The sequence below is a fragment of the Plesiocystis pacifica SIR-1 genome (genome assembly GCF_000170895.1).
Lineage (GTDB): Bacteria > Myxococcota_A > Polyangia > Nannocystales > Nannocystaceae > Plesiocystis > Plesiocystis pacifica.
Map to the genome: position 1 here is coordinate 1 of NZ_ABCS01000050.1, position 56,729 is coordinate 56,729.

The 56,729-nt window shown below is 70.1% G+C and carries 46 protein-coding genes (1 of these 46 running past the window's edge); 21 read left to right on the plus strand and 25 right to left on the minus strand.

Going from position 1 to position 56,729, the window contains the following annotated elements; translation table 11 throughout:
• Window positions 1-546: IS5 family transposase (locus tag PPSIR1_RS23285; protein WP_006973615.1), on the minus strand; the 546-nt coding region annotated here is incomplete at its 3' end.
• Window positions 547-643: 97 nt separating this feature from the next.
• On the minus strand, window positions 644-1,609 hold the full coding sequence (locus PPSIR1_RS23290; RefSeq protein WP_006973616.1) for a hypothetical protein: 966 nt from the start codon (window positions 1,607-1,609) through the stop codon (window positions 644-646).
• Between the two features lie 189 nt (window positions 1,610-1,798).
• Between PPSIR1_RS23290 and PPSIR1_RS50290 the strand changes: the two genes are divergently transcribed.
• Entirely contained in the window at window positions 1,799-3,190 is a 1,392-nt protein-coding gene (locus PPSIR1_RS50290; protein ID WP_275935397.1) for a myxococcus cysteine-rich repeat containing protein, read from the plus strand.
• Window positions 3,191-3,245: 55 nt separating this feature from the next.
• Window positions 3,246-6,989 (plus strand): AAA-like domain-containing protein, encoded by a 3,744-nt coding sequence (locus PPSIR1_RS23300; protein ID WP_006973618.1) that lies wholly within the window; start codon window positions 3,246-3,248, stop codon window positions 6,987-6,989.
• A 4-nt stretch (window positions 6,990-6,993) separates the two neighbouring features.
• Here the strand turns inward: PPSIR1_RS23300 and PPSIR1_RS23305 are convergent, their stop codons facing one another.
• The gene (locus PPSIR1_RS23305) at window positions 6,994-8,097 is read right to left on the minus strand and encodes an HNH endonuclease (RefSeq protein WP_157595879.1); all 1,104 of its coding nucleotides are present in this window, start codon (window positions 8,095-8,097) and stop codon (window positions 6,994-6,996) included.
• A gap of 72 nt (window positions 8,098-8,169) precedes the next feature.
• Here PPSIR1_RS23305 and PPSIR1_RS23310 point away from each other — a divergent pair, with 72 nt between their 5' ends.
• Entirely contained in the window at window positions 8,170-8,841 is a 672-nt protein-coding gene (locus PPSIR1_RS23310; protein ID WP_053335415.1) for an OmpA family protein, read from the plus strand.
• Window positions 8,842-8,898: 57 nt separating this feature from the next.
• Here PPSIR1_RS23310 and PPSIR1_RS23315 read toward each other — a convergent pair whose 3' ends face one another.
• The 3 genes from PPSIR1_RS23315 to PPSIR1_RS23325 all read right to left on the minus strand — a co-directional run bounded on the left by PPSIR1_RS23315 (window position 8,899) and on the right by PPSIR1_RS23325 (window position 12,237).
• On the minus strand, window positions 8,899-9,744 hold the full coding sequence (locus PPSIR1_RS23315) for a trypsin-like serine peptidase (RefSeq protein WP_157595880.1): 846 nt from the start codon (window positions 9,742-9,744) through the stop codon (window positions 8,899-8,901).
• A 176-nt stretch (window positions 9,745-9,920) separates the two neighbouring features.
• Entirely contained in the window at window positions 9,921-10,637 is a 717-nt protein-coding gene (locus PPSIR1_RS46475) for a hypothetical protein (protein ID WP_157595881.1), read from the minus strand.
• 166 nt (window positions 10,638-10,803) lie between these two features.
• A complete protein-coding gene (locus tag PPSIR1_RS23325; protein ID WP_006973623.1) occupies window positions 10,804-12,237 on the minus strand; it encodes a sigma-54-dependent transcriptional regulator in 1,434 nt (477 codons plus the stop codon).
• A 143-nt stretch (window positions 12,238-12,380) separates the two neighbouring features.
• On the opposite strand from PPSIR1_RS23325, the gene PPSIR1_RS23330 reads away from it, so the two are divergent.
• The 7 genes from PPSIR1_RS23330 (at window position 12,381) to PPSIR1_RS23360 (ending at window position 18,818) form a co-directional block, all read left to right on the plus strand.
• Complete coding sequence (locus PPSIR1_RS23330; RefSeq protein ID WP_198154594.1) at window positions 12,381-13,283, plus strand: universal stress protein; 903 nt, start codon at window positions 12,381-12,383, stop codon at window positions 13,281-13,283.
• A gap of 3 nt (window positions 13,284-13,286) precedes the next feature.
• On the plus strand, window positions 13,287-13,739 hold the full coding sequence (locus PPSIR1_RS23335) for a universal stress protein (RefSeq protein WP_006973625.1): 453 nt from the start codon (window positions 13,287-13,289) through the stop codon (window positions 13,737-13,739).
• Between the two features lie 162 nt (window positions 13,740-13,901).
• Complete coding sequence (locus PPSIR1_RS23340; protein WP_006973626.1) at window positions 13,902-14,807, plus strand: ion transporter; 906 nt, start codon at window positions 13,902-13,904, stop codon at window positions 14,805-14,807.
• Between the two features lie 124 nt (window positions 14,808-14,931).
• Window positions 14,932-15,738 carry an SIMPL domain-containing protein gene (locus tag PPSIR1_RS23345; protein WP_006973627.1) on the plus strand — a complete coding sequence of 269 codons (807 nt, stop codon included), beginning with the start codon at window positions 14,932-14,934 and terminating at the stop codon, window positions 15,736-15,738.
• 45 nt (window positions 15,739-15,783) lie between these two features.
• A complete protein-coding gene (locus PPSIR1_RS50815) occupies window positions 15,784-16,530 on the plus strand; it encodes a hypothetical protein (RefSeq protein WP_157595882.1) in 747 nt (248 codons plus the stop codon).
• A gap of 98 nt (window positions 16,531-16,628) precedes the next feature.
• Window positions 16,629-17,513, plus strand: a complete 885-nt coding sequence (locus tag PPSIR1_RS23355; RefSeq protein ID WP_006973629.1) for a GNAT family N-acetyltransferase — start codon at window positions 16,629-16,631, stop codon at window positions 17,511-17,513.
• A 33-nt stretch (window positions 17,514-17,546) separates the two neighbouring features.
• Complete coding sequence (locus PPSIR1_RS23360; protein ID WP_157595883.1) at window positions 17,547-18,818, plus strand: type III PLP-dependent enzyme domain-containing protein; 1,272 nt, start codon at window positions 17,547-17,549, stop codon at window positions 18,816-18,818.
• A 155-nt stretch (window positions 18,819-18,973) separates the two neighbouring features.
• On the opposite strand, the gene PPSIR1_RS49530 is transcribed toward PPSIR1_RS23360, so the two are convergent.
• Entirely contained in the window at window positions 18,974-19,774 is an 801-nt protein-coding gene (locus tag PPSIR1_RS49530) for an outer membrane protein assembly factor BamD (RefSeq protein WP_006973631.1), read from the minus strand.
• 197 nt (window positions 19,775-19,971) lie between these two features.
• Between PPSIR1_RS49530 and PPSIR1_RS23370 the strand changes: the two genes are divergently transcribed.
• Window positions 19,972-21,849 carry a multiheme c-type cytochrome gene (locus PPSIR1_RS23370; protein ID WP_006973632.1) on the plus strand — a complete coding sequence of 626 codons (1,878 nt, stop codon included), beginning with the start codon at window positions 19,972-19,974 and terminating at the stop codon, window positions 21,847-21,849.
• On the opposite strand, the gene PPSIR1_RS23375 is transcribed toward PPSIR1_RS23370, so the two are convergent.
• From PPSIR1_RS23375 to PPSIR1_RS23390, 4 genes are read right to left on the minus strand one after another with little or no spacing between them, the layout of a single operon-like run.
• Window positions 21,846-23,453: a polysaccharide-degrading enzyme gene (locus tag PPSIR1_RS23375; RefSeq protein WP_157595884.1), complete on the minus strand. Its 1,608-nt coding sequence runs from the start codon at window positions 23,451-23,453 to the stop codon at window positions 21,846-21,848. The two genes, PPSIR1_RS23370 and PPSIR1_RS23375, sit on opposite strands and share 4 nt — an antisense overlap.
• Window positions 23,454-23,500: 47 nt before the next feature.
• Window positions 23,501-24,631: a zinc metalloprotease gene (locus PPSIR1_RS23380; protein ID WP_157595885.1), complete on the minus strand. Its 1,131-nt coding sequence runs from the start codon at window positions 24,629-24,631 to the stop codon at window positions 23,501-23,503.
• The gene (locus PPSIR1_RS23385) at window positions 24,628-26,424 is read right to left on the minus strand and encodes a HEAT repeat domain-containing protein (protein ID WP_006973635.1); all 1,797 of its coding nucleotides are present in this window, start codon (window positions 26,422-26,424) and stop codon (window positions 24,628-24,630) included. Before PPSIR1_RS23385 ends, PPSIR1_RS23380 begins: the two co-directional genes overlap by 4 nt.
• Window positions 26,421-28,577 carry a hypothetical protein gene (locus PPSIR1_RS23390; RefSeq protein ID WP_006973636.1) on the minus strand — a complete coding sequence of 719 codons (2,157 nt, stop codon included), beginning with the start codon at window positions 28,575-28,577 and terminating at the stop codon, window positions 26,421-26,423. The genes PPSIR1_RS23385 and PPSIR1_RS23390 overlap by 4 nt, the downstream gene beginning before the upstream one ends.
• Window positions 28,578-28,889: 312 nt before the next feature.
• On the opposite strand from PPSIR1_RS23390, the gene PPSIR1_RS23395 reads away from it, so the two are divergent.
• From PPSIR1_RS23395 to PPSIR1_RS43610, 3 genes are read left to right on the plus strand one after another with little or no spacing between them, the layout of a single operon-like run.
• Window positions 28,890-29,276 carry a hypothetical protein gene (locus tag PPSIR1_RS23395; RefSeq protein WP_006973637.1) on the plus strand — a complete coding sequence of 129 codons (387 nt, stop codon included), beginning with the start codon at window positions 28,890-28,892 and terminating at the stop codon, window positions 29,274-29,276.
• Between the two features lie 35 nt (window positions 29,277-29,311).
• The gene (locus PPSIR1_RS23400) at window positions 29,312-30,373 is read left to right on the plus strand and encodes a hypothetical protein (RefSeq protein WP_006973638.1); all 1,062 of its coding nucleotides are present in this window, start codon (window positions 29,312-29,314) and stop codon (window positions 30,371-30,373) included.
• A gap of 44 nt (window positions 30,374-30,417) precedes the next feature.
• Complete coding sequence (locus PPSIR1_RS43610; RefSeq protein WP_006973639.1) at window positions 30,418-31,437, plus strand: rhomboid family intramembrane serine protease; 1,020 nt, start codon at window positions 30,418-30,420, stop codon at window positions 31,435-31,437.
• 1 nt (window position 31,438) lies between these two features.
• On the opposite strand, the gene PPSIR1_RS23410 is transcribed toward PPSIR1_RS43610, so the two are convergent.
• The gene (locus PPSIR1_RS23410; RefSeq protein ID WP_006973640.1) at window positions 31,439-32,608 is read right to left on the minus strand and encodes a type I restriction endonuclease; all 1,170 of its coding nucleotides are present in this window, start codon (window positions 32,606-32,608) and stop codon (window positions 31,439-31,441) included.
• Between the two features lie 211 nt (window positions 32,609-32,819).
• Here PPSIR1_RS23410 and PPSIR1_RS23415 point away from each other — a divergent pair, with 211 nt between their 5' ends.
• A complete protein-coding gene (locus PPSIR1_RS23415; protein ID WP_045116606.1) occupies window positions 32,820-33,605 on the plus strand; it encodes an ADP-ribosylglycohydrolase family protein in 786 nt (261 codons plus the stop codon).
• A gap of 255 nt (window positions 33,606-33,860) precedes the next feature.
• Complete coding sequence (locus PPSIR1_RS23420; RefSeq protein WP_157595886.1) at window positions 33,861-34,541, plus strand: hypothetical protein; 681 nt, start codon at window positions 33,861-33,863, stop codon at window positions 34,539-34,541.
• Window positions 34,542-34,598: 57 nt separating this feature from the next.
• Here PPSIR1_RS23420 and PPSIR1_RS23425 read toward each other — a convergent pair whose 3' ends face one another.
• From PPSIR1_RS23425 to PPSIR1_RS43615, 5 genes are all read right to left on the minus strand, one after another.
• The gene (locus PPSIR1_RS23425) at window positions 34,599-36,272 is read right to left on the minus strand and encodes a hypothetical protein (protein ID WP_006973643.1); all 1,674 of its coding nucleotides are present in this window, start codon (window positions 36,270-36,272) and stop codon (window positions 34,599-34,601) included.
• Window positions 36,273-36,371: 99 nt separating this feature from the next.
• Window positions 36,372-37,085, minus strand: a complete 714-nt coding sequence (locus tag PPSIR1_RS23430; protein ID WP_006973644.1) for a hypothetical protein — start codon at window positions 37,083-37,085, stop codon at window positions 36,372-36,374.
• Window positions 37,085-37,627, minus strand: coding sequence for an OmpA family protein (locus PPSIR1_RS23435; RefSeq protein ID WP_006973645.1), 543 nt, complete (start codon window positions 37,625-37,627; stop codon window positions 37,085-37,087). The genes PPSIR1_RS23430 and PPSIR1_RS23435 overlap by 1 nt, the downstream gene beginning before the upstream one ends.
• Window positions 37,628-38,103: 476 nt before the next feature.
• Complete coding sequence (locus PPSIR1_RS23440; protein ID WP_006973646.1) at window positions 38,104-39,528, minus strand: PQQ-dependent sugar dehydrogenase; 1,425 nt, start codon at window positions 39,526-39,528, stop codon at window positions 38,104-38,106.
• Between the two features lie 150 nt (window positions 39,529-39,678).
• Window positions 39,679-41,832: a protein kinase domain-containing protein gene (locus PPSIR1_RS43615; RefSeq protein WP_053335416.1), complete on the minus strand. Its 2,154-nt coding sequence runs from the start codon at window positions 41,830-41,832 to the stop codon at window positions 39,679-39,681.
• A gap of 261 nt (window positions 41,833-42,093) precedes the next feature.
• On the opposite strand from PPSIR1_RS43615, the gene PPSIR1_RS23450 reads away from it, so the two are divergent.
• The 3 genes from PPSIR1_RS23450 to PPSIR1_RS23460 are packed head-to-tail and all read left to right on the plus strand — an operon-like array spanning window position 42,094 to window position 45,209.
• Entirely contained in the window at window positions 42,094-43,263 is a 1,170-nt protein-coding gene (locus tag PPSIR1_RS23450) for a S1C family serine protease (RefSeq protein ID WP_006973648.1), read from the plus strand.
• Between the two features lie 56 nt (window positions 43,264-43,319).
• Complete coding sequence (locus PPSIR1_RS23455) at window positions 43,320-44,231, plus strand: Hsp33 family molecular chaperone HslO (protein WP_006973649.1); 912 nt, start codon at window positions 43,320-43,322, stop codon at window positions 44,229-44,231.
• 51 nt (window positions 44,232-44,282) lie between these two features.
• A complete protein-coding gene (locus PPSIR1_RS23460; RefSeq protein ID WP_157595888.1) occupies window positions 44,283-45,209 on the plus strand; it encodes an RluA family pseudouridine synthase in 927 nt (308 codons plus the stop codon).
• On the opposite strand, the gene PPSIR1_RS23465 is transcribed toward PPSIR1_RS23460, so the two are convergent.
• The 5 genes from PPSIR1_RS23465 to PPSIR1_RS23485 form a co-directional block, all read right to left on the minus strand.
• The gene (locus tag PPSIR1_RS23465; RefSeq protein WP_086001638.1) at window positions 45,206-45,544 is read right to left on the minus strand and encodes a DUF779 domain-containing protein; all 339 of its coding nucleotides are present in this window, start codon (window positions 45,542-45,544) and stop codon (window positions 45,206-45,208) included. The two genes, PPSIR1_RS23460 and PPSIR1_RS23465, sit on opposite strands and share 4 nt — an antisense overlap.
• Window positions 45,545-45,584: 40 nt before the next feature.
• Window positions 45,585-47,105, minus strand: a complete 1,521-nt coding sequence (exaC, locus tag PPSIR1_RS23470; protein WP_006973652.1) for an acetaldehyde dehydrogenase ExaC — start codon at window positions 47,103-47,105, stop codon at window positions 45,585-45,587.
• A gap of 138 nt (window positions 47,106-47,243) precedes the next feature.
• Window positions 47,244-49,019, minus strand: coding sequence for an alpha/beta hydrolase family protein (locus PPSIR1_RS23475; RefSeq protein ID WP_006973653.1), 1,776 nt, complete (start codon window positions 49,017-49,019; stop codon window positions 47,244-47,246).
• Window positions 49,020-49,118: 99 nt separating this feature from the next.
• Window positions 49,119-49,961, minus strand: coding sequence for a hypothetical protein (locus tag PPSIR1_RS23480; RefSeq protein WP_006973654.1), 843 nt, complete (start codon window positions 49,959-49,961; stop codon window positions 49,119-49,121).
• Window positions 49,962-50,312: 351 nt separating this feature from the next.
• Window positions 50,313-51,890 (minus strand): hypothetical protein, encoded by a 1,578-nt coding sequence (locus tag PPSIR1_RS23485; protein WP_006973655.1) that lies wholly within the window; start codon window positions 51,888-51,890, stop codon window positions 50,313-50,315.
• 640 nt (window positions 51,891-52,530) lie between these two features.
• Between PPSIR1_RS23485 and rpe the strand changes: the two genes are divergently transcribed.
• Window positions 52,531-53,223: a ribulose-phosphate 3-epimerase gene (gene rpe, locus PPSIR1_RS23490; protein WP_006973657.1), complete on the plus strand. Its 693-nt coding sequence runs from the start codon at window positions 52,531-52,533 to the stop codon at window positions 53,221-53,223.
• Here the strand turns inward: rpe and PPSIR1_RS23495 are convergent.
• From PPSIR1_RS23495 to PPSIR1_RS48200, 3 genes are all read right to left on the minus strand, one after another.
• A complete protein-coding gene (locus tag PPSIR1_RS23495; protein ID WP_045116608.1) occupies window positions 53,220-53,864 on the minus strand; it encodes a hypothetical protein in 645 nt (214 codons plus the stop codon). The two genes, rpe and PPSIR1_RS23495, sit on opposite strands and share 4 nt — an antisense overlap.
• A 40-nt stretch (window positions 53,865-53,904) precedes the next feature.
• Window positions 53,905-55,764, minus strand: coding sequence for an arginine--tRNA ligase (gene argS / locus PPSIR1_RS23500; RefSeq protein ID WP_006973659.1), 1,860 nt, complete (start codon window positions 55,762-55,764; stop codon window positions 53,905-53,907).
• Window positions 55,765-55,834: 70 nt separating this feature from the next.
• Window positions 55,835-55,978 (minus strand): hypothetical protein, encoded by a 144-nt coding sequence (locus tag PPSIR1_RS48200; protein WP_157595889.1) that lies wholly within the window; start codon window positions 55,976-55,978, stop codon window positions 55,835-55,837.
• Window positions 55,979-56,413: 435 nt separating this feature from the next.
• Between PPSIR1_RS48200 and PPSIR1_RS23505 the strand changes: the two genes are divergently transcribed.
• Window positions 56,414-56,729, plus strand: the beginning of a protein-coding gene (locus PPSIR1_RS23505) for a lipase family alpha/beta hydrolase (protein WP_045116609.1). It continues 650 nt past the right edge of the window; 316 of the gene's 966 nt are visible here — the first part of the coding sequence; its start codon is at window positions 56,414-56,416; its stop codon lies beyond the right edge, outside the window.

Sequence of the window (56,729 nt, forward strand, 5' to 3'; positions counted from 1 at the left end):
CTTGGCCTCGGGGTCTGTCTTGGACTCGTGGGTCTTGTTGCTGCGCTTGCTTCCCTTGAAGTCCGCGAAGCCGTTGTTGTCGTTGTCGCTGTCGTCTTCGTCCTTGGGCCGGAAGCTCTTCATCGAGGCCCACGCGTCGAGCAGCGTTCCATCGACCGAGAAGTGGTCCTTGCTCATCAGACGGCGCGCCTGCGCCTCGGCGACCACGTGCTCGAAGAACTTGCGCGTGGCCTGGTACTCGAGCAGTCGGTCTCGGTTGTCCGAGAACGCGCAGTGATCGAAGGGCGTCTCGACCATGTCCATGCCCAGAAACCAGCGAAACAGCATGTTGTAGCGCAGCTGCTCGCACAGCCGGACTTCGCTGGGGATCGAATACAGCGCCATCAGGAGCATCGACTTGAGCAGGCGCTCGGGCGGCACCGAACGCCGACCACGCTTCGAGTACATGCGGTCGAAGGTCCGATCCATCCGCTTGAGAGCGGCGTCCGCGACCTCCTTGATCTCGCGCAGCGGGTGATCCTCGGGGATCTGCTCCTCGATGTTCATCAAACACAGCATCGAGGCTTGCTTCGGCTGACGGCCACGCATGACTTCGATAGATCATGCGCGGTCGTTGATGTCGAGGTCTTTTTCCGATGTCCTGCTAGAAGCGCACCGCGACGCCAAAGCCCGCGCCCCGGGTGTCGGGGACGTAGACGGGCACCGGCACGAGGTAGGCCGAGTTGCGCGGCTTCGCGGCGAGGACCTCCTTGCGCCCGCGGATGCCCCGGGCGAGGAAGATCCCCCCGGGCACGAGCAGGCCCACGGCGATCACTCCGGTCACGGCGCCCGTGACGATCAGGCCCACGGGCGGCCCGCCGAGCAGGCCCGAACTCCCGGGCACGAGGCCGAAGCTGCCCAGGGCGACGAGCCCAAAGATGCCGCCGATGCCGGTCATCACGGCGCCGCCGACCAAGCGCTTGTTGGCCGTGGCCCACTTGGGACCGAGCACCGGGTCGGCCTTGACCTCCTCGTCCCACGAGGGCTTGCCCGCCTCCTCTTGCTCGGCCTGGACAACGGAGTCCTCCGTGGTCCCCGCGCTGGCCTCGCTCTCGGGGATCGACGAGGCCTGCTCACCGGCCGCCTCCGAGGCCTTGATCTTCTCGTCGAGCTCCTCGATGCGCTCGCCCGCCTCGGCCCGCTCCTTCTTCGCCTCGGGGCTGTCGCCGTAGAGGGCCTCGTGCTCGGCCTGGTAGTTCTCGAGCAGCAGCTTGGCCTTGCGCAGGTGGGTCGGGTTGCGGTTGACCTCGTAGGCTTTGCTGTGGGCCTCGGCGATGTTGTAGACGAGCGCGTTGCGGATCGTGCGCGTGTCCTCGCCCTCGGGCAGGATCCCGAACGCGCGCTTCCACAGCGCGAGGGCGTCGATGTACTCGGCGGTGCGGAACTTGATCTCGCCCTGCTTGTAGAGATCCTTGGCTTCCACCAGGGCCGGATCTTCCGCCGGATCTTCCGCCGGCGCGTCCGCGGCGGGCTCGGCCGCGGCGTCGCTCTCCGAGGGCGCGGCGCTGGCCGAAGGGCTGAGGAGGGTCGCGGTCAGGGCGAAGCTCGCCACGGTGAGGGTCCTGCGCACCCCGCGAAGCTATCACCGCTGTGCCCCCGCGTCATGCCAGCGAGCCCACGCAGGCCGGAGGGAGGGCTCACTCGCGCGCGCCAGCTCGCTCCAGGTCGCGGCGCTGCGATTGACGCGAGAACACTCGGTGGGGAAACTCCCGACATGTCGCGACCGTCGAGTCTGCCTCCGCGCCTTTCGCTCGCTCTCGTGGCTCTGGTGACGGTCGCGGGCTGCCCCGGTGACGCGGGCGACGACGCCGAGGCAGGCGAGACCGTCGCCGACGACGAGGTCGGGGAACCCGAGACCACGACCGAAGACGAGGCCGAGAGCGAAGGCGAGCCAGAGCCCTTTTGCGGTGACGGCGAGGTCGACCCCGGCGAGGAGTGTGACGATGGCAACACCGCCGAGGGCGACGGCTGCTCCCCGACCTGCACGGTGAGCTCCTGCGGCTTGCGCTGGTCGGTCCAGGAGGCCACCGACACGAGCCTGGTCCACGCCCTCGATGTCGCCGTCGCCGACGACGGCAGCCTCTACCTCATCGGCCGCGACGAGGGCCCCGAGGACTTCGACATCTGGGCCGCCCACTACGACCAGGACGGGCCCATCTGGGAGACCATCGTCGAAGCCAGGCCCGGCAACGACGCCGGCCTGGCGCTCACCATCGGCCCAGGGGGGCAGCTGCTCGTGGGCGGCCGCGTCCAGGCCGACGAGCAGGCGATGTGGTGGGCCTCCCTCTCGCCCACCGACGGCTCCGAGAACTGGTCCCACGTCATGGACGGGCCCATCCCCGGGAGCGACGAGCGGATCACCGACGTCGCCATCAGCGAGGGCGGCGAGGTCCTGCTCGTCGGCGAGATCGGGACCGACAACGGCAGCGACGTGTGGCTGAGCATGCGCGAGGTCGGCGCGGGCGAGGAGCTGTGGACCACGACCTGGTCCGGCGAGGGCGACGGCAACAACTCCCCGGATCTGAGCGGGCCCATGGCCGTCGCGCCCAACGGCGACGTCTGGGTCGGCGCCCGGGAGTTCGTCGACTTCAACAGCCAAGACGCCGCGCTGCTGCGCTTTGACGGCGAGGGCAACCTGCTCGAGGAATTCGTGCCCCTGGGCGGAGGCAACCACCAGCACAACCCCGTCGCGCTGCTGGCCACCGAGGACGCCGTCTACTACGCCATCGAGAGCGACAGCGGCGCGGTCTACCGCAGCTGGCTCGTCCGCCTCGACGCCGAGGGCAACGAGGTGTGGACCCGCGACGAGGCCTACTGGGCCGACCACGAGGGCGAGGTGATCGGCTCCGACTGGGGCGCGCGCTCCCTCGGCCAGGCCAGCAACGGCGACGTCATCGTGATGGGCGACATGCTCGGCGGCGACGACTTCGAGATGCTCTACTACGGCGAGGCCTGGGTCGCGCGCCTCGATGCCGCTGGCGACTACGTGTGCCGCGGTCGCCACCGCGTCGACGACGGGCTGATCATCCCGCCCTCCCTGGCGATCACCGGCGCGGGCTCGGGGGCCAGCGGGGCCGCGGGGCTCAGCGGGGTGCTGTCCGCCGGCCAGGGGCCGAACACCTGGCGCTGGACGGGCTACTTCCTCGAGTAGGGAGGCGCCCCGACCGAGCCCCCCCGGGCCTGCTATGCTCGGGCCCCGCCCCCCAATGGCCAAGGAGCACACGCCCAAGCGCGGCCGGCATTTCTACGGCCCCGGCCCCTACGTCGAGCGCGAAGCGGATCAGACCCTGGTCGAGGCCCTGCGCGCGGGGGAGTACGCCCTCGTGCTCGCGCCGCGGGGCTCGGGCAAGACCAGCCTGCGCATCCGCACCAGCGAGCTGCTCGCCGACGCCGGGGTGTCCGTGGCCGCCGTCGACCTCGGGGCGATCGGAGCCGAGAACCGTGCCGACGCCTTTTGCGCCTCCGTGGTGATCGAGGCCGGGCGCAGCCTGGGCCTGGCCGAGCAGGCCAAGCAGGCCTGGCGCGCGTCCAAGGGCCCGCCGCAGATGCGCCTGCGCGCGTGCATCCGCGAGGTCATCCTGGAGAAGGTCGACGGCCCCGTGGTCCTGTTCATCGACGAGCTCGAGCTCGTCCGCGCCCTCGGCCCCGCCCGCGACGACTTCTTCGCCGCGCTCCGGGCCATGGCCGACGCCCGCGGCGAGGCGGGCCCGTGGAAGCGGCTGAGCGTGTGCCTGGTCGGCGCCATGACCCGGGACGAGCTGGTCAGCGACCCGCGGCGCAGCGCCTTCGACCTGCCCGCTCGCGAGATCGGCCTGCGGGACTTTAGCCGCGAGCTGCTCGACGCCTTCGCCCCCACCTTCGAGCCCCTCGGCGCCGACACCAAGGCCGTGCTCGACGCGCTCAACGACTGGACCAGCGGGCACCCGGCCCTGTGCCAGTGGATCGCCGGTGATCTGCTGCTGCGCGAGGTCCAAAAGGGCGACGAGGCCACGGCCGTCGAGGCCGTCGTGCGCGAGAGCTTCCTGCAGCGCGGGCCCGAGGTCGACCCGCTGCTCGGCGACACGGCCCGGCGCCTGCGTCGAGACCAGCGCGACCCCTGGCGGACCCGCGTGCTCGCCGTCTACGAGCGCGTGCTCCGGGGCGAGCGCATCGACCTGCGCGGGCGTCAGCTCGGCTCCGACGGGGCGCTGATCGTCGCCCGGCTCAAGATCGCCGGCCTCGTCGCCGCGAGCGCGGGCGGCAAGCTGCGCGTGCGCAACAAGGTCGTCGAGCGGGCCTTCGACCGCAACTGGGTGCGCAAGGCCCTCGCCGGGCGCCCCGTGTCCGAGGCCCTCGAGCGCTGGGAGTCCGGCGGCCGACGCAGCGCCGCCCTGCTCCGCGGCCAGGACCTGCGCGAGGCCGTCGCCTGGGTCGAGGGCCGCCCCGACGTCACCCCCGGCGAGCGCGACTTCGTCCTCGCCAGCGAGCGCGCCCGGGCCCACCGCCTGCGCCGGCTGCTGTTCGCCGGCAGCGCCCTGAGCCTCGGCCTCGCCGGCCTGCTCGGCGTGTCGCTGTGGCAGTACCGCGCCAGCCTCGAGGCGCCCACGGCCCGGGGCGTGGTCGCGGCCGGGCTCGAGACCAAGGCCGCCCGGGCCAGCTCCAGCGGCGAGCTCGTCGACCCGCCCAAGGCCGACGACCTGTCCCTCGTCGAGACCATCGCCGCCGTCGACCAGGCCTCGCGCCTCGACCTCCAGATCCAGCAAAACGAGCTCCTGCGCGGGCAGCTCGAGGTCCTGACCCAGCGCCTGGCGATCGAGCAGGCCTCGCGCGCCGAGCTCCTCGCCCCCGACCCCGGCCGGCGCACCGAGGGCGCCAGCTTGGCCCTGCGCGCCCTCGAGCACTGGGCCGAAGACCTCGGCGAGGCCCCGGCCGCCGTGACCCGGGCGCTGACCATCAACCTCCCCGCCGCCGGCGACACCATCGAGGTCGACGCCCACGGCGGGCCGATCGTCGCCCTCGCGGCCAGCCCCACCCGCGCCGTGACCGTGGCGCTGAAGACCGTCACCGACAACGGCGGCGGCGCCCCTTTGCCCACCACCGGCGGGGCCGAGGTCCGCGTCTGGGAGCTCGCCACCGGCCGCCGCCTCGCCTCCTTCGAGACCCCCGCCGGCGAGCTCGAGGCCGTCGCCATCTCGCCCTCGGGCCTGTGGATCGCCGCCCTCAGCCGCACCGGCTCGCTCACCGTGTGGAGCCTCGACGAGCTCGCCACCTTCGGCCCCGCGCCCGTCCCCGCCCCCGCCGGCGTGCTGACTGGCCTCGCCCCCGTCGCCTCCCTGAGCGTCGACGACAGCGGCGGCGTCAGCCTGCTGCGCCGCGACGGGGCCGTCGACCGCGTCGATCCCCAGGCCGGCAACGCCAGCGCCCGCGTCCGCGGCAGCGCCCTCCCCGACGAGCTCCCCCTCAGCCACGCCGCCGCCCGACTCCCCCCCGCCGGCAGCGAGACCACCGCCCCAGCCAGCGTCGCCCTGCTCGCCGCCAACACCCTCGAGCTGTGGGACCCGCCCACTGGCCGCACCCTCGCCAGCATCCCGGCCCCGCCCTTCCCGACCGGCGTCCGCGAGCTGCTGTGGCGCCCCGACGGCCGCCGCGTGCTCGTGTGGCCCCACGCCGGCCGCAGCCTGCTCGAGTGGTCCATCGACAGCGGCGAGCTCAGCCAGCAGACCGAGCACGAGAGCGCGATCACGGCCGCCCGCTTCTCCCCCGGCGGCCTGCTCATGGCCACCGGCACCCAAGCCGGCGCCGTGCGCTTGTGGTCCACCGAGGGCGCGCTCTTGGCCGAGGCCCCCGCCCACGCCGCGCCCGTGTCCGCGCTCAGCTTCGGCCGCGGCACCTTGGTGTCCGCCGACCGCAGCGGCGGCCTGCGCATCCAGCCGCTGACCCGCCACGACCGCCCCGAGCCCCAGGCTGCTCAGCTCGGGCCTGACGGCGCCGTGTTGACCGTCGCCGTGCGCGTCGCCGTGCAGGCCAACCAAGCCACCGCGACCGCCGTGCCCACGCTGTGGCTCGACGGCCTCGATCGCCTCGGGCTGCTGCCCCCCCGCCCGCTGCCGCCCGGCACCGTCCGCGTCGAGACCGACCTCGACGCCCGCGTCCTCGCTCTCTTGCTCGAAGACGGCCGCGCCGGGCTCTTGCCGCTCAACCCCGAGCTGGGCAGCGCGCCCACGCCCAGCAGCGAACCCGCGCCGGAGCCCGAACTCCCCAACTTCCTCCCCTTCCCCACCGCGCCCGGCGAAGGCAGCTCCAGCCGCGTCCTCGATCTGCTCGTCAACCCCGACGGCCAGCGCATCATCCTCGCCACCGAAGACCGCCGCGTGACCCTGTGGGGGGCCGACCGCACCCCCATCGCCACGCTCGCGGGTCACCAGGCCCCCGTCGATCGCCTCGCGCTCTCGCCCTCGGGCCAGTACCTCGCCAGCGCCGATCGCAGCCAGGTCGTGCGCGTGTGGGACCCGGGGACCGCCGCGCTGTGGGCCACGCTGGAGTTGGACCACGAGGCGCACCACCTCGTGCTCAATGATCGCTTCTTGCTGTTGGTGGACGACGCCGGCGAGGCCGAGCTGTGGTCGCTCGAGACGCGCGAGCGCGTGGATGAGCTGAGCCTCGGGCAGACGAGCCACGCGGACGGGGCGATTCAACGGGTCGCGCTGTCTGGTGACGGCTCGCGCCTGGCCCTGGCGCGCGGCGGCGCGGTCGAGCTGTGGCGGCTGGACACTGGTGAGGCGATCGGCCGCTTCCGCGTGCAGTCGCCCGTGCTGAGCCTGCGCTTTGGCGAAGGCGGGGAGCTGCTGGCCGTCGACGGGCGGGGGATCGTTGCGCGCTGGTCGACGGATGTCGGTCAGTGGCTGCTCGAGGCCTGCGACGCCCTGCCGGTGGGGACGGTGCTGCCGGCGGTGTGCCCCGTAGACGGCTGAGCGCCTACTTCTTCGAGCGCCGCCCCAACACCCGCTCGCGCAGCGCTTCGACCGACATCAGCGGCTTGCTCCGATGGAGCATGCGATGGCAGTTCGCGCACACCATCGCCAAGTCCTCCACCTTCGCCTTCTTCTTTCCGCTCATCTGCGAGACCGGCACGCGATGGTGCGCCTCGATATAGCCCTCCCCCAGCGCGCCGTAGACCTCGCTGAAGTCGAAGTCACAGCACTCACACGCGAGGCGCCCGTGCTTGGCCAACGCCCTCCGCTTGGCGTCGCGGACGAGCTTCGCGCTCCGCTCGTATCGACGGTGGAGCCGGTACAAGACCTTCCCTTCGGCGTACTCGTCTTCGTCCTCGTCGACGCGCTCGGACACCAGCGCGTGCCCGGCCACGATCGCTTCGGCCATCGCCCGGAGCTTGTAGGGCTCGCTCGCAAAGTCGTCCCAAACCCGCTCCTCCGCCTTCCCGCCCTTTTTGAGCCCGGCCCCTCCAGACGCGAAGCGCTCGTCAAAGCGACGGAAATTCATGAGCTTCATGTAGACCCCGTTGGCGTTGCGAAAGCGCTCTGCGTCGGGTCGATCCCCGTGGACCGGCAAGGCCCCGAGCTGGCGACTCAGCTCGAGGATCCGCCGGTCGCTCTTGGCCATCGCGCAGCCCTCCGATCGCAAGTAGAGATCGAGGGCGAGGATCAGCTCGTCCCGCGCCCACTTCGGATTTCGAGCTGCGGCGGTGTTCGTCCGAGCCAACGCTCGATAGTCCACCGTCGGTCGCAGCAAGACCGCGTTCCCGCGTGACTCGAGCAGCTTCGGCAAGGCCTCGACGAGCAGCGCGAACACGAACACCGTCGACCCCTTGGTCTCGGCCCAGCCTTGCTCCACCACCGCGCTCCAAGCCTTCAGGACCTGGCCCCTGCTGATCGCGCTCGGGCCCTGGCTGCGCGATTGGGAAGACCGCCGCCAGATCTTCGCGTCTTCGACATCGACGATCATGTTCGCGACGCCGGTGCTCAAGGTTCGAATCGGCTTGCCAGCGTCTTTGCGTTTTCTAGCGACTGTTTGGACCTGCTTCCAAACTTGCTGATCCGTCGGCAACGATCGCGAAGACATCGCCAAATGATCTAACATCGCTTGGCGAATCGGGACAGCGCGGGCTTCGCCGCCGTGTGCTACCGTCCTTTGATGGCGCGTCAGGCTAGGACGCTCGCTCTGGTCGCGCTGAGCTGCGCGCTCGGCTTCGCGTGTACGCACGCTTCGGACACGGAACCAACCCAGTCCCTCGCTGAAGCGCCCGGCTCGACCGCCCTCGCCACCTCCGAGCAACCAACCGACGCCCCCGTACTCGCCCAGGCATCCCCCGAAGCCGCCCCTCCGAGCGACCTCGACCAAGACGGCATCCCCGACACCCTCGACCAGTGCCCCGAGGACCCCGAGGACGTCGACGGCGACGCCGACGAAGACGGCTGCCCCGATCTCCTGTGCCGCCTCGACCCTTGCGAGATCGCCATCTTCGAGAAGGTCTACTTCGCCTACGACGAGTCCACCATCGAGCCGCGCAGCTTCCCGCTGCTGAAGGACATCGCCTTCGTCCTCGGCTACAGCCCGCAGGTCACGATCCAAATCGCCGGTCACACCGACAGCAAGGGCCGCTCGGAGTACAACGAGGGCCTGTCCCAGCGCCGGGTCGACAGCGTACGCGAGCACCTGCTCTCCCTCGGCGTGAACGACCAACAGCTGAGCTCGGTCGGCTACGGCGAGATGACGCCGATCGACACCAACCGCACCGAAGCGGGCCGCGCCCACAACCGCCGCGTCGAGTTTCTACGCACCGACGGCGGCTGCGGGCGGCCCTAGCCCAGGATCCAATAGTGGAGTGCGCGGCAACCACGCCACGCTGGCGGCCTCCCTACGCTAGTCACAGAAGGGAGGCATCGGCGCGTGGTCCGAGGGCCACTCACAGATCCTGGCGTGCAGCCAGTCGATGTCGTCGTCCTCCCAGCGGACGGCACCAGCATCGAGCCCGATCTTGCCATAATGAATTCCGACGCTGCATCGAGTCCCACCAGGGCACTCGTCGACCCACAAGGGGCTGCCCGATTGACCGGGCTGACTCGCGCACGAGTGAATGAGTTGTTGAGACTCGACCTCCTCGACCGCGCACGATTGAAAGTACATCCAGCCAGCACAAGGACAGCCCTCCTCATCTGCTTCCGGTGACTGGTCGCAGGCCTCCGTCGGTGCGGGGTACCCCGCGGTGAACACGGAGAGCTCATCGAGCGTACCTTTGGACGCTCTACACAAACCCATTCTACCGAACTGGCCGCTCCGCTCCTCGTCATCCGTCAAGATCAGCAGCGCGTAGTCGTCATACATCGTCTCCGGGAAGGGATTCCAAATGACGCGCTCGACAGCCCAAGCGCCGCCGTTGAGCAGGACCTCGCTCGAGCGCCCAGGGAAGACGTCCAAACTGAAGAACTCTGGGGGGTCCTCGATCCACTCATTGAGGTCCCCCCAGGTTCCCCCGACGACGTGCCGGTTGGTCAGAAGGTGTCTGGGACCCACGAGGAAGCCCGTCCCCCGCTCGAGCCAATAACCCACGGAGTTTTTCTTGGGGTATTGGAGACGGACGAGGGCTACGGTACGCAACGGATAAGACTGGAGGTCACTCTCGGAGTTGACGGGAACCCGAGGGTCTTCCAGCCCCCAGTTCCGAAAGCCAAGGGGTTGCCCCGACGACGAGACGGTCTCGTCGTCCAAGAGCCGACGAGCCAGCCCATCGAATTCGGCGATCGTCGACTCGCCCCATCCCGCTGAAGTCAATCTCGCGGCGCCAACCTCATCGCCCCCCGCAGACTCAGGCTCATCGCACAGCTCAGCGCCGGGGTCGCTACAACCCAAGGCGAAAGAGAACAGCAAGGGGGTGCCCCCCCGCCTCACCATCGCGCCACCACGAGCCGGTGCGTTTCGTCCGAGCTCGTCGCGTAGACCGTGAGCGACCCCGAGATCTGAGGGGCCTCGAAGATTAACCCCAAGGTCTTGCCGGCATCTGCTGGCTGAGCCACAGGCGCGAGAAAGTTGACGTTCGGAGAGCTCAGATCTCGCGTCGCATAGATGAAGGGCTTGGCCCAGTCCCCGGTCTCGGGATGGTCCGGGCCAAAACCCACATCCACCCCTGACAGCTCGAACGCGAGCGCCCCATCCTCGGTCGCGGCGCTCACACCAATCACCGTCCGGACGAAGTCATCACAGACGACGTCGACGTCATGGACGACCTCCCCAGAGGGGTCTGTAGCCTCCCAGTCCTCGAAGAAGACCTGGGGATCCATCGGTACGTCGAAGGTCAACGTCAACGCCGAGCTTTGACCGGAGGCGCCCTGGACTTCGACCTCCGCGCCATTGCTCGACAGCTCCCAAGTAAGCGTGGTCTCGAAGGACTCGGGGATCACCGCGAGGATATCCGCACCAGACCGCCCGTTGGGAGCGACCGTATCCACGCTAGCGAGCTCCGTGGTCGATACGAGCTCGCAGGTCGGCTTGGAGCCCTCTGTCGCGGTGTCGCCACTGACGCCACCTGCCTCATCCGCACCAGGCCCTTCACAGCCCAGCGAGACCATCGCCAGCGTCGCGCCAACGTATCTAGCGACTCTCATGGACTCCACACTATTTTCTCGAGTTTGAGGCGTCAAGACACCAAGCGCCTTCACTCCAAGCGCCGCAACGCCCCATTCATCCTGGCTCCATGCCGAGCTGCCAGCGCCGAACGACCCTGGCCTCGAGGGCGTAGGCCAGGACGACCTCGCGCCCTCCCCGTGGGCCTCAGTTCCGGGCCGCCGTCCCGCGCCGGGGCGGCACGGAGCTCGCGTCCTCTTCGCGGTACTCGTTCAACCGATACTGAATCTTCCGCGGCGAAATCCCCAGCATCCGCGCCGCCTTCGAGGTCGACCCGCCGACGTGCTCGAGGGTCTTCAAGATCGCGTAGCGCTCCAGCTCGCGCAGGCTCGCCCCGGGCACCAGCGGCATCTCGTTGCCCGAGCGCCCCGAGGTCATCAGCTCCCGCGGCAGCTCCCGCGGCTCGATCTCATCGCCGCGGGCGAGCACGACGGCGCGCTCGATGCAGTTCTCGAGCTGGGTGATGTTGCCGGGCCAGTCGAAGTTCAGCAGCACGCCGAGGGCCCGCTCGGTGAAGCCCTGGAAGCTCTTGTCGTTGGCGCGGCCGTGGTGCTTGAGGAAGTGCATGGCCAGCAGGGGGATGTCGTCGCGACGCTCGCGCAGGGTCGGGACGCGGATCGAGATGACGTTGAGGCGGTAAAAGAGGTCCTCGCGGAAGCGGCCGGCCTGGACCTCGTCGTGGAGCTCGCGCTCGCTGGCGGCGATCAGGCGCAGGTCGATGGCGATGGGCTCGGAGCCGCCGATGCGCTCGATGGTGCCGTCCTGGAGGGCGCACAGGATCTTGGCCTGGATGGCCGCGGGCAGGTCGGCGACCTCGTCGAGGAAGAGGGTGCCGCCGTTGGCCTGCATGAGCCGACCGTCGCGCTGCTCGGACGCGCCGGCGAAGGCCCCGGCCTCGTAGCCGAACAGCTCGCGGTCGAGCATCTCGGCGCTCATCGAGGCGCAGTGGATCGCCACGAAGGGCGCCTCCTTGCGCTTGCTCAGGTCGTGCATGAGCCGACCGACGCTCTCCTTGCCCGTGCCGTTCTCGCCGACGAGGAGCACGGAGGCGTCGGAGCCCGCGACCTGCTCGACGAGGCTCATCATGTCGCGGAAGGCCCGGGAGCGACCCACCATGCCGTCGAAGCCCTCCTCGCTCTCGCCCTCGTCGCGGCGGGCGAGCTCGTCGCGCAGGCGCTTGGCCTCGTCCTTGAGCGCTCGGTGGCCGAGGACGCGCTCGACCACGACGAGGAGCTGGCCGAGGTGAAGAGGCTTGGTCAGGTAGTCGTCGGCGCCCTGCTGGATGGCCTCGACGGCGCTCTCGACCGTGCCGAAGGCGGTCATGACCACGACCGGCACCTCGGGCAGGCGCTCGCGCACCTTCTCCATCAGCGCGATGCCGTTCATGCCGGGCATCTTGAGGTCGGTGATCACGACGTCCGGGGTGAAGTTGTCGAGGCGGCCGAGGGCCTTGAAGCCGTCGCCTGCGGACTGGACCTCGAAATTCTCGTCGCGCAGGAGCTCGGTGAGCGCTGAGCGCGCGGAGCTCTCGTCGTCGACGACCAGGATTCGGGCACGGGGGGGCGTCTTGTCAGCACTCACGTCTTCTTGCTTGCCTCGACCGACGCGCTTTGAAAAGTCCTCAAGCCAGCAAGAGTTGCGCTCGAAGCATTTTGTGCTGCCACATGCATTTTATTCGTTCGCATTTGCCCCCGCCATGGGCGATCACTGCCTCGCACATGGACATGACCAAACGAGACGCTTCGTGGCTCCTCGGGCTGGATCTGCGCGAAGGCGCGGCCGGGCCGCTCGAGTTCGCCTGCTGGCTGACGGAGGCCCTCGAGGGGGTGCCGCTGCACGCGCTGCACATCGTCGAGGCGGACCAGCTCGGCATGCTGGCGAGCGTCAACCGCCGGGAAGAGGCGGCGGCCCTGGCCAAGGCCTCGGCGGAGAAGGCCCTCGCGGGGCGCTCCGCGGAGCTCGAGATCGTCGAGGGTGGTCGGCCCGAGGCCGTGCTCGCCGAGCGCGCGGCGGGCCAGACCGGGATGGTCATCGGCCGCCTCGCGCCCCGGGGCCGGGACGCGATCTTGCGCCTGGGCGCCGTGGCCCGTCGGCTCCTGCGGCGGCTGCCCTGCCCCACCATCGTGACGCCGCCGGACTTGACCCGCGACACCATCGGCGAGGGCCCCATCGTCCTCGCCACCGACGGCCACGCCGACTCCTCCGGCGCGGCCCGCTTCGCCACGAGCCTCGCCCGCGCGCTGAACCGCGACCTGCTCGTCGCCCTCGTCGTCCCCGTGCCCTACGGCTGGAGCACCAGCTACGTGACCCCCGAGTCCATGGGTCAGCTGCGCGCCGATCTCCGCGCCCAGGGCCAGCGCACCCTCGAGCGCTGGGCCAGCGAGCACGGCATCGCCCAGTCCCGCGGGGTCGTGCTCGAGGGCCTCGTGGTCGATCAGCTGCGCCACCTCGCCAAGACCGAGGACGCCCTGATGATCGTCACGGGCTCGCGACGCATGGGGCCGATGGAGCGCATGTTCGTGACCTCCGTGGGCAGCGAGCTGGCCGCGGCCGCGACCTGCCCGACCGCCGTGGTCACGCCGGACTATGGCGACGGTCACAACCCAAACCAGGCCAAGGGGAGCTGAATCATGAGCTGGCAACTTCACAAGCGCTCGGTCCTCGTCCCCTTCGACTTCTCGGCGGCCTCGCGCAAGGCCCTCGCCGTGGCCCGCAGCTTCGTGCCCGATCCGGCCCAGGGCAGCGTGTCGGTGATCCACGTGATCACCCCGCCCCCGGTCACGGCACCGGGGCGCCTGCTGCGGGGTCCCTTCGATGAGGAGCGCGCCATCGCTCAGGGCTTCTCGCAGCTGCGCGAGGCCCTCACGGACGCGGGCTACCCCGAGTTCGAGCCGCACGTGCGCGTGGCCAGCAACCCCGCCGAGGAGATCGTGCGCTTCGCCGAGCAGCGGACCGAGCTCATCGTCATCTCTTCGCACGCGCGCCAGGGCTTCGACCGCTGGCTGATCGGCTCCACGGCCGAGCGAGTCGTCCGCCTCGCGCCCTGCCCCGTGCTCGTGCTGCGCGGCCCCAACCCGCAGTGACCCGCGGGCGGTGACGTCGACGCAACACCCCTCGGGCGCTGCGCTGCGCGCCCATCGTGAATCGTCCAAACCGTCGCTCCACCCCGAGGCCATCGTCGATACCCGGGGTCGCGCGGGTTTGATCGTGGCTCCCGGTACGCATACCCTGCGCACCCCATAGCCATGGACAAGGTTCAAGAGTTCTTCAAGAAGATCGCCGACGCGGCCTGGTTCCAGACCAGCATCACGGTGGTCATCCTGCTCGCGGGCGTGCTCGTCGGCATCGAGACCTACCCGGCTCTCGTCGAGAGGTTCGAGCACCCGATCCACATCGGAGACCAGATCATCTTGTGGATCTTCGTCGCCGAGATCGTGGTCAAGATGCTGGCCGAGGGCAAGAAGCCCTGGCGCTACTTCCTCGACCCCTGGAACGTCTTCGACTTCGTCATCGTCGCCGCGTGCTTCCTGCCCTTCGAGGGCAACGCGGTCACGGTGCTGCGGCTGCTGCGTCTGCTGCGTGTCCTCAAGCTGGTCAAGGCCCTGCCCAAGCTGCAGATCCTGGTCGGCGCGCTGCTCAAGTCCATCCCCTCGATGGTCTACGTCAGCTTGCTGCTGTTCATGCTGTTCTACGTGTACGCCGTCGCGGCCGTGTTCTTGTTCGGCACCAACGACCCGCTGCACTTCGAGAACCTCGAGATCGCGATGCTCTCGCTGTTCCGCGTGGTCACCCTCGAGGACTGGACCGACGTCATGTACATCAACATGTACGGCTGCGACCGCTACGGCTACAGCGCCGACTCGGTCGTCCAGTGCGTCACGCCCAAGGCCCAGCCCCTGCTCGGCGCGCTGTTCTTCGTGTCCTTCGTGCTCACCGGCACGATGATCATCCTCAACCTGTTCATCGGCGTCATCATGAGCGGCATGGACGAGGCCCAGGCCGAGGCCGCGGACATGGCTCGCATGGAGCAAGCCGACAAAAAGCCCACCGTGGTGAGCGAGGTCGACATCCTCGTCGAACAGGTCGCGGCGCTGTCTGAACGCCTAGCGGCGCTGCAGAGGATGGCCAAGAATCAACAGCAGGATGAGTGAGCGGATTCGCGCACTCCGCCCCCGAGTGTTGGAGCCCCGCGCCGATTGGCCGGGGCTTCGGCTTTTTTCGGGTTTTTTCCCCATCCTGGGAATGTGTACAGATCCGCGCGCGTCGGGGTCCGCGATGAACGAGAGCGCGGAGACCTCCCCCAGCCTCGAGCGCCGCGAGTCGGCCGCTCCCCAGCCGCGAGCCCTCGCTCGCCTGGCCGGGCCCTTCCTCCTCGGCCTCGCCGCCGTCGCCTGCACGGCCATCGCCGCGAGCACCTGGCACGACGTCAAGACCCCGCGCGACACCATCCGCGTCACGGGCTCGGCGACCCAGCGCATCGTCTCGGACCTGATCGAGTGGGAGGCCAGCGTGAGCCACTCGGCGTCCAAGCGCGCCGACGCCTACCGGGCGACCAAGGCCGACGTCGAGGCGACCGTCGCCTACCTCGAGGACCAGGGCATCCCCAAGGAGGACATCCGGGTCGGCTCGGCCAGCGTCAACGCCTACTACGAGACCTACTACGAGCAGATCGGCGACACCCCCGTGTCCAACTCGCGCCTGGCCGGCTACACCGCCTACCAGAGCGTGACCGTGACCAGCCAAAAGGTCGAGCTCGTCGAGCGCGTGTCTCGCGAGGTCACCGCCTTGCTCGATCGCAACATCCCCATCGAGTCCTCGACCCCGCGCTACCACTACACCGGCCTCGAGGGCCTGAAGATCGAGATGCTCGCCGAGGCTGCCGACAACGCCCGCCAGCGCGCCGATCAGATCCTCGCCTCGGCCGGCGACGCCGAGCGCGGTGACCTGGTCGCCACGCACATGGGGGTCATCAACATCAACCCCGCGAACTCCTCGGCGACCTCGTGGGAGGGCAACAACGACAAGAGCTCCTACGAAAAGGACATCATCACCATCGTCCACGTCACCTACGAGGTCGACTAGACCCGACCCGAAGGCGTGGCTCGGGGTCCTCGCTATACTCGGTGCATGTCCAGACGCGGGTGTCTCCCTTACATCGTCCTCGCCCTGTTGTCGACGGCCTGCGCCGACAAGACGCTGACCCTCGATGGTGTGGGGTGGGGAAGCACGGACGACGAGCTCGGGGACGACGAGGCGGAGTCCGAGAGTACGTCCGAGTCGAGCACGGGGCCGGGGACCACGACCGACACGGATAGCGAGAGCAGTACGGACACCGAGACCTCCACGGACACCGAGACCTCCACGGACACCGAGACCTCCACAGACACCGAGACCTCCACGGACACCGAGACCTCCACGGACACCGAGACCTCCACGGACACCGAGACCTCCACGGACACCGAGACCTCCACGGACACCAGCGCGGACTCGGAGACCTACGCCTTCCCCACGCCCCAGGATCCCTTCTTCATCTTCTCGGGCACGAACCCGTGGACCGGGGGCGACTGGTACGAAGGTGTCCGCGACACCACCATCTTCGAGCTGCATCAGCTCGACATCCACATCGACCTCATCGACGTCAACCTGACCGAGTGCGGCGTGCAGGGGGTCACGGTCTCGGTCAACGGTCAAAACGTCGGGGGCTTCGAGATCGAATTCGGCGACGACACCGTCGACGGGGTCTTCCCCATCGGCTCGCCCATCCTGGGCCCGACCTTCGAGGTCCGCTACGAGACCCAGCAGACCGTCGCGTTCGGCTGCGGGTCGGCGGGCTACAGCACCTCGACCTCGACGGTGACCTTTTACGCGGGCTGAGCTGGGGCCGGGAGGGCGTGGCGTCGTCCACGACGGCTAAAATAGACGCGTGCTCTCGAGCGACGACCTGCTAGCTTGAGCGGTCGCTGGAGAGCACCATGCTCGACCTTCGCACGCTGGTTCCCGCCGACACCTCCGCGCTCCAAGACTTCCTGGCTGCGCATCGGAGCCATTCGATGTTCCTGGCCTCGAACTCCCGCATAGCACCCCTGGGCGCCACGGGCCGGCGCGAGGCCGGCTGCTACCTCGGCGCCTTCGAGGGGAGGTCGGGCGCGCTGGTCGGGGTGGCGGCGCACTACGAGATGGGCAACATCGTCGTGTGCGCTCCAGGCCACGCCGCGAGGCTGTGCGCGGGCCTGGTGCGCGAGACGGGCCGGCCCCTGTCGGCCCTCGTCGGCCCGGAGCCCGACGTCAGCGCGGGCCTCGACGCCCTGGGCCTGAGCGCGGGCCCCTTCGTCTGCGACGAGCCCGAGGGGCTGTTCGAGCTCGACCTCGACGAGCTGCGCCCGCCCGCCGCGTTGACCCAAGGAGTCGTCCACGGCCGGCCCATGGCCGCGGCGGACTTCGAGGCCGTGCTCGAGTGGAGCATCGACTACTCCGTCGAGTCCATCGGCCTGGCCCGCAGCCCGAAGCTGCGCGCCGACTCCGAGGCCCGGCTGCGCAGCTACCAGCCCGACGAGGTGTGGCTGCTCGAGCGCGAGGGCCGGCTCGTGTCGATGACCCGCTTCAACGCGCGCCTGCCCGACTGCGTACAGATCGGCGAGGTGTGGACGCCCCCCGAGCTGCGCGGGCGGGGCTACGCGCGGGCGGTCCTCGCCTCGCACCTGCAGACCTGGAGGGACCGCGGCGTGACCCAGGCCGTGCTGTTCACGGGCGATCGAAACCTGCCCGCGCGCGCGGCCTATACGGCCCTCGGCTTCCGGGAGGTCGGGCGCTACCGCGTCTGCGTATTCGCCGAGCCCCAGCCCCCGCCGGGCCCTTGACCCTCGCCGTGGGTGGGCGAGGATGAAGCCCTGATGACCGCCCAGGCCCCCGTCGACCCTCGCGCGCCCGTCGGCGACGTCTCCCCCGTGCTCGCGGCCGCCCGCGCGCAGCTGGGCGGCCTGCCCAAGGCGGCCATCTTCCACGACCTCGACCGCCTCGAGGCCCGCTACGCCGATCTGTGCGCGGCCTTCCCCCCCGACACCCTCCACGCAGTCGCGATCAAGGCCAACCCCGTGGTCGCCCTGCTCGAGGTCCTCGTCGACGCGGGCGCGGGGCTCGAGGCGGCGAGCTGGGAGGAGGTCCAGCTGGCCCTGGCCGCGGGCTGCCCGAGCGAGCGCGTCGTGTTCGACTCGCCGGCCAAGACCGACGCCGAGCTGGCGGCGAGCCTCGAGCTCGGGCTGTGGCTCAACGTCGACCACCCCGACGAGCTGCGCCGCATCGAGGCCCTGCTCGCCGAGCGCCCCCCCACGCGCGCGCGCGTCGGCCTGCGCGTGAACCCCCAGCTGGGCTCCGGGGCCATCGAGTTCACCAGCACCATCAGCAAGGCCAGCAAGTTCGGGGTGCCCCTGACGGACGCCCCCGCGCTCGTGCGCCGCTTCCCCTTCATCACCGGCCTGCACGTGCACACCGGCTCCCAGGGCGTCGGCCTGCCCCTGCTGCAAGCGGCGGCCCGGGCCACCGCCGAGGTCGCCGAGGCCCTCGCCCTCGACTGGCTCGACGTCGGCGGGGGCGTGCCCGTTCGCTACACCGACGCCGACCCGGAGCCGCCCTCCTACGCCGACTGGGGCCGGGCCCTCGCGGACATCCCCGGCTGGGGGCAGCGGCGCCTGGTCACCGAGGTCGGCCGCTCGATCCACGCGGGCTGCGGCTGGGCCGTGTCGACGGTCGAGGCGGTCAAGGACGTCGACGGCAAGCCCACGCTCATCATCCACCTCGGCGCAGACTTCCTGATGCGCCGGGTCTACCGGCCGCAGGATTGGGACCACGAGTTCATCGTCCTCGACCCCGAGGGCCGACCCAGGGCCCACGGCGAGGGCGCGCGCGAGTCCCAGATCGCTGGCCCGCTGTGCTTCAGCGGCGACATGCTGTCCCGCGGCCGGAGCCTGCCGCCCGCCGCCCGCGGGGACTGGCTGCTCGTCCGGGACTGCGGCGCCTACACCCTCGGCATGTGGTCCCGCCACTGCAGCCGCGGCCTCCCGCCGACCTACGGCTACCGCCGCTTTGAGAAAGAGCCGCACATCGAGATGCTCCACCCCGGCGAGCGCCCCGAGGACGTCGTCGCGTTCTGGACGGGGTCGAGCTAACGCGACCGCAGCTCGATGCGGTCGAGGTCGAACGACCGTCGAGAGGACGCCCACACGCAAATCGCCCCCTCAGGGGGCGACCACATGCCCTCTCCCAGGCACGAATCCCGTTGCCCACCAACCGCCCCCAGCATGGGAGCGCCTGTGGGGGCAAACTAGAAGCGGGTCGTAAAGCTCATGCCGGCGTAGTTGGGGCTCACCACCGGCACGAGCGCGGTCTTGTTGTTGGCCGCCGCTTTGTTCTTCTTGATGCCGATGACGATCAGCGCGATGCCAGCTCCGAGGAAGAGCGGCGCGATGATGCCACCGGTGATCGCCAGGGCGTTCATGGTGTTGCCGCGCTTTTCGGCGTCGGCCTCTTCCGTGGAGCCGGGCTCGGCGTTCTCGTAGTCGACGGTCGCGGCGATGCCACCGACGGCGCCGCCAACGGCCAGGCCGATGCCGCCCGCGCCGAGGCCCGCGAGCACCGCACCGCCGATGAGCAGGCCGTTGCCCGGCTTCTCCGGCTTGGCGTTGGCCTCCTCGGCGGCCTTGCGCGCGGCCTCCTCTTCGGCGGCCTTGCGCGCGGCCTCTTCCTCGGCGGCCTTGGCCGCGGCCTCTTCCTCTTCGGTGATCTTGGCGAGGATCTCCTCGATCTTGGTCTTCTCGGCCCGGATCTCCTCGCTGAGCTCGACGCCGCTGCCCTCGAGCAGGGTCTCGTACTCCTGGAGCAGGGCCGCGGCCGCGTCGATGTGCACGCGATCCTTGTCGCCGTTGTAGGCGCGCAGGTAGGCGTCGAGGGCCAGGTTCATGATCGTCTGGCGCGTGGCCGAGTCCGGCCCCTCGTCGATGGCATGGACGGCGTCCGCCCACAGCTTGGCCGCCTCGCCGAAGTCACCGGCGTCAAACTTTTCTTGACCCTGCGTGTAGAGATCTTCGACGGGGCCCGCGAAGGCGACGCGAAGCGGCGACGCCACGAGGGCGAGAGCCAGAAGACTGGAGAGGAGTCGAGAACCCATGCTCGTGTGACGCCGCATGACCGGGCGGACCATATCACGGCTTCGCGTGGTGACCCATCGACCGTCGCGCTCGAAGACCCTCGATGTCGGCGCCGTCACGGGTTGATCCATGGACCGCGGATGCAGCGCGATCTGGCCGCGGGTAGCATCCACCGGTGCACCGTCGAGCCTGGCTGCCCGCCTCCCTCCTCGTCTTCGGCCTCGCTGCGCCGATGCTCAGCGTCGGTGATGGGGTGACCGGTGCGGTCGCCCACGCGGCCCCCACCGAGCCCGGTGAGCTTCAGCAGCCCCTCGAGACCGATCAGAACTGCCAGAGCTGTCACGACTTCTTCACCCCGGACGATCTCCGAGCAGACGGCGGCCCCGTCGACCCCTGGGCCTGGAGCGGATCGACCATGGCGAGCAGCGGCCGCGACCCCGTGTTCTGGGCGGGGTTGGCCGTGGCCAAGGGCGACCACCCCGAGGAGACCGAGGAGTGCGTGCGCTGCCACGCCCCGCGGGCCTTCCTCGACGGCCAGGGCCTGGTCGCGAGCATCGACGAGCTCACCCTCGAGCAGCGCGAAGGGGTCAGCTGCGACGCCTGCCACCGCATGCTGGACGACGGCGAGACGCCGGCTGGCAACGCGCGCTACGCCCTCGCCGACGCGGCCATGGGCGATCCCGTCCCCCGCTTTGGGCCCTGGGACTACGACCCCCTCGGCCCCTCGCCCCAGCACCCCTGGCAGCAAGACACCGCCTTCATGCCCAGCTCGCGGATGTGTGGGACCTGCCACGACGTCACCACGCCGCGCGAGCGCGTCGACGACCAGGGCGTCGGGCTGGGCGTGGAGTTCAACGAGCAGCGGACCTACAGCGAGTGGCTCAACAGCGACTTCGCCGAGCCCGGCTCGGACTTCGCCAGCTGCCAGGACTGCCACATGCCGGTCATCGAGGGCTCGATCCTCGGCTGCAACATGTACGCGGGGGCGCCCCACCAAAGCGGCGGCCGTCGACACGTGCTCGTCGGCTCCAACGCGCCGGTGCTCGAGGTGATGAAGAACCTCTACGGCAGCCGCGGCACCGGAGAGGTCGACGACGCGCGCATCGACCAGTCGATCGCGTGGACCGAGGCGTTCCTGCGCGAGGCCGCGAGCTTGACCGTCGAGTTCCCCGACAGCGTCGACCTCGAGGCCGGCCTGCCCTCGCTGCCCGTGACCGTGACCAACGAGAGCGGCCACAAGCTGCCCACGGGCTACAGCGAGGGCCGGCTGATGTGGATCGAGGTCATCGCCAGCTACGGCGGGGTCGAGGTGTGGACCTCGGGGCGCTGGGACGAGGCGACCCGGACCCTCGAGGACGACGCGCAGGTCCGCCGCTACGAGGGCATCGCCCAGCGCTGGAGCGACGGGACCCGCAACCACCTGCTGCTCAACGACCACTGGGCCCTCGACACCCGCTTGCCGCCCAAGGGCCTGAAGGCCGACTTCGAGACCGACCCCGTCGGCGATCGCTACACCCTCGACGCCGACGACACCTGGCCGCACACCGACAGCGTCGACTACAGCTTCGACGCCGCGAGCGTCGACGACCAGACCCCGGCCAGCGGCGACGACGACGAGCTCAGCGTGCAGGTCCGCCTGCGCTACCTCATCAACACGCCCAGCTACCTCGAGACCCTCTACGAGGACAACCGCATCAACGACGCCGGGATCGAGCTGGAGGCGGCCTTCGACGCCTTGCCCGGCGGCGGGCCGCGGGTGCTGACCATCGCCGAGGCCCAGGCCAGCGTGCCGCTCACCGGCCTCGCGGGCACGGGCGAGACCACCGACACCGGCGAGAGCGAGTCGTCCGGCGACACCAGCGGGAGCGACGAGATCGGCGACGAGGCCGAGAGCGACTCCTCCTTCCAGGACGACGGGGCCACCGACCAAAGCGGCTGCGCGTGCTCGAGCGAGGACCAGGGCCAGGGCCCCGGCGAAGGCGCCCCGCTCTTGTCGCTGCTCGGCCTCCTGGGCCTGCTCGGCCTCGTGGCCCCGCGACGCTCCCGCGGCTAGCCCGAGAACGCTCCGACGTCCGGGGCGCCCTCGTCCTCCCGGGGCGTGCCGGCCTGGTGGGGGACGTACTCCCACGTCGGCGCCACTGCCCCGCCGGGCAGCGCCTCGCCCCCGTCGACGAGCGGGCTCCCCTCGTCCGGCGTGAACAGCTGCCCGTCCACGTCCTCGAAGCCCGGGTCGCTGCCCAGGGTGTTGCCCATGTCGTCGACGCTGCCCTCGAGCTGACCGTGGGTGGGGACCCAGCCCTCCATCAGGTAGTTCGAGGCCATCTCGACGGCCCCGCTGCCGTCGCTGATCGCCAGCGCCCCGGGACCCGCGGTGGTGTAGACGACGTTGTTGCGGGCCTCGCAAGACTCGCCGTTGGACGACAGGCGCATCCAGGTGGTGTTGCCCTGGCGGGTCGAGACGATGGTGTTGTGGTGCAGGTAGAGCGTGCCCTTGCGGTAGTAGCTCTCGTCGCCCAGGTCCCCGCCGTAGTGGATGATCTGGCTGTTCCCGGCGCCGTCTGGCTCGACGAGCACGTTGCCGTAGACCTGCGTGGTCGCGTACTCGGGCATGTCGACGAGCTCTTGGTGGTCGCTCTCGACCAGGTCGAGCTGGCGGTTGCCGGCCTCGATCCAGTTGTAGCGGACGACGGTCCCCGCCGAGCGGTCCTTGAGGTTGTTGCCCGGGCAGCTCGGGCACGGCGGCCCGTAGTGGTTGAACTCGAAGGTGATGCGCGCGCTCTCGGTGTAGCTGTTGTGCTCGTAGATGCTGCCCGAGGTCCCGTTGTCGTGGACGTAGTTGCACTCGACGTGCACGTCGGCGGACTGCGAGCCCGTGAAGATGCCGTTGCCCGACCAGCTGACCTCGTTGCCGCGGAAGGTCAGCTCCGAGCCCCACTCGACGTAGAGCGCCGCCGCGTTGCCGGCGTAGGTCTGCGGGCTGCCGTTGGCGTCGGTGAAGCCGTGGTCCTCGTGAGCCTCGCGCAGGTCGAGGTTCTCGATATGGATCCAGGCCGCGGCGTCGCCACTCGGCGCGCTCGCGCCTCCGATCTTGATCAGCCCTCGCTGCTCGTTCCAGTAGTCGAGCTCGGCCCGCGTCTTGGCCCCGTCGCCCGAGATCACCGGGAGCTGCCCGCCCTCGGGCACGCCCGTGACGACGATGGGCGCGTCCTCCGTGCCCACGCTGTTGATCACCCACTTGTCGCGGTAGGGCTCATCCCGCCAGTGGATGCGCACCAGCGTCCCCGGGCCCACGCTCTCCCAGGGGACCGCCGAAGGATCCTCGTAGGGCTGGCCCGGGCCGACGTCGTAGACGTCGACGAAGTCGGCCTCGTCCCACTCCGTGGGCGCGCAGGGGTCCCCCTCGGGCGGGTCCCCGCCGGTGCCGGTGTCGGTCTCGGACTCGGTGTCCGTCTCGCTCTCGGTGTCACTCTCGCTGTCCGTCCCCGTCTCGCTGTCCGTCCCCGTGTCGGTCCCCGACTCCGAGTCCGTGCCCGTGCCCGCCTCTCCCTGGGTGTCACTCTCTCCGATCTCGTCGGAGCCCGAGCCGTCGTCTCCGCAAGCGGAGAGCACCAGCACCGAGCACGCGAGCGAGACCAAGCCACGCGAAGTCCAAGTCATGGCGCGATGATACGTCAGGGCCGGCGGGCTCCGGTCGACACCGGGCGTCAGCGCAGCGGCGGCGGCTCGCGGAGCAGCGCCGCGTGCAGGCGCATGCGCTCGGCCTGGGCCGGGCTGAACACCGGCTCCGCGACGAGCATTGGCTTGGGGGCCATGAGCGTGCCGTCGTCCGTGTCGTCGAGGCGGTCTGTGATCCCGCTCGCCTCCATCGAGTGGTAGAGGCCGAGGTAGTGCCCGAGCTCGTGGGCGAGGAGCTGGGCCTGGGCGTCGAGGGGGAAGGCGGTCGGGCCCAGCTCGGCCTCGGCGCACGCCCGCCCGCGCAGGAACACGCCCGCGCCCACGGAATCCTGGGCGGGGATCCGTGGAACCAGGCCGTCGAGCGTGGTCTGGCTCCCGAGGGCTGGGTGGACGTGCTCGAGGCAGCCCGCGAACACCACCTCGACCACACCAGGCTCGCCGCCAACATGGGGCGCGAGGGCGCCGGGCTGCCCTTCAAACCAAGCTAGCGCCGTCGGCAAGGCCTCGTCGTTTGTGGAGTCGTCGAGCACGAGGGCGACGCCGGCCGGAGCGAAGAGCTCGGACACCGCCTCGACGAGGGCCTCGGACTCGTCCGCGGAGGACCACGACGAAAAGGACCCGTGACTGAAGCGCAGCGGCACCTCGACCTCGCTCGGCACCGCCGGCAGCTCTCGAGCCCACAGGCGCACCGAGCCTGGCGGCGTGTCCTCGCTCGGGCGCGCGCGGGTCAGGGTGTCGCAGTCGATCGCGCCCACGCGCAGCTGCGTCGGGCCCGAGCTCGCTGCGGCCGCGTGGTGCACCCACAGCCCCTCCCCGGCGATGACCGAGAAGCGCTCGGCACAGCTCACGCACGACGGCCCGCTCTCGAGGGCGCCGACCCAGGCCTGCGCCTCGTCCTCGAGCAGGGCGATCTGGGCGCAGCCCTCGACCTCGGCGAACAGCGCGAAGCCCTGGCCGTCCGCGTCGAGGGTCAGCGCCTCGGTCAGCAGCTGGTTGTCCTCGGGGGCGAAGGCGAACTCGCCGACGAAGGTCCACGCGGACGCGTCCCGTGGCGCCTCGGCTTCGTCGACGCAGCCCGCCGGGGCGATGCTGAGCGCGAGCGCGCCCAGCAACGCCCCGACGGGGGTCTTTGCTGCCCTTCGCTCCCCAACGAAGGTCATCGCATCAACTCGGAAGCGGGCACGTAGCGGCCGATGAGCTGGCGCAGCTCGCTCGAGGACTCCGCGTGGAAGCGCTCGACCAAGATGGCCGTGGACTGCTCCGACGACTCGGCGCCCAGCCAGGCGATCAGCTCGCCCCGCACCGCAGCAGACGGCGCATCGCCCAAACGCTCGGCCGCCCAGTCGAAGTCCTCGCCCTGCGGCGGACCGATCTCGCGCAGGGTCCGGACCACCGACTTGGCCGTCGCGACCTCGACCTCGCCCTCGAGCGCGGCCTGCAGGTGCGGGCGCGCCTCGTCGCCCATGTTGCGCATGGCCTCGGCCGCCTTGGCCCGGACCGTGGGGTTGGCGTCGCCCAGGCTCTCAGTCAGCTGCGGCATGAACTCGGGGTCCCCCGCGTTGCCCATGGCCGCCAGCGCGGCGACGGTCTCGCCGTGGGTCTGCGCGTCCTCGAAGGCCGCGCCGATGCTCTCGCGGGCGAACTGCTTGGTCGCCGCGTCGCCGTTGGCCCCGACCACCCCGAGGGCGAGCAGCCCCGCCGAGCGGGCCGTGTGCTCCCCGTCCTCGTAGTACATCTCGAGCAGGCGGTGCCCGACCTCGAGGGTCGGCGCGGCCCCGGACAGGGCGACCGCGGCCCGGATGCGATCGTTGGGTCGCTCGGCGCCGAGCAGGTTGGTGAGGTGCCCGCGGGCGTGGTCGGTCCCGGCGAGCTCGAGCACCCAGAACACCGACGAGCGGCCGACCTCGGACAGCGCGTCGCCGTCGAGGCGGGCGACGAGATCGTCGGCGAGGCTCGGGTAGGCGGCGAGCAGCCCCGCGAGCGCCCGGGCCTGGCTCATGGTGAAGGGGTCGAGGGAGCCGGCCAGCTGCTCGTAGAGCGCCAGGGCTTCGTCCAAGCTGGCGGGGGCCTCGGGCAGGGCCGAGCCCTCGGGCTCCTCGACGGCAAAGGGGTCCATCGCCGCGAGCAAGCCTGCGGCCGCCGGCGCCTGGAACTTCGAGTCGTCGCGGACCAGCTGCGAGCGCTGATCGAGGTCCGCCCGGACCTCCCGGCCCACGCGGATCTGCACCCGCTCGCGGACCTTCGAGGTCTGCACGCCGTCGGGGCCGAAGGTCGCCGAGGCCGTCGAGTGGGGCACGGCGATGCTCATGCCGAAGGTCGCGAGGCCCTCGTCGTCGTAGTAGTGGACCTTGTCCCGGACCACCTCGCCGTCCGAGCGGGTGTACTGCGCCCGGTAGCGGCCGAGGGCGTCGGTCTGGTCCGCCTCCCAGGAGTGAGTGCGGGGTTCGAGCACGTGCTCGTGGGTCCGCAGCGCGTTGGCGACGAGGCGCCGGGCGTCCCCCGACCAGTTCGCCGGGAAGCGGAACTCGGCGATGCGGCACGAAGCCGTCAGGTCGATCTCGAAGGTCGCGTCGAGGGGCTGGTCGACCCGGTCCTCGGCGTTGGCCAGCTCCTGGCGAAGCTCGACCTGCGAGAGCGCGAGCTGCAGGGAGGTCCGGTCCTCGGTGCTCGAGACCACGCGGGCGCTCAGGACCGCGGACAGGTGGTCGGCCTCGGACAGCGCGGCCCCGTCGGCGTCGCGGGCGGAGACCGTCGAGCTCAGCGCGTAGGCCAGCTGGGCCCCAGGCTCGAAGTTGCAGCCCAGCTCAGCCCCCGCCATGGGGGCGCCCCCCGCCTCGACAGAGGCGGAGGGCTCGGGCGCCGACGCCGGGGCGGTGGGGCTCATCAGGAAGTACGCGGCTGCGACACACAGGATGGAAGAGCCCGCGAGGGCTCCGGCGACGGCGGGTTTCATGGGTTCAGGATCTCCGTGGCGAGGGTGCTGCGCTTGACCAGGGTCTTCTCGATGGGCTTGACGTTGAACTTGACGATCGAGACCGACTTGGACTTCTTGAAGAAGCCGATCTTGAGCTTGCCGACCAGCTTCAGGTCACCCTGGAGCGGCTGGAAGATGAGATCGAGCTGGGTGTTGGCGTAGGCGAGGAACTGCTCGATCCCGTTGCGCCCGACGGCCAAGGTGGCCGAGAGCGGCAGGTCGAGCTGGGCGATGATCAGGTCCAGCTGCACGCCCGCCGAGGCGATGCCGACGCTGACGCCGCCAAAGGCGCTCGCGGTGAGGTTGGCCGTGGGTCCTGCCACGGCCTCGAGGACCACGCAGCCTTGCAGCTCCGACTCCCCGGTGTCGAAGGTGTTGCCGCTCAGCTGCTTGTAGAGCGGAGCCAGCAGCACCTTGCGCAGGAAGTCCTTGAGGAACTGATTGGAGATGCCGGCGATCTTCGCCTCGATCTGGGCGATCGCCGCCTCCTGCTGGGCGCGCTTGGCCAGGACCTCGTCCGAGGGCAGCGGCATGAAGGGCCGGCAGCCCTCCTCGCCCGTGAGCAGGTTCGCGCTGCCCTCGGCGAAGATGCCCACGGCACCGCCCGCGCCCAGGTCGAAGCTGACCGGGACCGGGCCGAACATGAACTTGGCCTTGACGATGGTCGTGCTCTTGCTGAAGGTCACGTCCTCGCTGACGGTGAGGCCGTCGGCCTCGTCGGCGTAGGTGTAGATGTCGTTGTTGAACAGGCGCAGGCCCATGTCCACGGACTTGGCCCCGGTCAGGGGCGCGTCGAGGATCGCGTGGGCCTTGACCAGGTCGAGGGTGAAGCTCTTGCCGATCTTGCCCTTGACCGTCAGCCGGGCCTCGGAGTCGCTGAACACCCCGTCCAGGCCGACGCTGTTGTCCGTGGCGAACAGCGACTCGAGCTTGATGCGGCTGTTGCCGTGGGAGGACTTGCTCTCCTTGCCGAAGCTGAACGCCGCCGCGCCGCTCTCGACGTCGCCGTCGGGGATGAGCAGGACGTCGAGGGTCTTGCACTTGGGCCCCTCGTCCTCGGCCCGGAACTCCTCGAAGTCCGTGTCGAAGCAGCTGCGGACCACGAAGGCCTCCTCGCCCAGCCACTGCTCCGGGTCGAGGACCGCGTCGTAGGCCTCGCCGTCGAGGAACAGGTCGTGGGCGATGACGTTGGCCGTGCCGGGCAGGAGCTCGGTGACCACCGCCTCGTCGACCTTGCCGCCGTCCTCGCCGATGCTCAGCGGCAGCCAGGTCTCGCCGTCGTTGGCCGCGCTGATGGTGTAGCTGATGTGCAGCGGCGCGGGCAGGTCGTCGATGGTGTCGATCTGGTCGGCGGGGCGACCAAAGCGGAGCGCCTCGGCGATGTCCGGCTCGCTCTCGAGCAGCTCGGCCGGGATGGTGTCGGGGTTGACGACCGACTCGTAGGGGTCGCGGCCGTTGAACACGAGCAGGTTCTGGGCGACCAGGATGGGGTCGGCCTTCTCCGGCTCGCCCTCCGTCGGCAGCTCGAGCGGCGGGATCACGCCCACGGAGGACTCCGCGTTGAGGGCGGCGAACTCGATGTCGACGCTCCCGTCCGGGGTGAACTCCAGGGGGAACTCCTGCACGCAGCCCTCGCAGGCCGCGTTCGCGGGCTCGTCGGCCCGGGCCTGCGACAGCACCAGGGGCTCGATGAGCGGCTGGTCCGCGGCCGGGTCCATCTCGATCTTCAAGGTCACGTCGCCGCCGGCCAGGTTGGCGCAGTTCGTGGGCGGCCAGATGAAGCCGCTGAACTCGTGCTCCTCGCCGTCGCCGACGATGTCGAAGAGCATGCCGTTGGAGCTGCAGCCCGCCTCGTCGGGGGCCTCCGGGTCGACGAAGGAGACGACCACCGGCACCGACTCCGTCGGCACCTCTCCGTCGACGCCGCTCGACGCGGTGACGCCAATGGTGATCGGGATCCGCTCGTTGACGTAGGCCGGGGCGAGGTCGCGGCCGAGCTCGACCTTGGTGACCTGGACCGCGCGCAGGTCCGAGTCGCCGGTGTAGGAGGAGTCGGGCGAATCGTCTTCGGTGCAGGCGACGAGGTTGAGTAGGGTCGCCAGACCCAAGAGCGTGGCCGCTCGGCGGTGCATGGGTTTTGAACGTGTATTCATATGCTCGTAGTGATTTGCTGTAGGGGCTTCGAAACGCCGTCTTTGGCGGACGAGAGGGAGTATGGGAGCGGCTGTGATGCGAGCCACTCGACCGGCTCAGTCGCTCCCATCGCGACCGTCGATACCGGAGCGCAAGAGCCATCAACGCGGCGATGGCTGGCCATCAGCGCCCACAAAAACGCGGCGACTCGTCGCCTGTGAAGGCGAGTCATGTCCTTCCCAAATGGCCGTGAACCCCCTTCTCGATCGCGACCGCGACAAGCATGTCTCGGTGCTACGCTGCCGTGATTCATGGACGACGCGATCCAAGCCCTGCTCGCGGGGCAGCCGATGCCAGACGGCATCGAGGTCGAAGGCGCTGCGGACTGGGAGCGCACCGATCTGGCGAAGGGGATCGTCTTTGTCCACGCCCCCTGGAGCGCCCCCGCCCTCGCGCAGTTCGCCCGGCTGCGGCGCGGGCTGACCGAGCTGGGCTGGCGCGGGCGCCTGGTCGTCCTCGACACCGACGCCCTCGGCGTCGACGCCTTTTGTGCGCTCTTCGACCGGCCGCCGCGGGGCGTCGGCGAGGCCGCCTACCTCCGAGACGCGGCCGTGGTCGCGACGAGCCTCGGGCCCGCGGGCATGGACGCGATCTTCCACGAAGCCCGAGCCGACACCGCGCTCACCGGTCCAAGTTGAACCGTCCGCCGCGGCCGAGAGACCAGCGCTCTGGCATGACGACCTACAGACTCTCTTCCTCCACCGCCCTCGCCCTCAGCCTCGCCTGCTTCGCGTGCACCGGCCCGGGGGACGACGAGGACTCCGGCGACGAACAGGGCGACACCGCTGGGGATACGACCGAGACGGACTCTGGCGCCGAGGACTCCGAGACCGACACTGGCACCGAGGACTCCGAGACCGGCGCGGACGACACGACAGACACCGGCGAGGGCAACCAGGGCTCGTGCGGCGAGGTCACCGTGACCGTGCTGCGCGATCTACAGACGGCGCCCAACACCTTCGAGCTCGGCGTCGAGGCCATGCTCGCCAGCGCCGTGGGCAGCTACGCGGGCACCTTCTCCTGGTACGCCCCCGACGGCCCCTACACCGCGGACGCAGCTGGGACCAGCGCCGGGCTCGAGTTCGAGGTGCGCTACGAAGGCGGCGAGGTCCGGCTGGTCGAGTACGCCCTCCACGGCGAGCTCCCCGAGGGTCAGCTCGGCGGCGAGCCGTGCAGCAACCGCGTCGAGGTCGACGCCGTCCTCGACTTCGCTACCGACGACGGACTGTTCGCGGAGCAGGCCGTGGCCATCGAGCTCCGCGCCTCGGCCCTCGGCAGCCAGGCCCTGAGCTTCCGCCACGAGCTCGACTTCGAAGTCCACGCCGGCGAGCTCGCCGAGGCGAGCTTCGACCTCGGCGAGACCGGCGAGCTGCGCATGGTCCAGCTCGGCGCGAGCTTCCAGGGCGAAGGCGGAGGCGCGCCGGCGGTCGCGGCCAGCGGGAGCCTGGCCATCGAGGTGCTCGAGACCGAGCTCGACTTCGTCGGCTTTGGGCCGGTGGCCAGCTACTTCGGCCTGGCCGAGGGCGTCGAGGACCTGTGCGGAGGCTGCGGAGACGGCGAGCTCTGCCAGGCCTGGGGCGACTTCGGCGAGAGCAGCTGCGAGGGCTTGCCGGCCGTGTGCGAGGCCGAGCCCAACTGCGGCTGCGTGGGCGGGGCGGTGTGCGGCGACGCGCTGCTCGCCTGCGTCGAGGGCGAAGGCGGCACGGTCTCGATGGTGATCTGCGCCGGGCCCTGAAGCCCGCGCGTCTCGTACTCTGGGGGCGGACACCGACAGCCCCCATGCGCAAGCTCAGCGAATTTGCGAACCAGGCCCACGCCGAAGGCCTCGTCGACGCCCTCCTCGTGGCCGAGATCGACAGCGAGGTCCGCGGCGAGGGCCCCCACGAGGTCTGGGTCCACGACGACCGCCAGCTCGAGGCCGCGCGCGCGGCCCTGGCCCGCTTCGACCCCAAAGCCAACGCTGGAGCCGCGCGCTCGGCCCGAAAGATCCGAGCCGAGCGCGCCCAGGCCAACGAGCGCGCGGCCCGACGCTCGGTCGCGGTCGGCGAGCGCTGGCGCGGGAGCGAGGAGGGCTGGCCCCCGCTCACCCTGCTCCTGATCGCGGGCTCGATCCTCGTCGCGTACTCGGCGGGCTTCGACAACCCCCTCGGCGACGAGCTCGTCCAGGCCCTGAGCATCGAGCCGTGGCTGTCGACGAGCTTCCTCGGCCAGGTCCGCGCGGGCGAGCTGTGGCGGCTGGTCACGCCGATGTGGATTCACTTCTCGCTGTTCCACATCGCCTTCAACATGATGTGGCTGTGGCGTCTGGGCCGGGCGATCGAGTCTCGCCACGGCACGCTCGCGCTCTTGGGCCTCGTGCTCCTGGCCCAGGTGCCCTCGGGCCTCGGCCAGTACCTCGCGAGCGGGCCGAACTTCGGCGGGATGTCGGGCGTGGTCTACGGGCTGTTCGGCTTCGCGTGGATGCAGTCGCGCTACGACCGGAGCCGCGGCTACGTGCTCGGCGACGATCTCGTGGTCATGATGATGCTGTGGTTCGTCCTGTGCCTCACGGGCATCGTGGGGCCGATCGCCAACGTCGGCCACGCCGGCGGGCTGATCGCGGGCCTCGCCGCAGGCGCGCCGGCCTACCTCGCCCACCGCCGGGCCCACGACGAGAGCCCGACCTTCGGGTCGGGGGCCTGGGCCAACACCCTCCGGGGGCGCCGCCGTTTCGTCCGGCGTTGGCTGACCCCCTACGCGCCGCTGTGGTTCCTCGGCCTCGCCCTCGTCGGCGTGGTCGTCGACTTTTGGCCGAACTGAGTCAGCCCGGGCTCGGCTTCGGCTCGTCTGAGCTCTCCTGGCTCCCCGACGCGGCCTTGTCTTGCTCGAGGGACAACCAGTGCTGCGCCGTCGCCCGTAAGGCATCCCGCAGGCTGTAGATCGACTCCAGCGACTCGATCGGGTGCTTGGTTTCGTTCTTGTCGGCGTCGAAGGTCCCGACGTACTTGCGCGTCCGGTTGAAGCGCAGCCGACACAGCGGCCGACGGTTGTTGTCATCCACGAGCACCGCGAAGTAGGACTTGCTGTCTCGATAGGTCACCCGCTCGGCCGGCAAGACGTCGCACACGATGGCTTTGACGATCCGGTAGCCCTCGAGCTCCTCCTCCGTCGTCACGATGCCGTCGTTGTCCACGCTCGCCTGGGTAGGCTCTTCCCTGGGCCCCTCGCCTCCCTCGACGCGCACCTCGCTCGGGGGCTCGTGCGCCGAATCGTCGGTGCTCGCCAGCGCCGACCGCAGCCGCGCGCCGACCCGGTCGTTGATGAAGCCGTGGAGGGTACGCTTGACCAGGCGCGAGAACTGCTCCTTCGCGGACGCGACAAAGCGGCCATTTGGATTGGCCTGCTGAAAGAAGAACTTGACGAGCTCTTCGTCTGGAGACTCGAGCTGACGCTCGAGGGTCGCTCGAATCTCGCGCATGTACTTGAGGTCACTCGCCGCCTCCAACATGTTGTCGAGATCAAAGCTCGACTTCGACAACTTGGCGACCTCATTGATGAGGCTCTCCCGCAAGTTCATCAAGTCCAACTCGAGGAAGGGCTTCTCGTCCATCTTGTTGCTCTCCTCGAGATCCGAGTAGAAGCGGTACGAGATGCCGTTCGTGAGCACGGCGATGCGAGCCTTGGTCACGGTGAAGTAGCGAAATAGCTGGCTCGAGTGGCTCAGATTGAGCTCGGCCTGAACTCTCTTGGCTTCCACGAGCATGACGATGTCGTCGCCGCGCTTGATGACATAGTCGACCTTCTCCCCCTTCTTGATTCCAACGTCAGCGGTAAATTCGGGGATGACCTCACTGGGGTCGAAGACGTCGTACCCCAAAGCGGCGATGAAGGGCATGACCAACGCGTTCTTGGTCGCCTCTTCAGTCTCCAACATGGCGCGGGTTTTTTCGGCCTTTTCGGCCAGGCTCTTGAGTCGTTGTTCAAAGCTCATGCATCGACCTCGTATCGTTGGTGCAGAGCCCGGGATGATACGGGTTCACTCCTCCAGACTCACTGTGCCGGCGGGCCGGCCCAGTAGCACACAACGCGAGGTCGGGCTTCGAATTCCGCGAAATCGCGCCCGTGCGGGAACTCCGAAAGTGTCCATTTGACACCATTGTGGGGCGCGGTCAGCTTGAACGCTCCCCCTTTCGGAGGTCCCCATGCTCGCAGCAATCGCCGGAGACATGGTCGGCTCGGTGCACGAGAAGGCCCACATCAAGCGCATGAACTTCGCGCTGTTTGGCCAAAACAGCAGCTTCACCGACGACACGGTGCTGACCGTGGCGGTCGCGGACGCGCTGGTCCAGGACAAGCCCTACGCCGAGCGAATTCGCCACTGGGCCCAGGCCTACCCGCGCCGGGGCTACGGGGGGATGTTCCGGGAGTGGATGGCGCGGGACGACGCGGAGCCCTACGGCAGCTACGGCAACGGCTCGGCCATGCGGGTGAGCCCGGTCGGCTGGGCCTTCCACCGCAAAAAAGAGGTGCTCGACGCGGCCATGGCCAGCGCGGCGGTGACCCACGATCACCCCGAAGGCATCAAGGGCGCCCAGGCGGTCGCGCTGGCCATCTTCCTCGCGCGCAAGGGGGCCGACCGCAAGGCGATCCGCGCGGAGATCGAGGCCATGTTCGGCTACGACCTCGGGCGCAGCATCGCCCGCATCCGCCCGAGCTACCGCTTTGACGTGACCTGCCAGGGCTCCGTGCCCGAGGCGATCATCGCCGCCCTCGAGGCCACCAGCGTCGAAGAGGCCATCCGCCTGGCCGTGTCCCTGGGCGGCGACGCGGACACCCAGGCCTGCATCGCTGGCGGCATCGCCCAGGCGCGCTTTGGCGAGGTCCCCGAGGAGCTGCGCGCCGAGGTCCTCCGCCGCCTCGACGAGCCCATGCGAGCGGTGCTCCGGGCCTTCGAGGTCCGCTTCGGCTCGACGGGCTCGGGCTTTTGAGCCGCGAGTTCGGCCCCACGCCGCCCGAGCTCGAGCCGCCCCGATGCTGCCCAGGCAGATCTGCTCGGGCTCGTCCGCAGTCACGCAGCTGCCCGACACCTTGGTCCCGCCCGCGGGGGGGGTCGGTCCGCCGGGTGATCTCGAAGAACCCGCAGAAGATCCTCGGTGCCAGATTAAAACTCCATCTTGTGCGTCATCGCGGCTGCTGGTGGGGGCAAAGGCGATGGCGAGGTCTCGATGAAACACAGCCAGATCATGACAATCGCACTCGGCGCCGCTTTCTTGCTCGGCGCATGCGACACGGGAACCACCGTCGACACGCACTTTCGCAGCGAGGAGTGCTTCCGCCAGCAGCAAGCCCGCATCGCCGCGGAGTGGCTCGACGAGGTGCGCGCGGAGTTCGGCCCGCAGACCGTTCAACAGCTGAGCACCAGGGAGTCGCGGGCACAGTTCATCCACTACGTCCAGACCGTCGCCGCGCAGTGCCCCGACTGCACGCGCTCGAACACCCTCGCGGCGCTGCTGGGGCCGGCGTCCGAGCTGGGCAACTACCCGCCGGTCTACAAGCACTACGGCCAGGGCTTCCTCGACGCGGCGCAGCACTGGGAAGTGGCGGGCTCCGACGCCTGCGGGGCGCCGGCGATCGCCGTCGCGGCGTGCGAGTCCCCCTTCCAGGGCCTCGGCCTGGCCGGCTACGAGATCGGGTCGTGCAACTCGGCCTACGGCGGCCTGCCCGTGGCGGACAGCCAGAGCGACGACGACGCTGGCGATGGCCCGGGCTCCCCGGGCGAGGGCAACTCCGAAGGCACGCAGGGCGGAGAGGAGGACCCCGAGCTCCCCGCCGAGACCGAGGAGAGCGGGGACGTCGACGACCCCTACCCGTGGCCCTGCTCCCCGCCCTACGAGCCCTGCCCGACGGAATTCCAGGTGCTGTGACGCGACGCAGGGTCGATCGCCAACACCCAGCAGAGCTTCCCCGAACTCGGCCCGAGCTCAGGCTGCCCCGATCCCGGGGCAGACCGCCTCGGGCTCGTCCACGGTCACGCAGTTGGCCGACACGCTCGTGCCTCCCGCGGCGGGGAAGCCCGGCCGGCGGGTGATCTCGAACTCCATGTTGAAGTTGAGCTCCACGCACTCCTCGGACATGTCGTCGAGGGGGTCCTCGCTGCTCTCGTCGGCGTCGGTCAGCAGCGCGTAGCAGACCTTGGCGCCCTCGGGCAGGCGGTAGCCGCCGATCTCTGGGTCGTTGGCGTAGGGCCCCCACTCGCCCTCGCGCTCGCACTCGACGATGGCGTTGACGGTGCCGTCGGCGAGCTCCTCCTCGACCTCGCAAGACGGCTGGATGAAGGGGACCTCGGGCTCGGTGTCGGCGACGCAGCGGCCGTAGCAGGCCGGCTGGATCTGATCGCGGATGCGGTCGGCGATGGTCTCGAGGGGGCCGGTGTAGTCCGCCCCGCAGATCGAGAACATCTCGCCGCCGAAGGCCTCGACGACCTCGCGCTGGCGCACGGGCGGCACGGCGAACTCCCCGCTCGCGCCCTCGCAGCCCGGGCCGATGCCGAAGTTGGCCTGCTGCTCCGGGTCGAGGGCGTCGGCGTAAACCACCTCGCCGTTTTCATCGACGCCGCCGATGAGGGTCACGATCACGTCCTGGTCGGGGTTGAGGGCCCGCTTGGCGTTCTCGATGCCGGCGAGCTGATCGACGAAGCGCGAGACCGGGAGCAGCACGGCGTCGTCGGGGTTGCCGGTCGGGGAGCCGTCCTCGGCGTAGTTCACCGCCACGCACTCGTCGTAGCTCGACGGGTCGCCCGCGCAGTCGACCCCCGCGTTCCAGCACAGCGCCGAGGTCGGGAAGGGCTCGTCGGGGTCCTCCCAAAAGGTCTTGCTGCCCTCGGCCTCGAAGATCGACGCCCAGTCCTTGTCGTAGGAGCAGTCGGCCTCGTCGGAGATGGTGATCACCGCGAGGATGGCCGAATCGCGCAGGAAGCCGTAGTTGTCCTCGCCGGGGTTTTGGGCCCGAGCCAGGGCCAGGTACATGGACTCGAGGGGGCTCTCGAAGCCGCAGCCGTTGATGCCCTGGGGCGCGAGGCAGGCGAAGGCCTCCGCGGTCCCCAGGCCCCCGCCGACGTTGGACTGGCCCTCGATGCGCTCGAGCCAGGGCCGCGGGAGCTCGGCGTCGTCGACGAAGGAGAAGGTCGGGAGCAGCTCGATGCTCTCGTGGTCGCAGATCTCGAGGCAGGCCTGGACCTGAGCGTCGACGGGGTCGCCGGCGCCCTCGAACACGAAGTCGCCGAGGCGCTCGCGGCACGAGCTGGCCACGAACTTTCCGCCCTCGGGGGTGGTCTGGCCCGGCGGGCACCAGGGGTTGCCGTTGTCCGTGGTCGTGACCCCGATGCGGTAGTTGGCCTTGACCGCGGGCTCCTCGAGGATGTCGATCATCGCGCCAAAGTTGGCCGCGAGGTTGGCCTGCTCCGCCGCCATCGAGCCCGAGTTGTCGATGACCAGCAAGATGTCGACGTCCTTGTTGACCGCGAGCTGGAGCTGGTTCTCCGCCTCGAAGGAACCCTCGAGCTCGACGGGCTTGACCCCGGCGTTGCAGCCCGCGGTGAGCAGCGGCGAAGCGAGGGCTATCGAAGAGACGAGGAAGCTGCGGACCCGACGCGACATGCCGGCAGTCTATGCCAAACACGCCCAGGTCTGCTCTGCGAGCGACGTGGGCGTGTTGGGTCCAGCTGAGAACTGGGCTCTCTGGCTCTGCCGCGGGTCTCAGCCGTCAGCGGGCGCGGGGGCCTGGTAGGGCTCGAAGCGCAGCGTGAAGGTCCGGCGGCCCTGGGCGTTGCGCTCCTCCACCTTGTCGGCGGGGATGGCCGAGGCCATCAGGGCCTCCGTCGCGCACTGGACCACGGCCTCCGGGGCGGTGGTATGGTCGGCGACGACCTCGATGGTCGACACGGTCCCGGTCTCGGGGTTCATGGCGTAGTCGATGGTCAGCGTGCCCTGGGCCTCGCGGTCGACCTCGGCCAGGTGGCGGCTGTAGCAGTCGAGCACGCCCTTTTTGGTCGCGCCGAAGGGATCGGCGGCCTGCTTCTTGCGCGAGCCCGGGGCGAAGTTCCAGGTGAAGGTCGCCTGGGCCCGGTTGGCGTCGGGCGGATCGAGGGCCAGCCCGTCGAGCTCGGCGGTGACGCACTCGGCGAGGCCCGAAGGCGCCGGCGCGTCCGCGCTCACGACGGACACCTTCTCGAGCGCGCCGGTCTTCTCGGCGACCTCGAACTCGACGACGACCTCGCCCTTGGCGTCCTCCGCCTCGGCCTCGAGGTAGCGGTCGTAGCAGAGCTCCACGCTCGCGGTCCGGGTCTCGACCAGGGCCTCGAGCTCCTCGGCGTAGAAGTCGGCGTCGCGCATCCAGGCCGTGCACCCGCTGAGCGCGGGCGAGACGACGAGGGTGGCCAGGGCGGCGATGGTCAGCGTACGCGCGGTCATCACTTGGTCTCCTCGGGGGTCGCTGCGGCCAGCTCGACGCTGAGCGTGACGTGGCGAGCCTCGTCCTCGGACCTGCCCGCGCCCACGGCCTCGAGGCGCCCGGCCTCGATGCCCTCGGTGGTCAGCTGGTCGACGATCTGCTGGGCCAAGCCCGCGCTGCGTTTTTTGTGGGCCCGCTTGCTGCCGCTCCCGATGCTCTGGGCCTCGACGCGCAGCGTCGTCACCTCGGGGTGCTTGGCCAGCCACTTGGCGAGGGCCTCGATGATGTCGGCGTGCTCGGGCGAGAGCACCCCGTCCTCGGTGAAGGTCAGCGCCTCGTCGACCCACACCGTCGTCGTCCCTTCCAGGCGCACCCGCGGAGGCGGAGGCTGGGGCACCGCCGGGAGATCGGCGATGGGCTTGGCCGGGGGCTTGGCCGAGACGTCGATGGGGAACTCGGGCTTCACCTCGACCACGGTGGAGCAAGCGAGGGCCTGAGACAGCCCCGCGACGAGGGAGAGGACCGCGAGGCCGCGAGAGAGGGAGGAGGCGAGACGCGTCATGATGGGTCCAGCGCCCGGATAATCGGGGCCGAGGGCCGGTCGCGCAAGGGCGCCCGCCATTGGCACGTAGCCGTAACGCTAGGAGCCGAGCGCGCAGCGGCCAAGCGGGCCTACTCACGAAATTCCCAAGCACGACACCCTCAACTGCGAGCTCCACGCTCACCCCCTCACCCAATCACGTCTCCGTCAAACGACGCCGTGATGCCCATCTCCCGTCAAACGAACCCCAAGACGCCCCTCACCCCCGCCAAGCGAACACTGAGACGCCCCCTCACCCCCGCCAAGCGAACACCAAAACGCCCCCTCACCCCCGCCAAGCGAACACCGAGACGCCCCCTCACCCCCGCCAAACGAACGCCCCCCTCGGGGGGCGACCACATGCGGCCTGAGGAGGCACGAACCCCCTTTGCCCACCAGCCAAAGCGGAGGAGCGGACAGCGACGAAGCGCCCCCGGTCCGAGGGCGCCTGCGGGGGCCTAGTTAGGAACAATGCGGAAGATCCGCGAGGTGGGCGGGTGCGGCGGCTGGAAGCCGAAGTTCCCCTCCGCCACGTACACGTCCCCCCACGCGTTGCCGCCCAGGCTCGACACGTTCTGCGGGTTGGCGAGCTCGCCGTGGAAGTCCACGCTCGAGCCGTCCCAGGTCAGGGCCCACAGGCGGTTGAGCACGTAGTCGGCGAAGAAGTAGCGGCCGTCCCAGCCGGGCACCTCGCACGAGTGGTAGACGTAGCCGCCCGTGACCGAGCGCTGGCCGCCGCCGTAGTCGTAGATCGGCGCGATGTAGCCGTCGGCGTTGGGCTGGTTGGGGCCCGCCGAGGTGTCGCAGTTGTTCTGATCGAAGCAGTGGTTGCCCTCCATGGGCACCCAGCCGTAGTTGCCCCCGGACTCGATCACGTCGATCTCCTCGTAGGCGTTTTGGCCGACGTCGCCCGCGTACATCACCCCGGTCTCGGGGTCGAAGGCGAAGCGCCACACGTTGCGCAGGCCGTAGGCGTAGATCTCGGGCAGCGCCCCGTTGACGTCGACGAAGGGGTTGTCCGCGGGGATGGAGTACTCCTCGCCGTTCCCCGGGGTGATGTCGACGCGCATGATCTTGCCGTAGTGGGTGCTCAGATCCTGCGCGCGGTCGAAGGGGTCGCCCTGCTCGCCGCCGTCGCCGATCGAGAAGTAGAGCATCCCGTCGGGCCCAAACTCGACCTGGCCGCCGTTGTGGTTGGCCTGGGACTGGGGCTTGTCGTAGAGGATCCGCTCGCTGCCGGGGTCGGCCTGGTCGGGGTCGTTGGGGTCGAGGCTGAACTCGGACACCCGCGTGCGCAGGGCTCCGGAGGGGCTGTAGTGCACGTAGACCCGGGGGTCGTCGGGGAAGTCGGGGTGGAAGTCCATGGCCAGCACGCCCATCTCCGAGAAGTCGTTGACGTCGAGGGAGAGGAAGGGCGTGGGGTTGGGCGAGGTGCTGCCCGGCTCGACGATCACGATGTCGCCGCTCTTGAGGGTGACGAACAGGCGATCGGGCTGCTCGGGGTGGCCGATGACGAAGGTCGGACCCGAGAGGCCCTCGGCGACGACCTCGAGGCCGACGTCGGGGGTGCCGTCGACGGGGTCGTAAGGGCAAGGCGGGATCTCGGTGCCGGTCTCGGTGTCCGTCTCGGTCTCGGTGTCCGTCTCGGTCCCGGTCTCAGTCTCCGCCGTCTCCGTGCTCGTGTCGGCGTCGGTGCTCGTGTCCGTGCCGTCGGCGGTGCCGGTCTCGGTGTCCGTGTCCGTGCCCGCCGTGGTCGAGGTCGTGTCGTCGCCGGCGGTCTCTCCGATCTCGTCGTCCGAGTTGCCGTTGTCGCCACAGGCGGGGGCGATCAGGGCGAGGGAGGCGAGAGAGAGCAGGCCGAAAGATTTCCAAGCAGGCTTCATGGCCGGGACGCTATCACGCCCGACCCCGCGTCGAGGGAGGACTCCTCGACCCAAGTGGGGGGCTCGAGCGGCCCTGCGTGACCGGGCGTCAAACACGTATTCTCCGCCGCCGAAGCGACGGGTCTCGAAGCTCGTCGCCGCGCCTGCGAGCTACTTGCTCGACACGCAAAAGGCCCGCGGCGCCTTGTTCTCGCGCTCGCGGTCGGCGACCTGATTGTTCAGCAAGTTCACCGTCTTCGCCGTGCTGTCGCTGGTCTCCCTGGACCAGTAGAGCAGCTTGTCGACGCCCGCGCTGCGGAAGCCCTGGAGCTCCTTGACCGAGGCCATGCGCCACTTCGAGAAGCCGAACTTTCGCTGGCGTTTGAGTTTGCGGCAGTAGCTGTTGGCCGAGGCCCAGCTGCCGTTGGGTCCGCGCGAGCGCAGGGCGTGGAGGCGGCCGGACTTGTAGACCTTGCCCATCTGGTAGCTGGGCGTCGAGCCCCCGGAGGTCGAGCTGTCGTCGCTCGAGTCGTCCCCGCCCGCCCCGGTCGTCGTGCCCGTGGTCTCGTCAGCGCCGCCCGTGCCGGTGGTCTCGCCCGTGCCGTCCGCGGCCGTGTCCGTCCCGGTGTCCGAGCCCCCGGTGTCCGAGCCTCCGACCGCTGCCGAGGTGTCGCCCTCGCCGGTCGTGTCCGTGACTGCGTCCTCGCCCTCGTCGCCCTCGCCCTCCGTGTCGCTGGACGCGACGGCGTCGGGGGTTTTTTGGGTGCCGAGCAGGCCGTCGAGGTGACCCACGCTCCACGCCCAGGCCACGCCGCCGCCGATCAGCGCGACGAAGATCAGCAGGATCACCCAGCCAAAGCCGCCGCCCTCGCGGCGCTCCCCCTCGGGCCGGCTGTCCTTGTTGTCGAGCTTCTCCCGACCCATGGACCAGCTCTGCTCTGCGGCGGTCAGCGAGGGGTCGAGCTCCGACGACCAGGTCTGACGGTTCGAGCCGGATGGGGTCGGCGGCGTCGAGGTGCTCGCGCTGGTCACCGCCGACATGGGGAAGGCGCCGGTGTCCGCGAGCGCGGGGTCGTCGGCCTGGGTGCCGGCCCGGGTCGAGGGGCCCGAGCCGCTGCCGCCGAGGGTCGGCGAGGAAGAGGAGAGCTCGACGCCCGGGTTCGAGCCCGGGCTTGAACCGGGCGTCGAGGTCGATCGCCCGCCCGGTCGCGTGACCCCCGAGGCGGAGGGCCGCGTACCCAGGGGCATGGCCGAGAGCGGCTGGGTGCTGTCGGGGTTGGCCCCCGCCGCGTCCGGCAGCGGTCCGGCGGCGACGGCCGCAGCTGCGGCGGCGTCGAGGCTGCCCAGCGCCATGGTCCGCCCGGTCCGCACCGGCGCGATGGGCCGCTCGCCCTCGGCGACCACCTGCTGGTAGGGCGCGAGGGCGTCGAACATGGCCCGCGCCGTCTGGATGCGCGCGTCGGCGTCCTTGGCCAGGCAGCGCTCGACGATCGCGATCAGCCCGGGGTGGGCGCCCGGAACCAGCGAAGCCAGGGGCGGCGGATCTTCGGTCGACAGGGCCAGCAGCAGCCCCGCCATGGTCTTGCCGCGGAAGGGCTCCACGCCGCCGAGGGCCCGGTAGAGCATCACGCCCATGGCCCAGATGTCGGTGCGCGCGTCGACGTTGGCGGCCCCCGCCGCCTGCTCCGGCGACATGTACTCGGGCGTGCCCATGACCACGTTGGCCCCGGTCCGCCCGCCGCCCGGATCTTCGGTGAACTTCGAGATGCCGAAGTCCATCAGCTTGACGAGCATGCGCCCGGGCTCGGGCTCGTGGAGGAAGACGTTCTCGGGCTTGAGGTCGCGGTGGATGATGCCCACGGCGTGCGCTGCGCTGAGCCCCTTGAGGGCCTCGCGGATGATCAGCACGGCCAGGGGCGGATCGATGCGCCCTTGCCCCTCGAGCAGCTCGGCGAAGCTCTGCCCGACCAACATCTCCATGACGATGTAGGGCCCGAGCACCGACTCGCCGAGGTCGAGGATGTCGCAGATGTGCGGGTTGCCGATGCGCCCGGCCGAGGTCGCCTCGTTCTGGAAGCGGTGGAGGGTCCGCGGGTTGCGGGCGTACTCCGGGTGCATGATCTTGATCGCGACCCGCTTGCGCACCCGGATGTTCTCGGCCTTCCAGACCGTGCTCATCCCGCCCTCGCCCAGCTTGCTCAGGAAGCGAAAGCGGTTGTCGAGCAGCCGCCCCTCGAGGGGCAGCAAACGGTTCGTGTTCGGGCACACGAGCACCTCTTCGGGGTGATTGGCCCCGCAGTGGGGGCACTTCCCGGGCTCGCCCATCGACCCGAGCATATAGCATCCCTGGAGCAGGATGGCGCCACATGGTGTTTGGGCCACGCCCCGGCCCTGGGGCCCTCGGGGCTCCCAACTCCGGGGGGTCGCCGCGGGGCCGGGCTTCTCCATCCTCGGGCGGCGCAGTATTTTGTGGCCATGGGGCCCCCGAGAAACGCGCAGGCCAGGACGGGACAAAGGCGCAGGCTCGGGGGGATCCGCACGCCTCGGCCACGGCTCGACCCTGCGCTCGGGCTCGGGATCGCCCTGGTGCTGGGCCTCGGGCTCGGCTGTGATCTCGGGCCCGTCGACGCGGCTCCAGAGGCCGCTCCGGCTCAGGTCCCCGCCCCGCCGCCGGAGGTCGCCGCCCCGAGCCCCGAGCTCCCCCAGCCCCAGCCCCAGCCCCAGCCTTCGGCAGGACCCCGGGTCGGCTCCCCAGTGCCACCGCCCTCCCCCGGCGCAGCCCTCGAAGACGAGCGCAACACCGTCGCCGTGTTCCAGTCGGCGGCCCCCGCCACGGTCTTCGTCACCCAGTCCCAGCTCGTGCGCGACCGCTTCACCATGCGCGTCGATCAGATCCCCGCCGGCACCGGCTCGGGCTTCATCTGGGACACCCGCGGCCACATCGTGACCAACTTCCACGTCGTCGACGGCGGCGACAGCTTCTCCGTCACCCTCTACGACGACCGCACCGTGCCCGCGCGCCTGGTCGGCGGCGACCGCAAGCGCGACATCGCCGTGCTCGCCCTGAAGCTCGACCCGGCCGAGGCCGGCATGCTGATCCCCGTCAACCTCCCGCCCGAGGACGAGCCCCTGGTCGTCGGCCAAAAGGCCCTGGCGATCGGCAACCCCTTCGGCCTCGACCACACCCTCACCGTCGGCGTGATCTCGGCCCTCGAGCGCGAGGTCCCCGGCTACGGCGGGGTCACGATCCGCGACATGATCCAGACCGACGCGTCGATCAACCCGGGCAACTCTGGCGGCCCGCTGCTCGACTCCTCGGGCCGGCTGATCGGCATGAACACGATCATCTTCTCGAAGAGCGGCAGCTCCGCGGGCATCGGCTTCGCGGTCCCCGTGGCCACGGTCCGCCGCCTGGTCCCCCAGCTCATCGAGTACGGCCACGCGCGCCGGGCCGGGCTCGGGGTCGAGGTCGTCGACGATCGCCTGGCCAAGCGCAACCGCATCGAGGGGGTGATCATCGAGGCGGCCCTGCCCGGGGGCCCCGCGGCGAGCGCGGGCCTCCGCGGGCTGCGACGCAAGGGCCGCGAGGTGCTGCTCGGCGACGTGATCGTCGGCATCGACGACCACGCCGTGGGCAACTACGACGAGCTGTTCAACGCCCTCGAGGACTACGAGCCCGGCGACGAGGTCCAGGTCAAGGTCCGCCGCGCCGGCGAGGTCTTCGCCATCCCCGTCACCTTGGGCGTGGTCGGGTGAGCCGGCCGGGGAGGCGCGCGGTGGACCTCGGCCCGCGGGCGATCTAGCTTGCGTCAATGGACGCGCTGCTGCGTGCGATCAACCAACCGGAGACGATCCGCATCGTCGCCGCGACCACCTCGGACGCCGTGCGCGAGGCCTGTCGGCGCCAGCGCGCGACCGGGGCCGAGGCCATCGCCCTGGGCCGGGCGATGACCGCCGGCGTGCTCCTGGCGACCTTCGCCAAGCGCGAGCGAGAGCGCGTGCGCATCCAGCTGATGGGCGACGGCTCCGTGGCCCAAGTCATCGCCGACGCCCACGGCGACGGCCGCGTGCGCGCGTGCATCGTCCACCGAGACGAGGCCCAGCCCGACGCGAGCCCAGCTCCGGTCCCCGAGGTCGACGGGCGCCCGAGCACCGCGGCGGTCATCGGCCGCAGCGGTCAGGTCGTGGTCACCCGCGACCTCGGCATGGCCCGCCCCTACCAGGGCAGCGTCGACCTGCGCTCCGGGGAGGTCGACGAGGACCTCGAGCACTACCTCGACCACAGCGAGCAGCTGCCCACGGTGCTCCGCGCCGAGGTCGTGCTCGGCAGCGACGGCCGCGTGCTGCGGGCGGCCGGCGTGCTCGTCCAGAGCTTCCCCGGCAGCCCCCCCGAGCTGCTCTTGCCCCCCCACGCCCGGCTCGCCGGGGACAGCCTGCGGACCTTGCTGGCCGCTCACGACCGCGAGCCCGAGCAGCTCGTCGGCCTGGCCCTGGGCGGCGAGGCCTTCCGCACCATGCTCGAGAACCCCGTGCGCTTCCACTGCCCCTGCGGCCCCGAGCGCGCCCTGTCCGTGCTCGCAACCTTGGGCGCCGCGGACCTCGAGTCCCTCGCCGACGAGCGCGAGCAGACCGAGGTGGGGTGCAACTTCTGTGGTCAAACCACGTTGGTCTCGGCCCCGCAGCTGCGCGCCCTCGCTCAGCGCCTGCGCAGCGGCCAGTCCTGACCAAGTCCGACCAGCCCCGACCCGTCCAACGCCAGCGACCCCGTGAACTCCATGAGCATGGCCTCCGCCCCCAAGCGCTTCCGCATCATCCCGACCGAGCAGGGCTCGACCCTGCGCAACGTGCTGATGCGACGGGTCAAGCTCGACCGCAAGCAGGCCGCCGCGGTCATCCAGGCCGGGGGCGTGTACGTCAACCGCCTGCGCGTGCGCCTGCCCCAGGTGCTCGTCGCCCACGGCGAGCGCATCACCGTCTACCTCGAGGCCCTCGACGCCAAGCCCCTCGACCCCGAGCGCGTGCGCTTCGTCCACCGCGGCGAAGACTTCGTGGTCCTCGACAAGCCCGCGGGCGTGCCCGTGTCCGCCGTGCGCGAGACCTGCGTGGGCAGCCTGAGCGAGGCGCTGATCCACCAGCTCGAGTCCGAGGGCCTCGAGCGCCCCTACGTCGGCGTGGTCCACCGCCTCGACCAGGGCGCGTCGGGTCTGGTCCTGTTCACGATCCGCGACGTCGCCAACAAGTCGCTGCACAAGCAGTTCCGCGACCACGAGATCCGCCGGGGCTACCGCGTCCGCGTGACCGGCGAGCCCCCGGCCCAGCTGCGCTGCGACGCCCCGCTGATCAAGCTGCGCAGCGGCGGCGTGAAGGTCGGCAGCCCCGGCGACGGGCGCTCCAAGCCCGCGACCACCCACTTTCGCCACGTCGCCCGGGTCGACGGCGAGGCCGGGCCAGAGCACCTCCTCGACGTCGAGATCGAGACCGGGCGGACCCACCAGATCCGCGCCCACGCGGCCCACCTCGGCTTCCCGATCGTCGGCGACCGCCGCTACGGAGCCGACGGCGAGGGCGAGGCCGGGAGCGACCACAGCCGGCTGTGCCTGCACGCGCGCAGCCTCGAGTTCGAGCACCCGCTGACCGGCGCGCCTCAGAGCTTCACCTGCGAGCTCCCGGACTGGGCCCAGGAGCCGGCGGTGTACCGCTAGCTCCCGCGGGCCGGCGGGTTGCAGGCCAGCACGGCCTGCTCGTCCTCGTCGAACACCCGCGAGCGCGTCAAGAAGCGGACGCCCTCGGGGGCCTCGACCGAGAACCCGCTGCCGCGGCCCGGGACCACGTCGATGAGCAGCTGGGTGTGCTTCCAGCGCTCGTACTGGTCCCCGCCGATATAGAACGGGCAGCCCGCGACCTCGCCGAGCAGCACGTCGCGCTGGCCGATCTTGAACTCGCCGTTTGGGTAACACATCGGCGAGCTCCCGTCGCAGCAGCCCCCCGACTGATGGAACATCAGCGGGCCGTGCATCGTGATCAGCTTCTCGAGCATCGCGACGGCCTCCGGGGTCGCCGACACGCGCGCGGGGACCTCAGTAGAAGCCAAGGGGCTTCTCCGCGTAGCTGACCAGCAGGTTCTTGGTCTGCTGGTAGTGGTCGAGCATCATCTTATGGGTCTCGCGCCCGATGCCCGACTTCTTGTAGCCGCCGAAGGCCGCGTGGGCCGGGTAGGCGTGGTAGCAGTTCGTCCACACGCGCCCCGCCTCGATCGCCCGCCCGGCCCGGTAGGCCGTGTTGATGTCGCGGGTCCAGACCCCCGCGCCGAGGCCGTAGAGCGTGTCGTTGGCGATCTCGATGGCCTGGTCGTAGCCCGAGAACTTGGCGACCGAGACGACCGGGCCAAAGATCTCCTCCTGGAACACGCGCATGGAGTTGTCGCCGCCGAAGATCGTCGGCTGGACGTAGTAGCCGCCCGCGAGCTCGCCCTCGAGCTCGACGCGCTCGCCCCCGAGCAGGACCTCGGCGCCCTCCTGCTTGCCGATGTCGATGTAAGACATGATCTTCTCGAGCTGGTCCCGCGAGGCCTGGGCGCCCATCATGACGCTCGGGTCGAGGGGGTTGCCGATGGTGATCGCCTTGGTCCGGGCGACGGCCGCCTCCATGAAGGCGTCGTAGATGCCCGCGTCGATGAGCGCCCGCGAGGGGCAGGTGCAGACCTCGCCCTGGTTGAAGGCGAACATTGCGAAGCCCTCGAGGGCCTTGCTGCGAAAGTCGTCGTCCTTGGCCCACACGTCCGCGAAGAACAGGTTGGGCGACTTCCCGCCGAGCTCGAGGGTCACGGGGATCAGGTTCTCGGACGCGTACTGCAAGATCAGCCGCCCGGTCGTGGTCTCGCCGGTGAACGCGACCTTGGCCACCCGCGGGCTGCTGGCGAGGGGCTTGCCCGCCTCGAGCCCGAAGCCGTTGACGACGTTGAGTACGCCCGGCGGGATCAGGTCGGCGATCAGCTCGAGCAAGACCATGATCCCCGCCGGCGTCTGCTCGGCCGGCTTGAGCACGACGCAGTTGCCCGCCGCCAGGGCCGGGGCCAGCTTCCAGGCCGCCATCAGCAGCGGGAAGTTCCACGGGATGATCTGCCCGACGACGCCCAGCGGCTCCTTGAACTGATACGACACCGTGTCGTGGTCGATCTCCCCCTGCGTCCCCTCTTGGGCGCGGATGCAGCCGGCGAAGTAGCGGAAGTGATCGATGACCAGGGGCAAGTCCGCGTTGATCGTCTCGCGCACCGGCTTGCCGTTGTCCCAGGTCTCCGCGACGGCGAGCATCTCCAGGTTGTCGGCGATGCGATCGGCGATCTTGTTGAGCATGTCGGCTCGATCGGCGACCGCGGTCTGCCCCCAGGACACCCGCGCACCGTGGGCCGCGTCGAGGGCCTTTTCGATGTCTTCGCCCGTCGAGCGCGCGATCTCGCAGAAGGTCTTGCCGGTCACCGGCGAGGGGTTTTCAAAGTATTGCCCCTTGGTCGGCGCGACCCACTCGCCGCCGATGAAGTTCTCATAGCGGGGCTTGAACGATACGACTGAACCTGGGCTGTTGGGGAACTCGTATGTCATCTGTCTTCCTCGGTCGAGGAATCATCCCTGGAGCCACGCACCGCGCGCAACGGCAATCGCTGCGACGCCCACGAAAAGGACGTAATCGGCACGACGCCATCGATCGCTTCGCGCTCAGACAGACGCGAGCGCCCGGGGCTACGCGTCGACCCGCGCCCGGGCCCACTCGACGAGGGCCTCGAGCAGCGCCTCGTCGACGCCGCGGCGCAGGTCCGCGTAGTGCCCCGGCGTCGACACGCCGGGCTCGTGGGCCAGGAGATAGTCGAGCTCGGGGAACAAGAGCGCGGCGCTGCCCGGGGCGCCCCGCGCTTCGACGAGGGCGCGGACCGGCCCAAAGTCCCGCTCGGCGCTGACCTGGAAGTCTTTCCCGCCCTGGATCGCCAGGATCGGCGCGCGCACGGCCCCGAGCCGAGCCAGCGGGTCCTCGGCGAAGGCCTCGATCATCCACTGGCGCGCGCCCACGCTGCTCGCCGGCAGATCGCCCCCGGACAATGCGGCGTCGTGGACCGAGCGGGCCCGCTGGAGCACGGCGCGGATCTCCGCGTCGCGGCGACCGACCATCGACGCCCGGATCTCGTCGTAGATCAGCTCCCGCAGGTTCCGGCCCGGCGCGGCCAGGACGATCAACCCGCGCAGCTTGGCCTTGCTGCGCTTGCGCCCGCGCTCGCCGGCCACGATGCTCGCGCGCAGGGCCCCCTCGCCATGGCCGACGATCAATACGCGGCTGGGGTCGACGCGGGGGTGGGCGGCCAAGGTCGCCAGCGCCCGGCGGCCGTCGTCGACGAGCTCGTCGAAGCCCGGGGTCGGGTTGTCCCCGATGCCGCTCTCGCCCACGCCGCGATCGTCGACGCGCAGCACCGCGAAGCCGGCCCGGGCCAGGGCGTCGTGGATGGCGTGGCTGCCCATGTCCACGGGGCTATCGGGGACGATGCCGTGGCGATCCTGGGGGCCCGCGCCCGACAGGAACACGACCCCGGGCAGGGGCCCTTCGACGTCTCGCGGCGCGACCAGCTCGCCGACCAACACCGGCTCGCCGCTGCGCTCCGGGGCGACCTCCACGGGCACGCGCTCGAGCTCGGCCGGGGGCCGGTAGCGGGGCTTGGGCACCCGCGGCAAGAAGGGCGCGAGGGCGTCCTGGCTCGGGTCGAGGGGGCGGTAGAGCAGGCGCTCCCCGGCCATCACCGAACTCAGCCCCAGCTGCGCCAGCGCGGGCTCGGCGAGCTCGGGGCGGTCCGCCTCGAGGGCCAGGACCGTGCCCGCGCCGTCCTCGGCCAGGCCCCCGCTGCCGCCCGCGCGCACGCGCAGCTCCAGGGTCACGGCGCGGTCGCCCTCGGGGATCCAGCCCAGGTGTCGCGCGACCCCGTCCGCGCCCAGGCCCACGCCCAGGCGCAGCATGACCTCGCGGACGAACAGGCCGTGGTTCGGCGTGGGCCACAGCGCCGCCGACTCCGGGCCGAGGGCCAGCTCGTCACCGAGGCGGCGCACGAGCAGGCCCGAGGGCGTCCAGGTCATGCGCGTGACCACCTCGGGGGTGCGAAACTCGGCGTGCCGCGGCTGCCCGGCGTCGTCGATCCAGGTGTGCAGCTCCCAGCTCGAGCGCTCGGCGTCGACGGGCTGGAGCTGGGCGACGAGGTGCCACAGCCGCCCGTCCGCGGGGTGCTCGACGGGCCCCAGGCAGCGCCCGCGCGAGGTCGCCACGATCGCCCCGGCTTCGTCGAGCACGCCCCAGCTGCGCAGCTCTGACACGCTCGCGCACAGCCCCGAGGGCTCGGCCACGCCCCGGGCGTGCAGCGGCGTCGGCTCGGGCGCTGCGCTCGTCTGCGGCCCGCGGCAGCCTCCGGCTCCGAGGGCGAGGGCCAGGACCACGGCCACGCGAGCGGCCGCCAGCGGGCGGATCAGGCTGCACACGCGCATCGCGACGAGTCTCGCACCTCGGGCCCCGAGGACGAAAAAACGAGAAGAGGGACGGGGCCGAAGCCGCCGTCCCTCTCGGGTGTCCGTCTCAGGCCGCGCTCAGGCGCCGGGGACGATGCACACGCCGACTTCCTCGAGTCCGGGAGGCGCCGTGTTCTCCTCGTAGAACGCGGTGCACTCGGTCCCGTCGGGGGTGCAGCTGGGGTCGGTCAGGTCGCAGAAGGCGACGCAGCACGACGCGCCCATGCAGTTGGGCAGCGCCTCGGGCGCGAGGCACACGTTGCCGCCACTGCAGTCGTTGATGAAGCCGCAGGGGTCGCCGGTGGGGATGTCCGAGGTCGCGTTGGCGCACACGAAGTTCGTGCCCTCCCAGAAGCAGGCGGTGCCGTCGGCGGGGCAGTCCTGGAGCAGGGGGTTGCAGTCCAGGAGGCACAGGTTGATCGAGCCGGTGTTGGCGATCGAGCACGAGGTGCCCGGGTCACACTCGGGGTTGTCCGGGGAGCCGGTGCAGAAGGAGGTGCAGGTGCCGAGGTTCTCCTCGCTGACGTCCCAGCACCAGCTGTCCTCGCCGCAGGTGTCCGTGGACTCGACCGCGCCGTCGTAGGTGCACTCGTCGCCCGGCTGGCCGTCGCCCATCACCGGCACGCACTTGTTGGCGTCCCAGGTGCCGCCGGAGCTCGCGTAGGCGACACACTTCTCGCCGTCCATGCAGTCTTGCATCCACGGGTCGCAGGTCGACGCGCTCCCGAGGTCCTCCTCGGGGATGAACATGGTGTTGCCGTCGTCGGTGGTGTCGTCACCAAAGTCGCCAGCCTCGTCCTCGCTCTCACCATCACCTGCGGTGGTGGTGGAGGTCTCGCTGGGCTCTTCGTTTTTGGTGCACGCGCTGAGCGTCAGCAGGCCGCCAGCGGCCAGAACGGTAAGCAGTCGAAGGGTCTTCATTGTTGGGAATCCTCTCGCACTTGGGCTCGATGTTCGAGTCCGCGCCACCCACGCTCGCGGCTCGGCCGGACGGATCGTCCACACATCCGGCGGGTGTGGGAGTTATTATCTAGAATAGTTTCTATACTTTCCATGGGTGGAATGCTAGTTTTTCATGAGTAAAATCTCGACTTTCGTGAAACCTATCGCCCCCCAGTGCGGTCTCGCGCGCGGTTCTCGGCAGAACTCGCAACAATTGAGTCTCGATTGCGACTGCGAGTACCCCGCCGAGTGAGATTGAGCCGATCTCGGAACCAAAGGCAACACACCCGTTTTTCGACTTGCTCCGATTGAGCGGAGGCCAGCGCGCGCTCAAGCCTGGGGCGACGTCGGCGTGGGCGACTCCTCGTCCGGATCGACGGCCTCGGTGAGCGCCTCGGGCCCGCGCTCTTCCACGGCTTCGCGAAGTTTGGACAGAGTCGGCGGCTGGGATTTGAACACCTGAGCCTCGCGCTCGAGCATCTCCGAGAGCATCGGCAGGTCGGCCAGGGGGATGACGTAGCGCTCGACGAGCTGGTCGAGCTCGGCCTCGGTCAGCTCGAAGCTCTCGCCGAGCTCGCGCTCGATGCTGGTGCCGACGGAGTTGCGGTAGTCGTAGCGCGACCACTGCGACTGCACGGCCCGGAGCATGCGCCGACGCAGCACCGCCGAGGTCGGCTCGGCCGCGCCGCCGCCCAGCTCGATGAGCCGCCGATCCATGCGGTTGTAGACCGAGGCCATCAGGTAGTCGGCGTGCCACTCCCACGGCGAGGTCATGGCGTAGGGCCCGACCATCCCCTTGCTGACCATGTCCGTCGAGTCGAGGAAGTCGTGGCCGTGCTCGTGGTGCGCGTGGTCGAAGAACTCCGCCCACTCGTGGGACGAGCTGCCCTTGTAGAGGTAGCGCGGGGCCGTGGCGTAAAAGTGCGGCCAGTACAGGGCGTGGTGGTAGCCCTCGCCGATGCTCTGCCGGTCGACCCGCCAGCCGTGGCGCTCGAGCTGGGTCGTGAACTCCCCGTGGGGGAAGTGCATCTTCTTGTTCTCGGCGCGCAGGCGGTCCTCGTCGAAGTCGAGGGCGAGCTGCCAGGCGTGGCCGAGCTCGTGCACCATCAAGCCGAGGATGGCCAGGTCGTCGGCCCCGCGCAGGCTCGAGGCGTAGACGCTCAGGGTCTGGGTCTGGCCGAGCATGAAGCCGTTGTCGCCGTGGTCGTCGACGAGCAGCAGCTGCTCCTCGATGGCGATGGTCCGCAGCGTCGGCATGGGCTCGCCGAACACCAGGCGCAGGGCGTCGTCGATGGCGTAGACCATGCCCGGGGTGAAGCGAGCGTTGCGCTCGACCAGCATCACCTCGAAGTCGCGGAACAGGCCGGTCTGCACGGCGGCGAGCTCGGGGGACTTGGGCTTGGACCAGTCGAGGTGGTCGGGGATCCCGTCGCCGTCGCGGTCGGCGAAGCTGCCCTCCTCGGGCACCCCGTCGCCGTCCTGGTCGACGCCGCCGCGCTCGGGGTCGTAGGGCGCCGCGTCGTAGACGTTGCGCACCCCGTCGCCGTCGAGGTCGACGTCGCCCTCGAAGAACTTCCCGTGGTACTCGCTGATCCGGTAGTCGAGGACGCCGTCGCGATCGGTGTCGCGGGTGGCGTAGGCGAGCAGCTCGAGATCCTGCCCGAACAGGCGGCGCAGCTCCTCGATCTCGACCGGCGGCGCGTGCTCGAGGTCGTGCTCGAGGGCCGCGATCTCGCCCGCGGTGGGCTTGGGCGGCGCGGGCGTGTGCTCGTAGAACACGTAGCGGAGGCTCTCGCGCTGCTCGTCGCCGAGGCGGCTGCGCTCGAGGGCCGGAGAGGTCCCAGGCGCGATCAGGGGGCGCTCGTGGCTCAGGCTGCCGGTGCAGCTGAGGACCAGCAGCAAGAGCACGAGAAAGAGCCCGAGAGAGGGCCTCCGCCAGCGCCTGACCGGGCTTCCCCGGTGCGCTCGCTTCGTCCCCCAAACGCGCTCTGCCATTGAATTCAAGCTACCACCTGCCCGCCCGAGCGCACGCCCTCGAGGCCCGCGCCCGCGGCCCCGAGGCCCACCCACCACGCGAGCACGCAAGCGCTTGCGCACCCGCGCTCGCCGGCTCTGACCGCGATGTCAGGGTCACGGGTCGCGACCTTCGACGCGCGCCGCGAAGGATCAAAACGTCGCCGGACTGGCCACGATGGTTGCCACCTGCTCACCCTCCCGAGCGCAAACACCCTCAGCGGCTGCATCCTTCCCCGCTCGCCTCGCGTCGACCCCTGCGATCGGTGTGGGAGTTTGCGACGCTCGTGTCGGAGCCCGCCGGCGCCGAGGATCACGCCGCCGCCTCGCCCCCGCGCGCGCGCTCCCCCGCGCTCGAGCTGTGACGCTCGCGTCCGGGTCGTCCCGCCCCAACGCGCATCCGTGCGCGCGGTCGAAAAAAATCCGCTCGGGCGCCCCGCAGACGCCTCAACGCCGACGCGGGCGGGAGTGCGCGGTGCCCGAATGCGTCGCCCGGCGCTCGACGACCTCCACCCACCTCGTGTAGTACGCGGCCATGCCCGCCATCGCCCCCTCCATCCTCAGCGCCGACTTCGCTCGCCTCGGAGACGAGGTCCGAGCCATCGACGAAGGCGGGGCCGACTGGATCCACGTCGACGTGATGGACGGCCGCTTCGTCCCCAACCTGACCATCGGGCCCATGGTCGTGAAGGCCCTGCGCCCGGTGACGGCGAAGTTCATGGACTGCCACCTGATGATCGTCGAGCCCGAGAAGTACGTCGCCGAGTTCGCCTCCGCCGGGGCCGACGGGATCACCGTGCACGCCGAGGCCTGCCCGCACCTGCACCGCAACCTCCAGCAGATCCACGCCCTGCCCCACCACGGCGGCGAGCGGGTCCGCGCCGGCGTCAGCCTCAACCCCCACACCCCCGTCGACGTCGTCATGCACGTGCTCGAGCTGTGCGACCTCGTGCTGATCATGAGCGTCAACCCGGGCTTCGGCGGGCAGAAGTTCATCGACGCCGTGCGCCCCAAGATCCGGACCCTGCGCGAGGCGATCACCGCCCGCGGCCTGAGCACGCGCATCCAGGTCGACGGCGGCGTCACCCAGGACAACATCGGCGAGCTCGCGGGCGACGGCGCCGACGTGTTCGTGGCCGGCTCGGCCGTGTTCCGCAGCAAATACCACCCCGGCGACTACGCCGGGGCCATCGCGGGGCTGCGCAGCGCCGGGACCCCGAGCGCCTAGTCCGAGCTCGAGTCCGATCCGGGGCCGAGCGCTCGGTTCTCTGCACCCGCAGGCAGAGCTCCCCGGAGCTCCCGCGCCCGGGCGATCTGGGCCGCGAGGTCCTCGGACTGCAAGCTCCCGACGTAGGTCACCTTGCGCTTGCCCTTGGCGTTGCGCCACACGATCTTCACCGCCCGGCCGCCGTCGCCAGGCATGTTGTAGATCCACGCGCCGTCGAGGCTGCGCTTGATGCCCCAGCCGCCGAAGCGCTTCCAGTCGTAGGTGGTCGCCTCCGCCGACTCGATGGCGGGGATCGGGATCTTGGGCCCGAACAGCCCGTACTGGACGTTGACGTGGCCCTCGGACACGGACACGCGCAGGACCGAGAACAAAAGCCACACGAGCAGGCCGACGGGCACCATGGCGAGCATCGGGAGCATGGCCTCGCCGGCCAGGAAGGCCGCCGCGAACACCATGGCCGTCGAGCCCCCGAGCAGGGCGTGGAGCTGCCAGGGCGCCCGGCTCTTGTCGCGGTAGAGGGTCACGCCCTCGCCCTTCATGTACTCGGACTCGTAGGCGTCGGGGGCCCGCTCGCCGAGCTCTGCGAGGCTGCGCTGTTCGGTCCGGGCCAAGGCCTTCACCGGCTCGTCTGCGTCCGCCATGCCCCGATCGTGCGAGGCGCGCAGCCCCGCTGTCAATCGCTCACATGCGCTCGAGCACCGGGATGCCGAGCAGAGACAGCCCCCAGCTCAGAGCCTCACGCGTGGCCTGGACCAGGAGCAGGCGCGACTGCAGCAGCCCGCCCTCTTGGTTCTTGACGTTGCAGGTCTGCTGGAAGCGGTTGTAGGCCCGCGAGATCGCGTAGAGCTGGGCGCACAGCAGGGACGGGCGCAGGAGCTTGGAGGCGTGGGCCACGGTCCCGGGCAAGTTGATCAGCTCCTGCATGAGCCCGCGCTCGGCCGGCTCGGTCAGCGTCCCCGGCTCGAGGGTCGCGCCGTCCTCGAGCAGGGCCGGGTCGAGCGTCTTACCGATCGCCGCGTTCTTGCGCAGCAGCGAGGCCGAGCGCGCCGTCACGTACTGCAGCGCCGCCCCCCCGTCTCCGCCCGCGACCATCGTCCACTTGTCCATGTCGAACACGATCTTCTGGTTGTTGTCGCGGGCGAGCATCCCGTACTTGATCGCGCCGAGGGACACGTCCTCGATGGCCTTGGCCATGGCCGCGTTCGCGCTCGCCTCGTCGGCGCCCCACTCGGCCAACATGTCCGGGTTGCTGCGGATCCCCTCGAAGTGCGAGCTCTCCAGGGCCGCGGCCAGCTGCTCGCGCAGGGCCCGGAACAAGATCACGTTGCCCTTGCGGCTCGACATCGCCCCGTCGGGGAGCTCGACCATCTCGTAGGCGACGTGCTCGCACAGCTGCGCCTGGTCAAAGCCCATCTTCTTCAGGGTCAAGAAGACCTGGCGAAAGTGGTCGCTCTGGCGGGCGTCGACGACGTAGATCGAGCGGTCGACCCCGTACTCCTCGAACTTCATCCGCGCCAGGGCAAGGTCCTTGGTCGCGTAGAGCCCCGTGCCGTCGCTCTTGCGCAGCATGAAAAAGGGCATGTGCTCGACCTCGGGGTTCTCGATGCCGACCGCGCCCTGGCTCTCGATGAACACGCCCTTTTCCAGGTACTCCTCGACGAGCTTCAGGCCGGGCTCGTCGACCTCGCTCTCGTAGAACACCCGCTCGAAGTCCACGCGGGTCCACGCGTAGATCTCGTCGAAGGCGTCGAGGGACCACTGGCGCGTGCGCTCCCAGGCCTCGCGGTGCTCGGGCACCCGGGTCTCGATGCCCCTCAGGATCTCGCTCATGCGCGCGCGGGCGGCCTCGTACTCGGCCTTGGCGGCCTCGTCGCCCTCGTCGGCGGCGGCCTTCCAGGCGTCGAGGCGGGAGGTCGACTGCTCGTAGATCTTGCCCAGCCACTCGCCGCGGTGCTCGGTCGGGGGCTCGCCGGCGAAGGTCTCGAGGCCCCACATGCACTTGGCCACGTGGGTGCCGACGTCGCCGAGGTAGTTGGCCGCGACCACCTCGTTGCCCGTCGCGCGGAGCAGCCGGACCAGCGCGTCGCCCAGGCACAGGTTGCGCATGTGGCCGACGTGGAAGCCCTTGTGGGTGTTGGGCTGGGAGAACTCGACCATCACCTTGGCGTCGCCGTGGGCCGCCGTGCCGGCGTAGTCCGGGCGCTCGCCCCGGGCCCAGGCCGGCAGCAGCAGGGCGCCGGTGCGGTGGGGGTTGAGCCGCAGGTTCAAGTAAGGACCGGCCGGGCTGGCCTCGGCGATGAGGCCCTCGACCCCGAGCGCCCCTTGCTCGGTCAGCGTCCCCGCCAGGGCCGCCGCGATCTTCGGCGGCGCGTTGCGAAGGGCCTTCGCTAGGCGAAAGCAGGGGAAGGCCAGGTCGCCCATCTCGGGCTTGGGCGGCGGCGCGAGCAGCTCCGCCACGGCGGCGACGTCGAGACCGGCGGCCTCGGGCAGCGCGGGCTGGAGGACCTTGGCAACTTCCTGGGCGAGAGCGTCGGGGCGCATGGGAGGCGAAGCGTATGCGGCCCCGCCAGGAGTCACAACGGATGCGCAGTCCGCGGACGCTGCCCCGCGCTCACAGCCCGGGCTCGATCGGCGCTTCGCCGTCACGGACCTGGCGATCGAGGGCGATCAGCCAGCGGAACAGGCGGTAGGCCGCGAACAGGATCCCCACCCACATCACGGCGAACAGGATCATCGCGGCGATCATCGGCGACATGCGAGCCTTGTAGCATGGGCCCCCTCGCGGGCGTGAGCTGGATTCATGACTTCTCGGCCAGCAAGGCCGGAGAAAAATGCGTGTGCGCTCTTCCCGAATCGAGGCTGGAGAGAACGGCGTCCGCGCGAAGGTGCGCGAGTCGCCCTCAAACGACGTTCTGTGGCACTGAGGGCCCTTCGCATCTAAAACCGTGCAGTTCGATTTTGGAAATACGCGAAAAAATCCAAAGTGGTCACAATGAGCATGCTAATCGAACGGCCTTCATGCCACGGTCTGCGCCGTCAAAGCGGGCAGATTTTGTAAGCTGCCTCGACCTCCCGCGGACGTGAGGAAAATACGTGAAAAAACTCTAGACTTCTCTGGGAACGCCGTTGTACCTAAATAGACGTCGTTCCTAGACATCGTTCCTAGCTGTTCTCTGTTGGAGGTGTAGCCATGTCGTGGCTTTCTCGTCGATTCCGAGCCGTGGGCTTCGGGCTTGCTCTTTGCAGCCTTGGCGCCGTGACCCTGTCCCCTAGTACCGCCAATGCCTGGTGGAACAATGATGACTATACCGAGACGAAGTATCCCATCGTCCTTGCCCACGGCATGGCTGGATTCGACTCGCTGTTTGGCATCTACCAGTACTTCTACGCGATTCCGGCCGATCTGGAGGATGACGGCGCCGAGGTCTACGTGACCCAAGTGCCCCAATTCAACGCCACGGAGGCCCGCGGAGAGGCCCTATTGGCGCAGGTCGAAGAGATCCTGG

What these genes read in the sequence shown, in the direction of transcription:
- PPSIR1_RS23300 (WP_006973618.1), top strand. Translation starts at nt 3,246, where the DNA reads ATGGCCAAGGAGCACACGCCCAAGCGCGGCCGGCATTTCTACGGCCCC.
- PPSIR1_RS23305 (WP_157595879.1), bottom strand. Translation starts at nt 8,097, where the DNA reads ATGTCTTCGCGATCGTTGCCGACGGATCAGCAAGTTTGGAAGCAGGTC.
- PPSIR1_RS23310 (WP_053335415.1), top strand. Translation starts at nt 8,170, where the DNA reads ATGGCGCGTCAGGCTAGGACGCTCGCTCTGGTCGCGCTGAGCTGCGCG.
- PPSIR1_RS46475 (WP_157595881.1), bottom strand. Translation starts at nt 10,637, where the DNA reads ATGAGAGTCGCTAGATACGTTGGCGCGACGCTGGCGATGGTCTCGCTG.
- PPSIR1_RS23330 (WP_198154594.1), top strand. Translation starts at nt 12,381, where the DNA reads ATGACCAAACGAGACGCTTCGTGGCTCCTCGGGCTGGATCTGCGCGAA.
- PPSIR1_RS23335 (WP_006973625.1), top strand. Translation starts at nt 13,287, where the DNA reads ATGAGCTGGCAACTTCACAAGCGCTCGGTCCTCGTCCCCTTCGACTTC.
- PPSIR1_RS23340 (WP_006973626.1), top strand. Translation starts at nt 13,902, where the DNA reads ATGGACAAGGTTCAAGAGTTCTTCAAGAAGATCGCCGACGCGGCCTGG.
- PPSIR1_RS23345 (WP_006973627.1), top strand. Translation starts at nt 14,932, where the DNA reads ATGAACGAGAGCGCGGAGACCTCCCCCAGCCTCGAGCGCCGCGAGTCG.
- PPSIR1_RS50815 (WP_157595882.1), top strand. Translation starts at nt 15,784, where the DNA reads ATGTCCAGACGCGGGTGTCTCCCTTACATCGTCCTCGCCCTGTTGTCG.
- PPSIR1_RS23355 (WP_006973629.1), top strand. Translation starts at nt 16,629, where the DNA reads ATGCTCGACCTTCGCACGCTGGTTCCCGCCGACACCTCCGCGCTCCAA.
- PPSIR1_RS23360 (WP_157595883.1), top strand. Translation starts at nt 17,547, where the DNA reads ATGACCGCCCAGGCCCCCGTCGACCCTCGCGCGCCCGTCGGCGACGTC.
- PPSIR1_RS23375 (WP_157595884.1), bottom strand. Translation starts at nt 23,453, where the DNA reads ATGACTTGGACTTCGCGTGGCTTGGTCTCGCTCGCGTGCTCGGTGCTG.
- PPSIR1_RS23380 (WP_157595885.1), bottom strand. Translation starts at nt 24,631, where the DNA reads ATGACCTTCGTTGGGGAGCGAAGGGCAGCAAAGACCCCCGTCGGGGCG.
- PPSIR1_RS23385 (WP_006973635.1), bottom strand. Translation starts at nt 26,424, where the DNA reads ATGAAACCCGCCGTCGCCGGAGCCCTCGCGGGCTCTTCCATCCTGTGT.
- PPSIR1_RS23390 (WP_006973636.1), bottom strand. Translation starts at nt 28,577, where the DNA reads ATGCACCGCCGAGCGGCCACGCTCTTGGGTCTGGCGACCCTACTCAAC.
- PPSIR1_RS23395 (WP_006973637.1), top strand. Translation starts at nt 28,890, where the DNA reads ATGGACGACGCGATCCAAGCCCTGCTCGCGGGGCAGCCGATGCCAGAC.
- PPSIR1_RS23400 (WP_006973638.1), top strand. Translation starts at nt 29,312, where the DNA reads ATGACGACCTACAGACTCTCTTCCTCCACCGCCCTCGCCCTCAGCCTC.
- PPSIR1_RS43610 (WP_006973639.1), top strand. Translation starts at nt 30,418, where the DNA reads ATGCGCAAGCTCAGCGAATTTGCGAACCAGGCCCACGCCGAAGGCCTC.
- PPSIR1_RS23410 (WP_006973640.1), bottom strand. Translation starts at nt 32,608, where the DNA reads ATGAGCTTTGAACAACGACTCAAGAGCCTGGCCGAAAAGGCCGAAAAA.
- PPSIR1_RS23415 (WP_045116606.1), top strand. Translation starts at nt 32,820, where the DNA reads ATGCTCGCAGCAATCGCCGGAGACATGGTCGGCTCGGTGCACGAGAAG.
- PPSIR1_RS23420 (WP_157595886.1), top strand. Translation starts at nt 33,861, where the DNA reads ATGACAATCGCACTCGGCGCCGCTTTCTTGCTCGGCGCATGCGACACG.
- PPSIR1_RS23425 (WP_006973643.1), bottom strand. Translation starts at nt 36,272, where the DNA reads ATGTCGCGTCGGGTCCGCAGCTTCCTCGTCTCTTCGATAGCCCTCGCT.
- PPSIR1_RS23430 (WP_006973644.1), bottom strand. Translation starts at nt 37,085, where the DNA reads ATGACCGCGCGTACGCTGACCATCGCCGCCCTGGCCACCCTCGTCGTC.
- PPSIR1_RS23435 (WP_006973645.1), bottom strand. Translation starts at nt 37,627, where the DNA reads ATGACGCGTCTCGCCTCCTCCCTCTCTCGCGGCCTCGCGGTCCTCTCC.
- PPSIR1_RS23440 (WP_006973646.1), bottom strand. Translation starts at nt 39,528, where the DNA reads ATGAAGCCTGCTTGGAAATCTTTCGGCCTGCTCTCTCTCGCCTCCCTC.
- PPSIR1_RS43615 (WP_053335416.1), bottom strand. Translation starts at nt 41,832, where the DNA reads ATGGGCGAGCCCGGGAAGTGCCCCCACTGCGGGGCCAATCACCCCGAA.
- PPSIR1_RS23455 (WP_006973649.1), top strand. Translation starts at nt 43,320, where the DNA reads ATGGACGCGCTGCTGCGTGCGATCAACCAACCGGAGACGATCCGCATC.
- PPSIR1_RS23460 (WP_157595888.1), top strand. Translation starts at nt 44,283, where the DNA reads ATGAGCATGGCCTCCGCCCCCAAGCGCTTCCGCATCATCCCGACCGAG.
- PPSIR1_RS23465 (WP_086001638.1), bottom strand. Translation starts at nt 45,544, where the DNA reads ATGCTCGAGAAGCTGATCACGATGCACGGCCCGCTGATGTTCCATCAG.
- exaC (WP_006973652.1), bottom strand. Translation starts at nt 47,105, where the DNA reads ATGACATACGAGTTCCCCAACAGCCCAGGTTCAGTCGTATCGTTCAAG.
- PPSIR1_RS23475 (WP_006973653.1), bottom strand. Translation starts at nt 49,019, where the DNA reads ATGCGCGTGTGCAGCCTGATCCGCCCGCTGGCGGCCGCTCGCGTGGCC.
- PPSIR1_RS23480 (WP_006973654.1), bottom strand. Translation starts at nt 49,961, where the DNA reads ATGAAGACCCTTCGACTGCTTACCGTTCTGGCCGCTGGCGGCCTGCTG.
- rpe (WP_006973657.1), top strand. Translation starts at nt 52,531, where the DNA reads ATGCCCGCCATCGCCCCCTCCATCCTCAGCGCCGACTTCGCTCGCCTC.
- PPSIR1_RS23495 (WP_045116608.1), bottom strand. Translation starts at nt 53,864, where the DNA reads ATGGCGGACGCAGACGAGCCGGTGAAGGCCTTGGCCCGGACCGAACAG.
- argS (WP_006973659.1), bottom strand. Translation starts at nt 55,764, where the DNA reads ATGCGCCCCGACGCTCTCGCCCAGGAAGTTGCCAAGGTCCTCCAGCCC.
- PPSIR1_RS48200 (WP_157595889.1), bottom strand. Translation starts at nt 55,978, where the DNA reads ATGTCGCCGATGATCGCCGCGATGATCCTGTTCGCCGTGATGTGGGTG.